This is a genomic window from Microcella sp., assembly GCF_040286215.1.
Lineage (GTDB): Bacteria > Actinomycetota > Actinomycetes > Actinomycetales > Microbacteriaceae > Microcella.
Genome location: NZ_JAVKCK010000017.1, coordinates 1 through 55,389 on the forward strand (window position 1 = coordinate 1; position 55,389 = coordinate 55,389).

Here is a 55,389-nt window from a genome sequence, read left to right on the forward strand (position 1 = left end):
CTCGAGGCAGCCGCGCGCCCCGCAGGCGCAACGGTCGACGAAACCGCTCCCGGCGACATGCCCGATGTGGCCGGCGTTGCCGGTCGGCCCAGCGATGACGCGCCCGCCGAGCATGAGCCCGCCGCCGACGCCGGTGGAGACGATCATGCCCATGACGTTGGTCTCGCCCTGCGCGGCGCCCTTCCAGACCTCGGCGAGGGTGATGCAGATGCCGTCCATCCGCAGCGTCACCGGGATGCCCGGCAGAAGCTGCTCGACGAGGCCGCCGAGCGGGTAGTCGCGCCAGGCCGGAAGGTTGAGCGGCGAGACGTCGCCGCTCGTGCCGGCGATCGGGCCCGCCGAGCCGATGCCCGCCCCGAGCAGCGTGTCGCTCGGCGTGCGGGCGCCGAGCGTCGCCGTCACGCAGTCGGTCACTGCGGCGGCGAGCTGCTCGGAGGTCGACGTGGAACCGGTCGGTCGGCGATGGCGGGAGCCGGTCACGAGCGTGCCATCGGCCGCGACGAGGGCCGACTCGACTTTCGTGCCTCCGAGGTCGATGGCGAGGGCGAGATCGGTCATGGTGTCGCTTTCACGGGAGAGGAAGGGTGGCTCCTCAGCGTATCGAGGTGGGCAGCCGCGCCGCGCGCGCCTTCGCTCATGTGAGCAAAAAGCGCAACAATTGTTGTCGAGCGGCTCAGGCAGACCTACTCTGAAGGGGTTCCTCGTGCCTCGTGCACGCCGGCACCGCGACACAGGGGGGAGTCTCCATGGCCGCCACCGACACCGCCGCCACCAATGAGCTCCTCGCCGTGCGCGCCGCCGAGCTGTACTACGAGGAGAACAAGACGCAGGACGAGATCGGTGCGATCCTGCGCGTGACACGCTGGAAGGTCGGCCGGCTTCTGCAGCAGGCGCGCGACCGCGGCATCATCCGCATCGAAATCGTGCACCCGCGCGCTCGGCGACTCGCGCTCGAACGCGACCTCACCGCCCGATTCGGCCTGCGCGACGCCATCGTCGTGCCCGGACCCGCCGACGACCGCGAGCTGCAGGCGCGCGTCGCCGAGGCCGCCGCCGACTTCCTCGTCAGCGTTCGCCCCATTCCGCGCCTCCTCGGCGTCAGCTGGGGTCGCACCCTGCACCAGGTCGCCGAGTCCCTGCCCGAGGGCTGGTCGACCGGGGTCAACGTCGTGCAGATCAACGGCGGCGTGAGCCTCTCCAAGCGCCCGGGCACCGCGGCGAGCACCGCCGTCATGATCGCCCAGAAGGCCGGCGGGGAGGCGACCCTGCTGCCCACCCCGGCCATCCTCGAGCGCCTTGAGACCAAGCGCGCCATCGAGGGCGACCGCACCGTGAGTGGAGTCATCGATCGCGCGCGCGGCGCCGCCGCCTACCTGTACAGCGCCGGAGTCGCCGACACGAGCTCGGTGCACGTCGACAGCGGGTACCTGACCCCCGACGACATGCGCAGCCTCGTGGAGAAGGGGGCCGTCGGCGACGTCATCGGCCGCTACATCACCGCCGACGGCGCGATCGCCGACACCGAGCTGGATGCTCGCACCCTCGGCCTCGGGCTCGACGAGCTGCGCGACGCGGCCATGAGCATCCTCGTCATCGGCGGCGAGGCGAAGCACCCCATTGCCCACGCCATCGTGCGCCACGGTCTCTGCTCCGTGCTCGTGACCGACGAGCACACCGCCCGCTCCCTCCTGGACTCGGCGCCCGACACGACCCCCTCTGGAGAGGACCCCTCATGACGCTCGACCACCCGGTCGCCCTTGCTCCCGCCGACCGCGCGGTGCAGCTGCTCGGCGGCGACCTCACCGAGAAAGCCCTGCGGCTGCACCTCGACGGCCTGACGGGCGTCGACGCCGTGGGGCTCGAGCAGCGTGCCGCGGGGCTCTCCACCCGCTCGATCAAGACCACGTCGAAGGCGTGGGCGCTCGACACGATCATCCGCACCTGCGACCTGACCACGCTCGAGGGCGCCGACACCCCCGGCACCATCCGCTCGCTCGTCGCCAAGGCCGTCACCCCCGACGCGACCGACCCCGCGACGCCGCGCGTCGCCGCCGTGTGCGTCTACGGCGACATGGTGCCCTACGCCGTCGAGGCGCTCGGCGGCCTGCACGCGGCAGGAGGCGAGTCGGGCATCCAGGTCGCCGCCGTCGCGACGGCCTTCCCTTCGGGGCGCGCGAGCCTCGCCATCAAGCTCGCCGACACGCGCGAGGCCGTCGCCGCCGGAGCGGACGAGATCGACATGGTCATCGACCGCGGCGCCTTCCTCTCCGGGCAGTTCGGCATCGTCTTCGACCAGATCGTCGCCGTGAAGGAGGCCTGCCAGCGGGCCGACGGCACCTACGCCCACCTCAAGGTCATCCTCGAGACGGGCGAGCTGCAGACCTACGACAACGTCAAGCGCGCCTCCTGGCTCGCGATCCTCGCCGGAGCCGACTTCATCAAGACGTCGACCGGCAAGGTGAGCCCCGCCGCGACCCTCCCCGTGACTCTCCTCATGCTCGAGGTCATCCGCGACTGGCACCGTCTCACGGGCGAGAAGATCGGCATGAAGCCCGCCGGCGGCATCCGCGCCTCCAAGGACGCGGTGCGCTATCTCGTGACCGTCGCCGAGACGGTCGGCGAAGACTGGCTCACCCCCCAGCTGTGGCGCTTCGGCGCCTCGAGCCTGCTCAACGATGTGCTCCTGCAGCGTCAGAAGCTCCGAACCGGTCACTACAGTGGCCCCGACTACGTGACGGTGAACTGATCATGAGATTCCTCGAATACGCACCCGCCCCCGAGTCTGCGGCCATTCTCAACCTCAAGGCCGAGTACGGCCTCTTCATCGACGGCGAGTTCGTCGACGGGCGCGGGGAGGTCTTCGACACGATCTCTCCCGCGACCGAGAAGGTCATCGCGCGCATCGCGCAGGCCGACGAGCGCGACGTCGACCGGGCCGTCGCCGCCGCCCGACGCTCGTACGAGAAGGTCTGGTCGCGCATGAGCGGCAGCGACCGGGGCAAGTACCTGTTCCGCATCGCCCGCCTCGTCCAGGAGCGCAGCCGCGAGCTCGCCGTGGCGGAGGCGCTCGACAACGGCAAGCCGATTCGCGAGACGCGCGACGTCGACGTGCCGCTCGTCGCCGCCTGGTTCTTCTACTACGCCGGCTGGGCCGACAAGCTCGAGTACGCCGGGCTCGGGCCGAACCCGCGCTCGCTCGGCGTCGCCGCGCAGGTGATCCCCTGGAACTTCCCGCTGCTCATGCTCGCCTGGAAGATCGCCCCCGCTCTCGCGGCCGGCAACACCGTCGTCATCAAGCCCGCCGAGACCACCTCGCTCACGGCGATGCTCTTCGCCGAGATCCTGCAGCAGGCCGAGCTTCCCGCGGGCGTCGTCAACATCGTCACCGGCCCCGGCTCGACCGGTCAGGCCCTCGTGACCCACGACGACGTCAACAAGGTCGCCTTCACCGGCTCGACGGGCGTCGGGCGGATGATCGCGCGCTCCGTCGCGGGAACGAACAAGAAGCTCACGCTCGAGCTCGGCGGCAAAGCGGCGAACATCGTCTTCGACGACGCACCCATGGACCAGGCCATCGAGGGCATCGTCAACGGCATCTTCTTCAACCAGGGCCACGTGTGCTGCGCCGGCAGCCGCCTGCTCGTGCAGGAGAACGTGCACGACGAGGTCATCGACCGCCTCAAGCAGCGCCTGTCGACGCTGCGCATGGGCGACCCCCTCGACAAGAACACCGACATCGGCGCGATCAACTCCGCCGCGCAGCTCGAGCGCATCCGCACGCTCAGCGACGTCGGTGAGGAGGAGGGCGCCGAGCGCTGGACCGCCGACTGCGTGATCCCCGACAAAGGCTTCTGGTTCGCGCCGACGATCTTCACGCAGGTCTCGCCCGCGCACCGCATCGCGCGCGAGGAGATCTTCGGGCCCGTGCTCTCCGTCATCACGTTCCGCACGCCGGCCGAGGCGATCGCGAAAGCCAACAACACGCCCTATGGGCTCTCGGCGGGCATCTGGACGGAGAAGGGCAGCCGCATGCTCGCCCTCGCCGACCAGCTGCGCGCCGGCGTCATCTGGGCGAACACCTTCAACCGATTCGACCCCAGCTCGCCGTTCGGCGGCTACAAAGAGTCGGGCTACGGCCGCGAAGGTGGCCGGCACGGGCTCGCCGCGTACCTGGCCTCCGGGGGTTGGGACGCAGCTGGCGGAGCCGCGGCCGGCTCGAGGTCGGCATCCCGAGCGGTCACGAGCGGCGCGAAGAGCGGCGCCACCAAGGAACAGCGCAAGGCGACCAAGAAGGCGGTGGCGAAGTGAGCCGACTCACCGTGCCCAAGACGTACAAGCTCTACGTGGGCGGCGCGTTCCCCCGCAGTGAGAGCGGCCGCACCTACGAGGTGACCACGCCGAAGGGCGGCTTTCTTGCGAACGCCGCGCAGGCCTCCCGCAAGGACGCCCGCGACGCGGTCGTCGCGGCCCGCAGCGCTGTGAGCGGCTGGGCCGGCGCGACCGCCTACAACCGCGGACAGGTGCTGTACCGCATCGCCGAGCTGCTCGAGGGGCGCCGTGCGCAGTTCGCCGACGAGATCGTGCAGTCGGAGGGAGTCTCCGCCTCCGCGGCGGCCGCGCAGGTCGACGCTTCCATCGACCTGTGGGTCTGGTACGCGGGCTGGGCCGACAAGTACGCGCAGGTCGCCGGCAACGCCAACCCCGTCGCCGGGCCCTACTTCAACATCTCCGTGCCCGAGCCGACCGGCGTCGTCGCCATCATCGCGCCGCAGCAGGCGACGGGAGCCTCTCTGCTCGGCCTCGCCGCCGTCGTCGCGCCCGCGATCCTCACAGGCAACACGGTCGTCGTCGTCGCGCACGAGCGCGCGCCGCTCTCGGCGATCTCCCTCGGGGAGGTGCTCGCCACCTCGGATGTACCCGGGGGAGTCGTCAACATCCTCACCGGGTCGCCGGCCGAAATCGCGCCGTGGCTCGCCGCGCACGCCGACGTCAACGCGCTCGACCTGGCCGGAGCGGGCGACCTGGAGTGGGTCGACCTGCAGATCGCTGCGGCAGAGACCCTCACGCGCGTGCTGCAGCCCCAGCCGGGCATCCCTGCGCCGTCGCTCGATCGCATCGGCGCGTTCGTCGAGATCAAGACTGTCTGGCACACGAAGGCGATGCGCTAACCACCCCCGGGCGTCAACAACTCAGGACTATCCCTTCGTGCGGTGCCGATCTCGGGCGAGTCGAGACGCGTCGGGCGCGCTAGTCCTGAGTTGTTGACGCGACGAGTCGGGCGAGCGCGGCGGTGGGATCGAGGAACGCGCCCGTGCGCTCCACCTCGTGCACGAGCTCGACCATGAGCGCGTTCACGGGCGTCGCCACGCCGTGCGCGGATCCGGCGGCGACGACAACGCCGTTGAGGGCGTCGATCTCGGTGGCGCGCCCCCGACGGATGCTCTGCAGCGTCGACGCCGGATTCGGCACGTCGCCCATGCCCTCGGCCAGAGCCCGAGGCACCGCCTCGCCCGCGGCGGCATCGTCGTTCAGCAGCAGGGCGACCTCGTCCGGGCCCACCGCGCCGAGGGGCGCGATTCTCACACCCGCCGCCCGGGCGACCGTCGCCGTCTCACGCATGCCGCGCGTGAGCATCGCGCGCAGGCCGTCGTGCGCGACGACCTGCTGCACGCTCCACCCGGTGATCGCCGGCAGCGCATTGACCTGGTTGACGAGCAGCTTCGTCCACTGCGCGCCCACGATGTCGTCTGCCACGGTGACCTGCGCCGGCAGTGCCGACCGCAGCGCCGGCAGGGCCGCGGCGACAGCGGTCGGGTCACCGCCGACCACGAGCGGGTTCGGGCCTGTCACCTCGATCTGCCCTGGCTCGAGGAGGCTCGCCGCGAAGAGCGCCAGGCCGATCGCCACGGGGGAGTGCGGCAGAGCATCCCGCACCGCGGCCTCGCCGCCGAGGCCGTTCTGCACCACGATCACCGGAGTGCCGTCGAGGCGCGCCGCGGCGCCCAGGGCCGCCGCCGTGTCGTGCACCTTCGTCGCGAGGACGAGCAGGTCGAGCGGGGCAGCGAGAGACTCGACGACCCGCACGCGGGCGCGGTGCACGCCCCACCCGCCCGTGAGCAGCAGCCCGTCGTGTTCGATCGCCGCGCCGTGCTCGCCCCGAGCCGTGACGACGACATCGTGCCCCGCGCGCTGGAGCAGCGCTGCGAGGGTGCCGCCGACGGCGCCGGCTCCGATCACCGCGATGCGCATGCAGGGCATCCTACGCACCGCGCGCCGGGCGGTAGCGTGGAGACGTGACCGCAGGGATGCTCTTCGTAGACAAGCCGCAGGGCCTCACGAGCCACGACGTCGTCGCGCGGGCGCGCCGCGCGCTCGACACGCGCAAGGTCGGCCACGCCGGCACCCTCGACCCGATGGCGACAGGGCTGCTGACCCTCGGCGTCGGCCCCGCGACGCGCCTGCTCACCTACCTCGTCGGGCTCGACAAGACCTACGAGACGACCCTGCGACTGGGCGTCGCGACGACGACCGACGACGCCGACGGGGAGCCGATCGGCGCGCCCGACCCGGCGGCTCTCGACGCCGTCACGTCGGCGCGGCTCGAGCAGGGCATCCGCAGCCTGACCGGCGAGATCGAGCAGGTGCCGAGCGCGGTCAGCGCGATCAAGGTCGACGGTCGACGCGCCTACGATCGGGTGCGTGCGGGCGAGGAGGTCGCACTCGCGGCCCGCAATGTCACGGTCAGCGCGTTCACGGTTCTGGACGTGCGCCGGCACGCCACGGGCATTGACGTGGATGCTCGCATCGACTGCTCCTCCGGTACCTACATTCGCGCGCTCGCCCGCGATCTCGGTGCCGATCTGGGGGTCGGCGGCCACCTCACGGCGCTGCGCCGTACGCGCGTGGGCCCGTTTCCCGTGTCGGGCGCCGTGCAGGTCGACGACATCGCGTCGACGGCGCTCGTGGCTCCCGCCGAGATCGCGGCCCGCCTGTTCCCCGTGCTCAGCGTCAGCGGCGACCAGGCGCGCGACCTCGGCCACGGCAAGACCCTCGCCCTGCCCGCCACGTCGGCCGACGCCGAGCCCGTCGCAGCGGTCGACGCGCACGGACGGCTCGTCGCGCTCGTCTCGGTGCGCGCCGGCGTCGGCCGTACGCTGGTGGGGTTCCCCCAGGAGGTAGCCGGATGATCGAGTGGTTCACCATCGCGCAGATCGTCGTCGCGCTGGCCGTGGGTCTCGTCTGCCTCGTGCTCGGCGGCATCGGCACCCGGCCCAACGACGCGTCCGTGCTCGGCTCGGCGCTCGTCGTCGTGCTGCTCATCGCGCAGATCGTCGTGTCGATCGTCGCCCCGTTCGCGGGCAACACGCCCACCGGCGACCCGGTCGAGTACTGGATCTACCTCGTCACAGCGCTCCTGCTGCCCGTGCTCGCGATCGTCTGGGCGCTCATCGATCGCTCGCGGTGGGCCACCATCATCCTCGGGGTGGCGGCGATCACGGTGGCGGTGATGCTGTACCGCATGCAGCAGATCTGGTTCGTGCAGATCTACGACGCCGTCGGGTAGGCGCGCCCGGTCATCCGACGCGGGGAGGGGCAGGCAGCGCCGCGATCGCGTCGAGCACCGCGTCGCGCCCGGCGACCAGATCGGGCACCACCAGCAGCGCCTCCGTCTGCTGCAGCTCGTCGACCGTGAAGGCTCCCGTCGCGACGGCGATGAACGGGATGCCCGCAGCCCGGGCCGCCTCATCGTCGCGCGGGGTGTCGCCGATGATCACCAGGGCGTCCTCCGGCAGAGCCGCGCGGGCGGCCGACGTGATCTCGCTGCGGTCGCGCGCGGTCGCGCCGAAGAACGAGTGCTCCCAGTCGAACGCGGCCGTGCCGAGGGTCTCAGGCGTGAGCCCGGCACCCTCGAGCTTGACGCGCGACCGCGTCAGCGAGTTGCCCGTCAGGAGAGCGTTGCGCCACCCGTGGGCGGCGCACGCGCGCAGAGCATCCTCGACTCCCGGTGCGGTCTCGCGACGGTCGCCGCGCTCGGCACGCTCTACCGAGAGCTCGTCGAGCACGGCGCGGGCGCGCTCGTGCCAGTCGTCTCCGTAGCCGAAGTGGGCGAGGATCTCGCTGAGGATGAGCCCGTCGGGCTTGCCGTGCGTGCGCGGCAGCGGCGGACCGAGCTCGCGGCCGACGGTGCGCTCGACCGCGGAGTGGTAGAGCTCGCCGCCGCCGGAGTAGGCGTTCACCAGAAGGGTTCCGTCGACGTCCCAGAGGATGGTGGTGGTCACGCCTCCACCCTGCCAGAGCGGCGCAGGCGACTGCGCACGACCTCGGCGAGCTCGCGCGAATCGGCGGCGATACCGTGGATGATCGACGAGTCGAGCCGACGCTGCCAGGGCAGCCCGATCCAGTAGAGGCCGTCGACGGGGGAGACGCCGCGGTCGTGCAGGGGTGCGCCATGCTCGGTGAGCGCCTCGTCGATGCGCACGAAAGGGTAGTGGGCGCGGAATCCGGTGCCCCACAGCACGCCGTCGACCTCGACCCGCGTGCCGTCCTGCAGCTCCAGCTCTCGGTCGGCGGCGCCGACGACACGGCTCGTGAGCAACCGCATCCGCCCCCGGCGGATGGCGCGCTGTGCCTGCGTACCGAGGATGCCGTCGCCGCGCGAGTGGATGTACTCGCTGATGGCGCTGTCGGCGGGCGAGCTGAGGATGCCGAAGATCTTCAGCGGCCAGTAGACGGTCACGCCGAGGATGCGCTCGGGAATGAACCACGGCTTCTGCGGTGCGATCATCGTGACCTCGTGGCTGGCCGAGAGCTCGTCGGCGAGCTGGGCGGCCGAGTTGCCGCCGCCGACGACCGCGATGCGGCCGGGCGGAAGGTCCTCCGGCCCCTCGTACGCGGTCGAGTGCACCTGCACGACGTCGCGGTGCAGGCCAGCGGCGACGCGGGGAACGCGCGGGTACTGGAACGGACCGGTGGCGATGACGACGGCACGCGAGCGCACGGTGCCGCCGGTGGTCTCGGTGAGAAACGCTCGGCCCTCGCGGTCGTCGTCGCGCAGGATGGACGTGACGCGGGTCTGCGGCACGATGGGCAGCGCGTGCTGCCGCGCGAACGCCTCCATGTAGTCGGCGATCTCGTCTTTGGTGGGGTAGGTGCCCACCGAGTCGGGAAGGGGCAGCCCCGGCAGCGCCGAGAACCGTCGCGGAGTGAAGAGCACGAGGCTGCGCCAGCGCGCGCGCCACACGTCGCCGACGCGCTCGCGGTCGTCGACGATCACGAAGGGCACGCCAGCCTGGCGTAGTCGATACCCCATGCCGAGGCCGGCCTGCCCGCCGCCGACGATGAGCACGTCGATCTCCTCCGGCAGCGAGGCCGCCCCGCCGCTCTCACTCCTCGTCACGCTTCACTCTCCACACCGGTCTGTTCGGGGCGCTCGCTCTGCGGGCTTGTCAGGGGCGCGTGTCGACAACTCAGGACAAGGGGATGCTCTGCCGTCGTGACACGCAGGATGGGGCATCCCGACCGCTGTTGTGCAGTCTCTCGTCCTGAATTGTGTACATGCCGCACGTACGGGGCGTGCGTGCTGGGCTGGGAGGATGGAGCCGTGCCCAGTGCCCTGCCGCTCGCCGACCCGGCCCCCGAGGACGGGCTGCTGCCGCCGAGCGTCGTGGAGGGCGCCGACCAGCGCGACCTCGGTGTGTACCTGCACGTTCCCTACTGCCGGGTGCGATGCGGCTACTGCGACTTCAACACCTACACGGCCGACGAGGTGCGCGGGGTGCGGCGCAGCGACTTCGCCGACCAGGCGATCGCCGAGCTCGACCTCGCCGCGCACGTCCTGCAGAGCGCAGGTCTGCCGCCCAGGCCGGCCAACACGGTCTTCTTCGGCGGTGGCACGCCGACCATCCTGCCGCCCGCCGCCCTCGCCTGCATGCTCGACGCCGTGCGCGAGCGCTTCGGTCTCGCGCCCGGCGCCGAGGTGACGACGGAGTCGAACCCCGACTCGATCGATGCGGCCGGTCTCGTGGCGCTCGCCGAGGCGGGCGTGACGCGCGTGTCCTTCGGGATGCAGTCGGCCGTGCCGCATGTGCTGCGCACGCTCGAGCGCACGCACGATCCCGAGAACGTGGCGCGACGGGTCGCGGAGGCGCGCGCGGCGGGGCTCGCGGTGAGCCTGGACCTGATCTACGGAACGCCGGGAGAATCGGCCGACGACTGGGAGACCAGCCTCGCGGCCGCGCTTGCGGAGCAACCCGACCACGTGAGCGCCTACGCGCTCATCGTGGAGGAGGGCACGAAGCTCGCCCGGCAGATCGCACGGGGCGAGGTGCCGCCCGTCGACGACGACCTGCACGCGGCCGCGTACGAGGCGGCGGATGCCCGGCTCACCGCGGCCGGATACCACTGGTACGAGGTGAGCAACTGGGCGACGTCACCGGATCATCGGTCGCGGCACAACCGCGCCTACTGGACGGGGCAGGACTGGTGGGGCGTGGGCCCTGGTGCGCACAGCCACGTCGGCGGGGTGCGCTGGTGGAATGTCAAGCACCCGCATGCGTACGCCCAGCGCCTCGCCGCAGGCACGAGCCCCGCGGCGGGCCGGGAGATCCTGGATGCCGAGACGCGGCGCGTCGAGCGAGTGCTGCTGGAGACGCGGCTGCGCGAGGGGATCGATCGTGGGTTGCTGACCCCCGCGGCGCGTCGCGAGGTGGCCGGGCTGCTCGCCGACGAGCTCATCGACCCTGCCTCGGCGTTCGCCGGGCGCATCGTGCTGACCCTCCGCGGCAGGCTGCTCGCCGACGCGGTCGTGCGCCGACTGCTGCCCGACTGAGCTGGCGCGAGCGAGCTAGTTCAGGAACTTGATGGCGATCGGGTAGTAGTACTCCTCGCCGCGGTTGGCGGCGATCGCGGCGATGATCCCGTAGACGAGAACGAGGATGCCCACCGCGAGCAGCACGAGGAAGCCGATGAACACGAAGGCCAAGACGTAGCCGGCGACGTACCCGATGAGCATCGTGAGCTGGAAGTTCAGCGCCGTCGTCGAGTGGCCGCGGATGAACGGCCCGCGATCCTTGAGGACGAGATAGCCGACGAGCGCGGGCACGAAGCCGAAGAAGATGCCGCCGATGTGGATGAGCGTCGCCCACAGCTTCTCATCCTCGGGCCGCAGGGGCGTCGGCGCTGAAGCGTACGGGTTCACGGGAGGCTGCTGGCTCATGCGCCCATTAAACACCGCAGGGGCTCGGCGCGATACCGCGCTGAGCCCCCGCGGGCGAGAAACCGACGGTGCTACTTGATGAAGCGGATCGACACGGCGTAGCGGTAGGCCGTGCCGTCCTTCGCCTTCGTGAAGCCCATGATCGAGAAGATCACGGCGAACACCCACACGGCGAGCGGGAAGATCCAGCCGATCAGTGCCCAGAGCCCGAACGTCACAGCGCCGAGGATGGCGTTGAGGATGAAGATGACGACCTGCGCGATCGCCACCGTGATCTGGAAGTTCAGCGCCTCCTTGGACTCCTGGTTCGTGAACGAGCCGCGGTCCTTGAAGACGAGCCAGATGATGAGCGCGGGCAGGAAGCCCAGGATTCCGCCGAGGTGGGCGAAGGAAGCCCACTGGCGGTCCTCGGTCTCGCTGAGGGGCTGAGCGGGCTGAGGAGCTGCGGGGGGCGGAGTGGACTCAGTCATGTGAGTGCTGCCTTTCAATCGTCCGAACAATGAGGGACCCGGGGTGGAGCCTGTCGCGTGACTCGCATCGTTGCGGTGTGCATGGCTGCTCCGCACGGTGCGCGCACATCAACACCGTAGTGCGCACCCTCGCCGGAGGCAACGATGCGCTCAGAGTGTTGCGGGGTAGAATTGGCAGTCAGAGGAATCGAGTGCCAGCCGCAGGATCGCGATGATGGCCAGGACGAGGAAAGGGGCGACGATGGTCTCCGACCGCGCTCTGCACGTGCTGCGGGCCATCGTGCAGGATTACGTCGCCTCGCGCGAGCCCGTCGGCTCGAAGGCGATCGTCGACCGACACCAGTTCGGTGTCTCCGCCGCGACCATCCGCAACGACATGGCACTCCTGGAGGAGGAGGAGCTCATCTCGGCTCCCCACACCTCGTCGGGACGGGTGCCGACCGACAAGGGCTATCGGGTCTTCGTCGACCAGCTCGCCGACCTCAGGCCGCTCAGCGCGGGCCAGCGTCAGGCCATCGCCGCCTTCCTCGACCAGTCCGTCGACCTCGATGACGTCTTCGCGCGCACCGTTCGCCTGCTGTCCTCGCTCACCAACCAGGTCGCGCTCGTGCAGTACCCGACCCTCGGCAATGCGCGCGTGCGGCACATCGAGCTCGTTCCGATGAGCCCGACGCGCCTCATGACGGTGTTCATCACCGACGGTGGTCGCGTGGACCAGCGCATGATCGAACTGCCCGTCGAGGCCGACGAGGTCTTCGTCGGCGAGCTGCGGGCGAAGCTCAACGCGGCGCTCTCCGGCCGCGCTCTCGCGGAGGTCGGCACCGTCGCTGGCAGCCTCGACGGCCAGTTCGCCCCCGACCGTCGTGAGGCGGTGCGGGTCGTCGCCGATGCGCTGCTGCGGCACGTCGACGAGCACCGCTCCGACCGGCTCGTCATGGCGGGTGCCGCCAACCTCGTGCGCACCGAACAAGATTTCGCCGGTAGCGTCTACCCCGTCCTTGAGGCGATCGAGGAGCAGGTGACCCTGCTCAAGCTGTTCAGCGAGATGCAGCTGGACAGCCAGGGGGTGTCGGCGCGCATCGGCCGCGAGAACGACGAGGCGCTGCACGAGGCGGCCGTCGTGACGAGCGCGTACAGCATGGGCGGGGATTCGAGCGCGAAACTCGGGGTGCTCGGCCCCACCCGAATGGATTATTCGAACAACATGGCAGCGGTCCGCGCCGTAGCGCGCTACGTGTCGCGACTGCTCGGTGAGGAATAAGTGGCAGACCACTACGAGGTGCTCGGAATCGATCGCGGTGCGAGCGCCGATGAGGTGAAGAAGGCCTACCGCCGTTTGGCGCGCGAGCTGCACCCCGACGTCAACCCGAGCGGGGAGGCGGCGGAACGGTTCAAGCAGGTGACGCACGCCTACGACGTGCTGAGCGACCCGCAGCAGCGCCAGCAGTACGACATGGGCGGCGGCAGCGGCATGGGCGGAGCATCCGGCTTCGGGGGCTTCGGCGACATCTTCGAGACCTTCTTCGGCGGCGGGCAGTCGCAGCGCGGCCCCCGATCGCGCCGCGAGCGCGGGCAGGACGCCCTCCTGCGCGTCGAGGTCGAGCTCGACGAGATCATCTTCGGCACGCACCGCGAGATCGAGGTCGACACGGCTGTGCTGTGCGAGACGTGCAACGGCTCCTGCTGCTCACCCGGCACCGAGCCCGCCACGTGCGACATCTGCCGCGGCTCCGGGCAGATCCAGCGCACCGTGCGCAGCCTGCTCGGCAACGTGCTCACCTCGAGCCCGTGCGGCACCTGCCGCGGCTACGGCACGGTCATCCCGAGCCCCTGCCCCACCTGCGCCGGGCAGGGCCGGGTACGCGCACGCCGCACCGTCGCCGTCGACATCCCCGCGGGCGTCGACACGGGCTTGCGCATCCAGCTGCCCGGGCAGGGCGAGGTCGGCCCCGCCGGCGGGCCCAACGGCGACCTCTACCTCGAGATGAAGGTCAAGACCCACGAGACCTTCAGCCGCAACGGCGACGACCTGCTCGCGACCGTCGAGGTGCAGATGGCCGACGCCATCCTGGGCACGACCGTCACGCTGCCGGGACTCGACGGCGATGTGAGCGTCGAGCTCAAGCCCGGCACGCAGAGCGCCGAGATCATCACGATCAAGGATCGCGGCATCACGCGGCTGCGTGGCTCCGGCCGCGGCGACCTCAAGATCGGCGTGCAGGTGGTCACCCCGGCGCGGCTCAACAGCAAGGAGACCGAGCTCATCAAGCAGTTCGCCGCAAGCCGTCGGCCCGTGCCGCCGCAGTTCGCGACGTTCCAGCAGGGGCTCTTCTCGAAGCTGCGCGACCGCTTCCTCAACCTCTAGCCGGGCGCATGGCGCACTTCTACCTCGACGACTCCCTCGCGGCGCAGCTGGAGGCAGCCGGCGGCGGCCCCGAGGCGGTCGTCGCGCTGCGGGGCCCGGATGCCCGGCACGCCGTCACCGTGGCGCGCGTGCGCCCCGGCGAGAGCCTGCGGCTCGGCGATGGCGCGGGGCTCGTGCTGCACGGCACGGTGACCGACGTGGACTCCGCCGAGCTGCGCCTGCGTGTCCACGAGGTAGAGCGTCACGCATTGCCGACGCCGCGCATCCTGCTCGCGCAGGCGCTCGCGAAAGGCGACCGCGACGAGCTCGCCGTGCAGGCGGCCACCGAGCTCGGCGTCGCCGGCGTCATCCCCTGGCAGGCCGCACGCAGCGTGTCGAGGTGGGAGGGCGCGAAGGTCGCGAAAGGCGTCGCCCGCTGGAGCTCGATCGTGCGGGAGGCGAGCAAGCAGTCGCTGCGGCCGTGGCTGCCGGAGGTCGAGCAGCTCGTCTCGACCGCGCCGCTCGCGGCACGGGCATCCGGAGCCGTCATGATCGTGCTCGATACGGCGGCGGAGCGTCCGCTCAGCTCGGTCACCGCGGCCGAGCTCGGGGAGGGCGACCTCGTGCTCGCCGTCGGGCCGGAAGGGGGCATCGCCGATGCAGAGCTCGCCCAGCTGGAGGCGGCGGGAGCGCTGCGAGTGCGTCTCGGCGACACGGTGCTGCGCACGTCCACCGCGGGCCCCGCCGCGATCGCGCTCCTCAACGCCGCGCTCGGCCGCTGGTGACGGCCGCGCCCCGCGATGCTGACCGCGCACCGGGAGACCCCGTCCTCGTCGGCGCGGCGCTCTAGACTGGACGCCATGACCATGAGCGAGCCGACGATCTTCGAGCGCATCATCGCGCGCGAGATTCCCGCCGACATCGTGCACGAGACCGACACGGTCATCGCCTTCCGCGACATCGCCCCGAAGGCGCCCGTGCACCTCCTCGTCGTGCCCAAGACGCCGCAGTACCGCGACGTCGCCGAGCTCGCCGCGGGCGACCCCGGCCTGCTCGCGGAGCTGGTCGCGGTGGCGGCATCGCTGGCCGCCGAGCACGCCGACGGCGACTTCCGCCTCGTGTTCAACACCGGCCCTGCCGCGGGCCAGACCGTCTTCCACGTTCACGCCCACGTCCTCGCGGGCGGCCTAGCCGAAGGAACCCTTGCCGACTGACGACTTGGCGGCGGCCAACCAGAACTCCGCCGACGCCCGCTCCGCGCCCCCGCCCGCTCGGCGGTCACTCGAGGTCGACGGTGTCGCCATGGTGCGGCTGCTCGGCCCGCAAGACCGCCTGCTCACCACGCTTGAGGCGCAGTACCCGCTCGTCGACGTGCACGTGCGCGGCAACCAGGTGACCCTCGCGGGGGATCCGGTGCAGGTCGACGCCGCGTACCGCCTCGTCGATGAGCTCATCGCGATGGTGCGCCAGGGGCGGGAGCTCGGGCCGACCGAGGTGACCTCGTCGGCGCGCATCCTTGACGCTGGCGCGGGCAGCCCCGCCGAGGTGCTGAGCCAGGCGATCCTCACGAGCCGCGGCAAGAGCATCCGCCCCAAGACGCTCGGGCAGAAGGCCTATGTCGACGCGATCGACCTGAACACCATCGTCTTCGGCATCGGCCCGGCCGGCACCGGCAAGACGTACCTCGCCATGGCGAAGGCCGTGCAGGCCCTGCAGCGCAAGGAGGTCGAGCGGATCATCCTCACCCGCCCCGCCGTTGAGGCGGGTGAGCGGCTCGGATTCCTTCCCGGCACCCTCACCGACAAGATCGATCCCTACCTGCGCCCGCTGTACGACGCTCTCAACGAGATGATGGACCCGGAGCTCGTGCCGAAGCTGCTCACGACGGGCGTCGTCGAGGTCGCGCCGCTCGCCTACATGCGCGGGCGCACGCTCAACAACTCGTTCATCGTGCTCGACGAGGCGCAGAACACGAGCCCCGAGCAGATGAAGATGTTCCTCACCCGGCTCGGTTTCGGCTCGAAGATGGTCGTCACGGGCGACATCACGCAGGTCGATCTGCCCGTCGGCGCAAGCGGCCTGCAGCTCGTCACTCGTGTGCTCGGCGAGATCGATGACATCCACTTCGCCCGCCTGACCTCCGACGACGTCGTGCGCCACTCGCTCGTCGGCCGCATCGTCGACGCCTACACGAAGTACGACGCGCAGAAGCAGGCGCAGCAGTACGAGCGCCAGCAGGGCCGCGGCGTTGCAGAGTCGAGCGGCGGCAACCGTGCCGAGCGCCGCTCTGGGCTCGGAGGCGCCCGCAGCGGCGCCGCGCAGCCGCGCGACCGCTTCCCGCGTCGCCCCCGACCCGAGACCGGGGGGCGCTGAGGTGTCGATCGAGATCAACAACGAGTCGGGGTTCGAGGTCGACGAATCCGCACTGCAGCGGCTCGTGCTGCACGCGTTCGACGCGCTCAGAGTGCACCGCGATGCGGAGCTCGCGATCCAACTCGTCGACGAGGGCGCGATGGAGCGCCTCCACATCGAATGGATGGACGAGCCGGGCCCGACCGACGTGCTGAGCTTCCCGATGGACGAGCTGCGGCCCGGCAGCGACGAGGAGCCGACCCCGCCCGGCCTGCTCGGCGACATCGTGCTGTGTCCGCAGGTCGCCGTGGGCCAGGCGGAGGCCGCCGGCCACTCGACCCTGGATGAGCTGCTGCTGCTGACCACGCACGGGTTGCTGCACCTGCTCGGGTTCGACCACGCCGAGCCGGAGGAGGAGCGCGAGATGTTCGGGCTGCAACGCGACATCCTCGCCAGCTTCGCCCTCGATGAGCGGAAGCGCCAGTAGTGACCCTCGCGGTCGTCTTCTTCGTCGTCGCCTTCGGGCTCGTCGCCTTCGCTGGCCTGCTCGCCGCGATCGATGCCGCACTCAGCGTGGTCAGCCGCAACGACCTTCTCGACCTCGCCTCGGCGCGCCCGCGCCCGAAGCGGCTCTACGCCGTGGCCGGCGACATCGGCGCTCACGTCAATGCGCTCAACTTCCTCCGCATCGTCGCCGAGACGGTCGCGGCGGTGCTCGTGACGCTCGCCTTCGCGTCGATCTTCGAGGAGTGGTGGACGGCGCTCGCCCTCAGCGCCGCCATCATGATCATCGTCTCGTTCATCCTCGTCGGCTCCAGCCCCCGCAGCGTCGGCCGGGCGAACCCACGCGGGATGCTGCGCTACACCGACTGGCTCATTCGAGCCGTGCGGCTCATGACGGGGCCGCTCGCCGACGCGCTCGTCGCGATCGGCAACCGCGTGACGCCGGGCCGCCCCAAGAGCGCCACATTCTCGAGCGAGGAGCAGCTGCTGAGCATGGTCGACGAGGCGACCGACCTCGACGTGCTCGACGCCGACGACCGCGACCTCATCCGCTCGATCTTCGACTTCAACGAGACGATCGTGCGGGAGACGATGCTGCCGCGCACCGACATGGTGATCATCGAGCAGGGGTCGACCGTCACCGACGCGATGGCGCTCTTCCTCGCGAAGGGCGTCTCGCGCATCCCCGTCGTCGGCGAGAGCAGCGACGACGTGCTCGGCATCATCTACCTGCGCGATGCGGCCCGTCTCGCGTACGAGCAGCCCGCGGCGTGCGCGACGACGAGTGTGGAGGAACTCGCCAAGCCGGCCTTGTTCATTCCCGAGTCGAAGAAGGCCGACGATGCCCTGCGCGAGATGCAGCTCGCCTCCAACCACATGGCCCTCGTGGTCGACGAGTACGGCGGCATCGCGGGCCTCGTGACGATGGAGGATCTCATCGAGGAGCTCGTCGGCGAGATCAGCGACGAGTACGACCGCGACGTCGCCATGTCGGAGCAGCTGAGCGACAACGAGTTCCGGGTGAGCGCGCGCATGCCCGTCGACGAGCTCGGCGACCTGTTCGGCATCGAGCTCGACGACGACGAGGTCGACACGGTAGGAGGCCTGCTCGCGAAGCATGTCGGCCGCCTGCCCGTCGTCGGGTCGACGACCGAGGTCGACGGGCTGCATCTCACGGCCGAACGCACGGAGGGGCGCCGCAAGCGGGTCGTCACGGTGCTCGTCTCGGCCGATCAGGCGCTCATCGACGCGAAGCTCGCCTTCGCCCACTCCGCCGACACGGGCTCCACCCCGATTCAGGATGCCCGGCTCGAGCAGCACGGCAGCCCCTCGTGAGCGCGCCAGGGGCGCAGAGTCAGGGCGAGCATCGCGCCGGCTTCGTGACCTTCGTCGGTCGGCCCAACGTCGGCAAGTCGACGCTCATGAACGCCCTCGTCGGCGAGAAGGTCGCCATCACGAGTTCGAAGCCGCAGACCACGCGCCGGGCGATCCGAGGGATCGTGCATCGGGCATCCGGCCAGATCATCGTCGTGGACACGCCCGGCATGCACCGCCCGCGCACGCTCCTCGGCGAGCGGCTCAACGCCGTCGTGCAGGAGACTCTCGGCGACGTCGACGTCATCGGGTTCTGCGTGCCGGCGGGCGAGCCGATCGGGCCTGGCGACCGCTTCATCAACGAGCAGCTCGACGCGGTCGGGCGCACGCGCAAGGTCGCGATCGTCACCAAGACCGACGACGCCTCGAAGGCCCGCGTCGCCGAGCAGCTGCTCGCCGTGTCGCAGCTGCGCGACTGGGACGCCGTCATTCCGCTCTCGGCGGTCACGGGCGACCAGGTCGACCTGCTCGCCGACGAACTCATCGCGCTGCTGCCCGTCTCGCCGCCGCTCTACGAGGCGGATGCCGTGACGGAGGAGTCCGCGGTCGACCGGGTGGCCGAGCTCATCCGCGAGGCCGCGCTCGAGGGCGTGAGCGACGAGCTGCCGCACTCGCTTGCGGTGACCGTCGACGAGATGACGGAGCGCTCGGGCTCCGCTGTGCTCGACATCTACGCCAACGTGTGGGTGGAGCGCGACAGCCAGAAGGGCATCATCATCGGGCACCGCGGCTCGCGGCTCACCGAGGTCGGCACCCGCGCGCGCCACGCGATCGAGGCGCTGCTCGGCCGTCGCGTGTACCTCAAGCTGCACGTGAAGGTGGCCAAGGAGTGGCAGCGCGACCCCAAGCAGCTCGGCAAGCTCGGCTTCTAGCCCCCCCCGCGCGGCGCGCGCCGAGCATCCCGCCCCGCCGCACTAACGCCAGATCTGACGCAAATGGGCGCTCGTTCCTCGGCCAAGCGCCCATTCGCGTCAGATCTGGCACGGAAACGCGGCGGGACGTCGCGTTGGCGAGCGCGCCGGGAGCGGGTGTACCCTGAGAGGGTGTTCGGCCAGCTCCTTCTTCGCTGCCGCGACGAGGCTTAGTCCACCAGCCTCCCTCGTCGCGGAGTCCGTCGTCGGCTGAAGACCCGCCCGCAGCGACCAGACGAGATCAGCAGGAGCACACCATGGAGAACCGCCAGCAGCCCTCGGGGATGCCGATTCACAAGTACACGCCGTTCCACGAGCAGATCCGCGTCGAGCTGCCCGACCGCACGTGGCCGACCAAGCGCATCACGCACGCACCCCGCTGGTGCGCCGTCGACCTGCGCGACGGCAACCAGGCCCTCATCGACCCGATGAGCCCCGAGCGCAAGCGGGTCATGTTCGACCTGCTCGTGCGCATGGGGTTCAAGGAGATCGAGGTCGGGTTCCCGAGCGCGAGCCAGACCGACTTCGACTTCGTCCGCACGCTCATCGAGCAGGATCTGATTCCCGACGACGTCACCATCCAGGTGCTCACGCAGTGCCGCGAGCACCTCATCCAGCGCACCTACGAGTCCATCAAGGGCGCGAAGCGCGCGATCGTGCACTTCTACAACTCGACGAGCGTGCTGCAGCGTGAGGTCGTGTTCCGTAGCGACCGCGAGGGCATCAAGGAGATCGCGCTCGAGGGCGCGCGCCTGTGCCGCTCGTTCGAGGCGATGGTGCCCGGCACCGAGGTCTTCTACGAGTACAGCCCCGAGAGCTACACGGGCACCGAACTCGAGTACGCCGTCGAGGTGTGCAACGCCGTGCTCGAGGTGCTCGAGCCGACGCCCGAGCGCAAGGTCATCATCAACCTGCCCGCCACGGTCGAGATGGCGACGCCGAACGTGTACGCCGACTCGATCGAGTGGATGAATAGGCACCTCGCCCACCGCGAGAACGTGCTGCTCAGCCTGCACCCGCACAACGACCGCGGCACGGCTGTCGCCGCCGCCGAGCTCGGCTACCTGGCCGGGGCCGATCGCATCGAGGGCTGCCTGTTCGGCAACGGCGAGCGCACCGGCAACGTCGACCTCGTCGCGCTCGGCATCAATCTCTTCACGCAGGGCATCGACCCGCAGCTCGACTTCAGCGACCTCGATGAGGTGAAGCGCACGGCCGAGTACTGCAACCAGCTCAAGGTGCACGAGCGCAGCCCGTGGGCGGGCGACCTCGTCTACACGGCCTTCAGCGGCAGCCACCAGGACGCCATCAAGAAGGGCTTCGAGGCGATGGATGCTCGGGCTCAGGCCGCGGGTGTGACGACCAACGACATCCCCTGGGGTGTGCCCTACCTTCCCGTCGACCCGCAAGATCTGGGTCGCTCCTACGAGGCGGTCATCCGCGTCAACTCGCAGTCCGGCAAGGGCGGCGTCGCCTACCTGCTGAAGACCGACCGCAAGCTGGACCTGCCGCGCAAGCTGCAGATCGAGTTCAGCCACGTCGTGCAGGCGAAGACCGATGCGGACGGCGGCGAGGTGACGAGCGACCAGATCTGGGAGATCTTCCAGGACGAGTACCTGCCCGCGCCGCAGGCCGACGCCAAGTGGGGTCGTTTCGAGCTGCTGTCGACCCGCACCGCCTCCGACATGACTGGCACGGTCACGCTCAACGCGTCACTGCGCGATGGTGAGGAGATCGCCGCGACCGAGGCGACCGGCAATGGTCCCGTCGCGGCGTTCCTCAGCATGATGGAGAGCCACGGCTTGAGCATCCGCCTATTCGACTACGTCGAGCACGCGCTGAGCGCGGGCGGGGATGCTCTCGCCGCGTCCTACGTCGAGCTCGAGGTGAACGGCCGCACCCTGTGGGGTGTCGGCATCGACGCCGACATCTCGACCGCGTCGCTCAAGGCCGTGGTCTCGGCGGTCAACCGCGCCATCCGGCTCGACGCGCCCGACCGCGCGGGAGAGCTCGTCGGGGCGTAGCAGCGTGAGCCGCCCGGCGGCGGCCCGGCGACGGGCCGCCGCCGCATCCGACCCGATCTGCACCCGTCAGGAGGCGCGCGTCATGAGGCGGTCGCTGCCCACTCGGCGAAGCGGATGCCCGGACCGGGCACCCCGGTGGTGTGCAGCCCGGCGCGGTAGGCGGCGACGAGTTTGCCGGGCGCGCGCCACTGCGTGACCCGGCGTGAGGCCGCCTCCGCAGACGAGCCGTGCGCGACGAGCCACTGCCGGGCGAGCTCGGCCATCGGCAGCACCTCGGGGCCGCCGAGGTCGTCGACACGCGCGTTCGCCGGCTCCACGGCCGCGAGCGAGACGAGGCGGTCGGCGACCGCCGCAGTGCTGATGGGCTGGAACGGCGCGTCGAGCGCGATCACGCGGGGCAGGAGACGCTGAGCGCGGAAGAACCCCGCCACGAAGCCGTGGAACTGCGTCGCCCGCAGAATCGTGTACGGCACGCCGGAGCCGGCGACGAGTTCTTCACACGCGAGTTTCGCGCGGTAGTAGCCGAGCGGCACGGCGTCGACGCCCACGATCGACAAGTACACGAGGTGGTGCACCCCCGCGGAACGAGCAGCGTCGACGAGGCGCTGGGTCGCGCGAGCATCCGACCGTCGGTTCGTGGCGAGATGCAGCACCGTGTCGACGCCGTCGAGCGCCTCGCGCAGGCCGACTCCCGACTGCAGGTCGGCGATGGCATGCGCGTCGCCGGGACGGCGGCTCAGAATGCGCGGTTCGACGCCGGCTGCGCGCAGAGCTTCGACGGTGGGGCGGCCGAGGGTTCCGGTGCCGCCGGTGATGAGCAGGGTCACACTCCGATTCTGTCGCAATCGAGCGGCTACCCGCGCGAGCGGCTCGCACCGGGGATGGGGGAGCGACGCCTCACGTGCGCCGCGAAGCCGACGACCGGGATCGACGACGTCGTCGGGTGCAGGTGGATCACACCAGTGGATGTCGTGACCGTGCGGCTGCCCTCCTCCGGCGCCGGGTCGCCGTCGCGCCTTCCGCGTCGGGGGATGGAGGGCAGCTTGGGCAGGCGAGTGATCGCCTGCTGCTCGGGCAAGCTCCAGCCGAACAGCACCGACGCCATGCGCACCCCGACGGTGATCGCCACACCGGCCGTGCCCGCTACGAACACGTCGACCTCAAACGCCAGCAGCACGGCGATGGTGCCTGAACCTGCCGCCGCCGCGACGGCGTAGAGCGAGCCGACGTGCATGAGCGCGATGGGCAGGTTGAGCAGCAGGTCGCGCAGAATCGAGCCGCCCACGGCGGCGAGGACGCCGACGAAGACGGCGGCGACCTCGGGCAGGCCGAGGGCGAGCGCCTTAGTCGTGCCGATCGCGCCGAACAGGCCGATCGTGAGCGCGTCGAGCACGGTGATGAGTGGGTTGACCCGTGAGAACACGCGCTCGAGCAGCATGCCGAGGAGCGCCGCACCGGTGGCGACGAGAACGTACCAATTGGTTTGCAGGGTCGCGAGCGGAACGTTGAGCAGCAGGTCGCGCAACAGACCGCCGCCGAAGCCGACGACGATGCCGATGATCGCGACGCCGAGCCAGTCGAGTCTGCGGTCGCGAAACTGCGCCGCGAACAGTGCCCCCTGCAGCGCGCCAATGCCGACGGCGAGGAGATCTGCCCACAGCGGGATCACGAAGAGCTCGTCCACGAGCCCCATTCTGTCGCCCGGTGCTGCCTGCGTGGCGCCCGCGAGCATCCTGACCGAGCCCCGGGTAGGGCTTGGGCGTGTTCGTGTGTTCCTGACCTGAACTGGTAGACTTTGTTCTAGTCAGAGTGACTATAAGTGCGAGTGCAGACCGCGTCGCCATGTGCGAGAGGAGAGCCCTGATGTCCGCAGCATCACCCGACATCGCCCTCGCCGTGTCGACGGTCATCTTCGCTCTGCGCGACGCCGCGCACGGGGAGGGCGACGAGAGCCCCGCGCCGAGCGTGTGGCTGCCGCTGGTGAGGCGCATCCGGGAACCGCATCTGGGCCGATGGGCGCTGCCCGGCGGCTCCGTCGTCGTCGACGAAAGCCTCGAGGCCGCGGCGCGGCGCACCCTCGCCGAGACCACCCAGCTCGAGCCCACCTACCTCGAGCAGCTCTACGCCTTCGGCGACGTCGACCGCTCGCCCGGCGGACGCATGGTGTCGATCGTCTACTGGGCGCTCGTGCGGCCCGACGAGGCCGAGCGTGTGAGTCTCGGCGAGAACGTGCAGTGGTTCCCCGCCGATGACCTGCCCGAGCTCGCCTTCGATCACAACCTCATCGTCGACTACGCGCTATGGCGCCTGCGCACCAAGATGGAGTACTCGCGCATCGCCCACGCCTTCCTCGGCCCGATGTTCACGCTCGCCGAGCTGCGCGGCGTGCACGAGGCCGTGCTGCAGCGGCCCCTCGACCCCGCGAACTTCCGCCGCCAGATGGAATCCTCCGGCGCGATCGTCCCCACCGATCAGGTCGTCACGGGCGGCCGCCACCGCCCACCGCGGCTCTACCGGTACAACTCCGACATCGAGCTCGTCGATGTCGGGCCCCTGACCACGGCGCGCGAGCCTCGCGCGGCCCTCACCCGCTAGGAATCCCGCATGACCACTCTCGACACCACCATCCGCGCGATCACCAACGGCACCGCGCCCGGCGACACCTGCACGCCCGACCTCGCGAGAGGGCCGTGGGAGTTCGACGCGGAACCCGGGTACGGCCCGGGCTCCTCGATGTTCGACGTGATTCCGACGGGCAGCCCGCGGCAGGGAGCGCTGCCAGCCGCCTACCAGGACGAGTCGACGGAAGACCTGCACCGGCGCATCCGTGAGGCCAAGGATGCTCTGGGCGACCGCCTCGTCATCCTCGGGCACTTCTACCAGCGCGATGAGGTCGTGCAGCACGCCGACTTCCTCGGCGACTCCTTCCAGCTGGCCAACGCGGCGCTCACGAAGCCCGACGCCGAGTACATCGTGTTCTGCGGGGTGCACTTTATGGCAGAGACGGCGGACATCCTCGCGCGGCCCGACCAGACGGTGATCCTGCCGAACCTCGCCGCCGGCTGCTCGATGGCCGACATGGCCGACGAGGACTCCGTCGAGGCCGCGTGGGAGGAGCTGCTTTCGGTGTACGGGGATGAGCCCGACGCCGACGGACGCGCGCCCATCATCCCCGTGACGTACATGAACTCCTCGGCGGCGCTCAAAGCCTTCTGCGGACAGCACGGCGGCATCGTTTGCACGTCGTCGAACGCGTCGACGGTTCTGGACTGGGCGTTCGAGCGGGGGCAGCGGGTGCTGTTCTTCCCCGACCAGCACCTGGGCCGCAACACCGCCAAGGCGATGGGGGTGCCGCTGACGCAGATGCCGATGTGGAACCCGCGCAAGCCCCTCGGCGGCTCGACGCGCGACGAGCTGCTCGACGCGCGCGTCATCCTGTGGCACGGGTTCTGCAGCGTGCACAAGCGCTTCACGGTCGACCAGGTGGTCGCGGCGCGCGAGTCGCACCCGGGGGTGCGAGTGATCGTGCATCCCGAATGCCCCATGCCGGTCGTCGACGCGGCCGACGAAGCGGGCTCGACCGACTACATCCGCCGCGCCGTCGCCGACGCGACCGAGCCGACGACGTTCGCGATCGGCACCGAGATCAACATGGTCAACCGGTTGGCGGCCGAGTACCCGCAGCACACGATCTTCTGCCTCGACCCCGTCATCTGCCCGTGCTCGACCATGTACCGCATCCACCCCGGGTACCTCGCCTGGGTGCTCGAGGAGCTCGTCGCCGGCCGCGTCGTCAACGAGATCGCGGTCGCGTCGACAATTCAAGACGATGCGCGCCTGGCGCTCGAGCGGATGCTCGCAGCGAAGCCGCGCGGATAGGCCGCGACATGGCGCACATTCTCGTCATCGGCAGCGGCATGGCCGGGCTCATCACCGCGATTCGAGCCGCGCGGTACCACGACGTGACGATCGTCACGAAGGACGTGCTGACGGCGGGTTCCACGTCGTGGGCGCAGGGCGGCATCGCCGCGGCGGTCTTCGGTGACGATAGTCCTGAGTTGCACGCACAGGACACGCTCGATGCGGGCGCTGGGCTGTGCGACCCGGAGGCCGTACGGGTGCTGACCTCGGAGGGCCCGGCGCGCATCATGGACCTCGTGGCGCTCGGCGTCGAGTTCGACGCCGCGGGTGGGGCTGTTCCGCCGTTCGAGCCCGTGCGCGACTGGGCGCGAGGTCTGGAGGCGGCGCACTCGGTGGCGCGCATCCTGCACGCGGGTGGGGATGCGACCGGTCGCCTCATCGAGGCGGCTCTCGCCGCCGCGGTCGGCACCGGCCGCATCCGGGCGCGGGAGTTCGCCCGTGCGAACGAGCTTCTCGTGCGCGACGACGCCGTCGTGGGTGCCGTCGTGCAGACGACGGCGCCGGGTGCGATAGCGAGCGTCGAGACGATCAGGGCTGACGCCGTCGTGCTCGCCACCGGCGGCAGCGGTCGCCTGTACCGCCATACGACCAATCCGCCGGTCTCGACCGGGGACGGTGTGGTGCTCGCCTACGCGGCGGGAGCGGCTCTCGCCGATCTCGAGTTCGTGCAGTTCCATCCCACGGTTCTCGCCGGCGGCGGACTCGTGTCAGAGGCGGTGCGCGGCGAGGGTGCCGCCCTGCTCGACGAGTCCGGCCGCCGCTTCATGCTCGAGGTCGATCCGCGTGGCGAGCTCGCTCCCCGGGACATCGTGGCGCGCGCGATCGCCCAGCAGATGCGGCGCCAGGATGGTCGGCCCGTGCTGCTGGACGCGACGATGCTGGGCGCATCCCTGCTGCGCGAGCGCTTTCCCACCATCGACGCGCTCGTGCGCGCGACGGGCGTCGACTGGACGCGCTCCCCGGTGCCGGTCACCCCGGCTGCGCACTACGCGATGGGGGGAGTGCTCACCGACATGGATGGTCGCACGACGCTGCCGGGCTTGTTCGCTGTGGGCGAAACCTCGTCGACGGGCGTGCACGGGGCCAACCGGCTCGCCTCCAACTCGCTGCTCGAGGCGGTGGTGGTCGGGTGGCGCGCGGGGGACGCGGTGTCGCGCCCGCACGACCCGCCCGCGCTCGCACCAGTCGTGTCAAGAACTCAGGACGATCCGACCGCTGCGTCAACAACTCAGGACTATCCCGCCCGCGCGATGAGCGGCGAGCCCGTGCTGCTCGACGTTGCGATCGCGCCCGACGCGCTGCGGGACGGGGTTCGCGACTGGACGGCCGGCACCATCAAAGATCACGCATGGGCAACGCTCGGCCTGGAGCGTGACGGCACCGAAATGTCGACTCTCGCCCAGAAACTCGCGGATGCCCGGCCGGCCGACGACGAAGCGCGCAGTCTTCTGCCGCTCGCGCGCCTCACCTGCGCCGCGGCCCTCGCACGCAGGGAATCCCGAGGCGCTCACGCCCGCACGGACTACCCGACCCTGGATGCCGCGCAGCGCCTGCGGCGAGTCTTCGTGCGCCCCGATCGCGATGGTCCTGAGTTGTGGACGAACAGGTCGGGTCCCGCGTCACGCCGCACCGAGGAGGTGCCGGCATGATCGGCGCGAGCGCAACGGGACGCGCCAGCGACGGAGTCGCCCAGGAGAACGCAGATGCGCCCCGTTCCGCAGTGCTCGCCGTCGTCGACGCAGCCCTCGCCGAGGACGCCCCGTGGGGAGACGTGACCAGCGAGGCGGCCATCCCGGCTGCGGCCCGCGCGACCGCTCGCGTGGTGAGCCGCAGCGCCGGCGTGCTCGCTGGCGGTCTCGCGCTCGAGCTCGCGTTCGCCCGCGCCGACGGCAACCTCGAGGTTGAGCGGCACCTCGACGACGGTGCCGCGCTCGAACCCGGCGCGCTCGTCGCGACGGTGCACGGCTCGGCCCGGAGCATCCTGCTGGGGGAGCGCGTCGCGCTCAACCTCGCACAGCGTCTCAGCGGCATCGCCACGCTCACCCGCCGCTACGTCGACGCGGTCGCCGGTACGAGCGCGCGCATCGTCGACACCCGCAAGACCACGCCGGGTCTGCGCGCCCTCGAGAAGGCCGCAGTGCGGGCCGGTGCTGCCCACAACCACCGCTTCTCGCTCTCGGACGCGGTCATGCTCAAAGACAACCACCTCGCGGTGCTGGCCGCCCAGGGGCTCGACCTGACGGACGCGATCCGGGCAGTGCGCGCGCGCATCCCCCACACGATGCACCTCGAGGTCGAAGTGGACCGGCTCGAGCAGCTGCCGGCCGTGCTCGCCGCGGAGCCCGACACGATCATGCTCGACAACTTCACGCTCGCCGAGCTGCGCGACGGTGTCGCGCTCATCGCCGGACGCGCCATCGTCGAGGCGAGTGGCGGCGTCACCCTCGACACGGTGCGCGCGATCGCCGAGACCGGCGTCGACGTCATCTCGGTCGGCGCGCTCACCCACAGCGCTCCGGCGCTCGACCTGGGCCTCGACATCGACATCGACATCGACCTCGACATCGACCGCGCGCCGGTGCCGTGAGCATCATCGACCTCGATCAGGCCGCGACGGGGGCCGTGCGTCGCGAGGTGCTTGAGGCGATGTGGCCGTACCTGACCGGCGACTACGGCAACCCGTCGAGCACGCACGCGCTCGGGCGCAGCGCGGCGGCGGGGCTCGATCGAGCCCGCGCCGTGATCGCCCGCGCCACCGGAGTGCGCCAACCCCAGGTCGTGCTCACGGGCGGCGGCACGGAGGCCGACAACCTCGCCGTCATCGGGCTGACGCTCGGAGCGATCGCGAGCGGCCGCGGACGGCACGTGATCGTGAGCGCGGTCGAACACGAGGCGGTGCTCGCCGCGGCCGACTACCTCGCGCGGTGGCACGGCGTCGAGGTCACGCGCCTGCCCGTCGACAACTCAGGACGAACGGATGCTGCGCTCCTGCGCTCCGCCCTCCGAGACGACACCGCGCTCGTGAGCGTGCAGCACGCCAACAACGAGGTCGGAACGGTGCAGCCCGTGCACGCGCTGGGCGAGGAGGCTCGCGAGCGCGGCGCGCTCTTCCACGTCGACGCCGTGCAGACCGCGGGGTGGCTGTCCCTTGACCCGGCGGATAGTCCTGAGTTGTTGACGGCCGACGCCGTGAGCGTCTCGGCCCACAAGCTCGGCGGGCCCAAGGGCGTGGGCGCGCTCATTCTGCACACGCGCGCGCGGCTCGAGCCGATCATCCACGGCGGCGGCCAGGAAGGGGAGCGTCGCAGCGGCACAGAGAACGTGGCGGGAGCGGTGGGGCTCGCCGTCGCGCTGCAGCTCGCGGGGGAGGAGCGCGAGGCGCATCCCGACCGGTGGAGCGCGGAAGCAGCCCGTCGCGACGCGTTCATCGCGGCCGTCGTGGCGGCCGTACCGGGTGCGCAGCTCACCGGCCACGCGGTCGAGCGGCTGCCCGCCCACGCCTCGTTCGTCGTGCCGGGGCTGGGGGGCGAGCCCCTGCTGCAGGCGCTCGACGACCGCGGCATCCTCGCCTCGAGCGGGTCGGCGTGCGCCGCTGGCCGCGACGAGCCCTCGCCGGTGCTGCTCGCGATGGGCTACGAGCCCGACACGGCGCGCACGGCGATCCGCTTCACCTGGGGTTCGTCGACAACTCAGGACGATCTCGACCGAGCCGTGGCGACCCTCGCCGATTCGGCGGCTGCGCTGCGTCGCTGAGCCCACGCGCGTCGCGATAGTCCTGAATTGTGAACGCCCCGCGGGGGAGCGGCCCCCGCGCAGGCGAGCGCGCGATACTGGGGCGGTGCCGACCTACCGAGACGAAGCAGTCGTGCTGCGCACCCACAAGCTGGGCGAGGCCGACCGCATCATCACGATGCTCGGTCGGCAGCACGGCAAGATCCGCGCCGTCGCGAAGGGCGTGCGCCGCACGGCGAGCCGCTTCGGCAGCCGCCTCGAGCCCTTCATGGTCGCCGACCTGCAGCTGTACCGCGGCCGCAGCCTCGACATCATCCAGCAGGCGGTGAGCCTCGGCTCGTACGGTGACGAGATCAGCGCCGACTACGCCCGCTACACGGCCGCGAGCGCGATGGTCGAGACCGCCGACAAGGTCACGGGCGACGACGGCGGTGGCCCCCAGCAGTACCTGCTGCTCGTCGGGGCGTTGCGCTCTCTCTCGCGCGGCGAGCACCATGCGAGCCTCACCCTCGACTCGTATCTGCTGCGCGCCCTGTCGATTGCGGGCTGGGCGCCGAGCTTCGCCGACTGCGCCGTGACGGGCGCGCCGGGCCCGCACAGTGCGTTCGTCGTGCAGCTGGGCGGCATGGTGGCGGATGCCGTGGCGCCTCCCGGCGCCCCGCGCGTGAGCCCGGCGACCCTTGAGCTGCTGGGCGCGCTCCTCACCGGCGACTGGCCGACCGCGGATGCCGCCGACGAGCGGGCCCGCGCGCAGGCGAGCGGGCTTATCGCCGCCTACACGCAGTTCCACCTCGAGCGCGGGCTGCGCTCGCTGCCCCACGTCGACCGCGCACTGCACGTCGAGCCGGCGCTGCACCGGGGGTCCGCCGACCCCGCGAGCCCCGCGCCGGCGACGTCGACGACGCAGGAGTACGCGTGAGCAGAGCATCCCGACCCGCCGAACCGCTGCGCCCTCTGGATTGGACGGGCGAGCATCCCCCTGCGGTGCGGAGGGAAGCGGTGCCGAAGCACGTCGCGATCGTCATGGACGGCAACGGTCGCTGGGCGAACCGTCAGGGCCTCACGCGCGTCGAAGGCCACCGGGCAGGCGAGGCGAGCCTGCTCGACGTCGTGGCCGGCGCCGTGCAGATCGGCGTCACGCACCTCAGCGTCTACGCTTTCAGCACCGAGAACTGGAACCGCAGCCCCGACGAGGTGCGCTTCCTCATGGGCTTCAACCGTGAGGTGCTGCGCCGTCGCCGCGACCAGCTCGACGCGTGGAACGTGCGCATCCGTTGGGCCGGCCGCCGCCCGAGGCTGTGGCGCAGCGTCATCAGCGAGCTCGAGGAGGCGCAGCGTCGCACGGCGGGCAACACGGGGCTGACGCTGACGATGTGCGTCAACTACGGGGGCCGCGTCGAGATCGTGGATGCTGTGCGCGCGATCGGCGAGGAGGTCGCCGCCGGGCGGCTCACGCCGGGGCGCATCACCGAGCGTACGATCGCCCGCCATCTCTACGAGCCCGACCAGCCCGATGTCGACCTGTTCGTGCGCTCGAGCGGCGAGCAGCGCACGAGCAACTTCCTCCCGTGGCAGAGCGCGTATGCCGAGATGGTGTTTCTCGACACGCTGTGGCCCGACTTCCGCCGCCGCCACCTCTGGGAGGCGATCGCCGACTACGCGTCGCGCGACCGGCGGTTCGGGGGCGCCGTGGATGCGCCCGCCACCGGCAGGTAGCCGCGCGACACTCGCGAGCGAGCAACGCGGGGATGCTCGACTCACGCCCCTCGGAGGTGGATGCTGTGGGGCATGAGCATCAGCCTGGACGCCGCGCGGGGCAGCTTCGGCGATGCGACCGGGTATCTCGCGGTCGCGTCCATGGGCCTGCCCACGAAGCAGACCGTTGCCGCGATCACGCACGACCTCGAGCGGTGGTGCGCTGCCGATCGCGACCCGCAGGGCTACGACCGTCATGTTGCGGCGGCGCGTCGCCACTACGCCAAGATCGTGGGCGTCGATTCCTCCCGCGTCGCGATCGGAGCCCAGACGAGCGTCATGGTGAGCCTGCTCGCGGCCGATCTGCCACCGGGCGCCGAGGTGCTCGGCGTGGAAGGCGATTTCAGTTCAGTGCTGTTCCCGTTCCTCACCAGAGGCGACCTCGTCGTGCGCACGGTGCCGCTCGAGGCTCTCGCCGACAGCGTGGGGGCGTCCACCGCGCTGGTGGCGTTCTCGCTCATCCAGTCGGCGCGCGGTCAGGTGGCCGACGTCGGCGCGATACTCGAGGCCACCCGATTCGTGGGCGCGCGCACCCTGTGCGATGCGACGCAGGCAGCGGGCGTACACACGGTCGATGCGTCGGCCTTCGATGCGACCGTCTGCCACGCCTACAAGTGGCTGTGCTCGCCTCGAGGCGTCGCCTTCCTCACCGTGAGCGAGGAGTGGGGGAGCAAACTGCGCCCGCTGCAGGCGGGCTGGTACGGGGGCGAGGACGTCTGGACGTCCGTGTACGGCCCCGCCATGCATCTTGCGCACGACGCTCGCCGTTTCGACGTGTCACCGGCGTGGCAGGCCTGGATCGGCGCCGAGCCCGCCCTCGAGCTGTTCGCCGAGCTCGACCCGGCTGAAACATGGCGCCACGCTGCGGGGCTCGGCGCACGCCTCACGACCGAGCTCGGGCTGCCCGAGCAGAAGCAGGCGATCGTGTCGATTCCCGATGCCGACGGCGCGCTGCTGGCGGCGGCGCTCGCGGAGGGCATCCGGATCAGCGGCCGTGCGGGCCGCCTGCGCGCCTCCTTCCACCTCTGGAACACGGAAGAGGATGTCGCCGCACTCGTGCGGGTGGTCCGCCGCGCGGGGCTGCCTGAGCCGGCGTGACGCGTCGGCGCGACGGGCGCGCCTCACTAGACTGGGCCATCGTGCCGTGCACCCAGTGCGGCGGATCAAGGAGAGCTCGTGGCATCCAGCAGTCGACTCGATGCGGTCATCGCGCTCGCCAAGCGACGCGGTTTCGTGTTTCAGGCGGGCGAGATCTACGGGGGCTCCCGGTCCGCGTGGGACTACGGTCCCCTCGGAGTCGAGCTGAAAGAGAACATCAAGCGCCAGTGGTGGCGCTCGATGGTGACGCGCCGCGACGACGTCGTCGGGCTCGACTCGAGCGTCATCCTGCCCCGCAAGGTGTGGGAGGCCTCCGGCCACGTCGACGTCTTCAGCGACCCCCTCGTGGAATGCCTCAGCTGCCACAAGCGCTACCGCGCCGACCACCTCGAGGAAGAGTTCGAGGAGAAGAAGGGGCGGCCGCCCGAGGGCGGGCTCGCGGAGGTCGTGTGCGTCAACTGTGGCACGCGCGGCCAATGGACCGAGCCGAAGGAGTTCTCGGGCCTGCTCAAGACCTACCTCGGCCCGGTCGAGGAGGAGTCGGGGCTGCACTACCTGCGACCCGAGACGGCGCAGGGCATCTTCGTGAACTTCGTCAACGTGCTGGGCGCTGCGCGCATGAAGCCGCCGTTCGGCATCGGCCAGATCGGCAAGTCGTTCCGCAACGAGATCACGCCGGGCAACTTCATCTTTCGCACCCGCGAGTTCGAGCAGATGGAGATGGAGTTTTTCGTCGAGCCGGGCAGCGACGAGGAGTGGCACCAGTACTGGATCGACGCGCGCATGGCCTGGTACACCGACCTCGGCATCAAGCCGGAGAACCTGCGCCTGTACGAGCACCCGGCCGAGAAGCTCTCGCACTACTCGAAGCGCACTGTCGACATCGAGTACCGCTTCGGGTTCTCCGGTTCGGAGTTCGGCGAGCTCGAGGGCGTCGCCAACCGCACCGACTTCGACCTCTCGACCCACGCCGCCGCGTCAGGCGTTGACCTCTCTTACTTCGACCAGGGCAAGAACGAGCGGTGGACGCCGTACGTCATTGAGCCCGCGGCGGGTCTCACCCGCTCGCTCATGGCGTTCCTCGTCGACGCGTACGCCGAGGACGAGGCGCCCAACACGAAGGGCGGCGTCGACGTGCGCACGGTGCTGCGACTCGACCGCCGGCTCGCGCCCGTCAAAGCAGCGGTGCTGCCGCTGTCGCGCAACGAGAAGCTCTCTCCCGTCGCGCGCGAGCTCGCTGACACCCTGCGGCAGCACTGGAACGTCGACTTCGACGACGCCGGTGCGATCGGTCGCCGCTATCGCCGTCAGGACGAGATCGGCACGCCGTTCGCGATCACGGTCGACTTCGACACCCTGGACGACCAGGCGGTGACGGTGCGCGAGCGCGACACCATGGAGCAGGAGCGCATCCCGCTCGCCAAACTCGAGGGGTATCTCGCTGCCGAGCTGATCGGCGCCTAGCGCGTCGCGTCACCCGGCTCTCGCGCCCGCGCCGCGCGAGCGCCCCGACACACGTTCGGCCTCCACAATTCAGGAGTCGCGGCGCCCGTCAGGACTTCCCGGGGCTCCTGTCGGCGTGTCGCGCGCTCCGCAAGCCCGCGCCTCCTGAGTTGTGGAGATGCCCGTTGCTTCCCGACCCTCCCAGGGTGGGGGCGCCGGGGCAGATTCCACCGCCTGGGGCCGCACGCGCCGCCGGGGCCGGGCCGGCAGCACCCTTCGACGATGGATGCTGCACTCGTCGTCGCTCGCCACGGCGGCGCGCTCGACCGACGTCGGCTGCGTGAGCTCGGCGCGACCGACCACGATCTGCGTCGAGCGCTGAGCTCAGGAACCCTCAACCGCCCGCGGCGCGGCTGGTATTCGACGTGGCCCGAGCGCGACCCGAGGTTCCGCGCGATGCGCGTCGGCGGGCGACTGACCGGCATGAGCGCCATCGCAGCGATGGGCGGCTGGGTGCTCGGTGAGCATCCGCTGCACGTCGCCGTGGCCATCAACGCCGCCCGCTTGCGAACGCAATGGCGACGCGATCACTCCCGTTCGGATGCCCGCCCCGACGGTGCCGTCGTGCACTGGGGCGCCGCGACGCACGACCGGGGCTCGTCGACCGGAGTCGTCGACCTTGTCGAGGCGCTCGAACTCGTGTGCCGGGTCGAGCCGCTCGAGCAAGCCGTCGCGGCCCTCGACTGGGCGCTCAAGACAGGGCGGATCGACCGTATCGACCGAGCCGCGCTCGCCCAGCGACTGGGGCCGATCGGGCCGCTCGTCGACCTCGCCGACGAGCGCTGCGAGTCGCTGCCCGAGAGCCTCGCGCGCACGCGATTGCGGGCAGCGGGACTGCACGTGCACTCACAAGTGAGCTGGACCGGCGGGCTCGAGCGCATCGACCTCGTCGTCGAGGGCGTGGTCGCGATCGAGGTCGATGGCGAGCAGTTCCACCGCGACACGTTCGAGGAGGATCGGTGGCGCGACCTCGAACTGACCGGCGCGGGGTACCACGCGTTGCGTCCGAGTGCCCGGCAGGTGTTCGGGCAGTGGCGCGCCGTGCAGGCTGCGGTCGAGCGCGCGCTGCGAGCGCGCGGCATCCTCGTGCATCTCCACAATTCAGGAGTCGAGGCCCTCAAGCACCCGGCGACACGCCGGTGGTCAGCAGATCATGCCGCAGTAGCTCGCTTGACTCCTGAATTGTGGAGGTGACCGCAGGGAATACCGCCGCCGCGGTGGCGTTGACCCCAGCATGAGCGAGCCGCTGAGTGTGCAGATCTGGTCGGACGTGCAGTGCCCCTGGTGCTACATAGGCAAGCGCAAGTTCGAGGCCGCGCTCGCCGAGCTCGCGGCCGATCCCGACGCGCCGAACGTGGACGTCGTGTACCGCTCGTTCGAGCTCGCCCCCGACACGCCCGTCGACTTCAAGGGCACGCCGGTCGACTACTTGAGCGACCGCAAGGGCATCGACCCCGAGCAGGCGCGCGCGATGATCGACCGCGTCACGGGCGTCGCCGCCTCGGTCGGCCTCGACTACCGCTACGACGACATCCACCAGACGAACACGGTGCTCGCGCACGAGCTGCTGCACTTCGCCAAGGCGCACGGCAAGCAGCTCGAGCTCAAGGAGCGGCTCCTGCGTGCGTACTTCACCGAGGGCCGCCACATCGGCCGCGGCGACGAGCTCGCCGACTTGGCTGCCGAGGTGGGCCTCGACCGGGAGGCGGCATCGACCGCTCTTGCCGAGCACTCCCACGTGGCGGAGGTCAAGGCCGACATGGCGCAAGCGGTGGCATACGGCATCCAGGGCGTGCCGTTCTTCGTGATCGACGATCGATACGGCATCTCGGGAGCCCAAGAGACCGCCCACTTTGTCGCCGCTCTGCGGCAGGCTGCGGCGGACCGCGCCGAGGCATCGGCATGAACGAGGATGCCCGGCCGACGCCGCTCACCCTGCTGACCCCGTCGGCACCCGCAGGCGAGGCCGCGTGCGAGGGCGACTCGTGCCTCGTGCAGGGCCTGGCGCCCGCCGTCGAAACGCCTCCTCCCACGGCGGACTAGCCGAGCCGCACCTCGCGCCCTCTGCGCCGGCCGTCTCCACAACTCAGGAGATCGCGCTCGGGGCGCCGTGCGACACGCCGGCATGTCGCCGAGAATGCCTCGGCTCGCGCCGCGACTCCTGAATTGTGGAGACGCGCACGGGGTGGGCGGGGTGCTCGGGCTGAGGGCTACCGCGCTGGCAGGGGCTCGGTGATGTCGGCGACGACCGCGCCCAAGGAGGCGAGCAGCTCGTCGGCGGAGACGAACAGCGACGCGCCGTGCGACCCCGCACCGAGCGACACCCGCCGACCCTGCATGCTCAAGTCGGCATAGACGGGCCACGCGGTCGTCGAGCCGAGCGGGGTGATGGTGCCCCGCTCGAATCCGGTGGCGGCGAACGCCTCCGCAGCGTCGGGCAGGCGCAGCTTGGTGACGCCGACGAGGGCCCGAAGCTTCGGCCACGCGAGCTGGCGGTCGCCGGGGACGAGGGCGAAGAGGAAGCTGCCGTCGCGGCGCGCCACGACGAGCGTCTTCACGATCGACGACGGCGGGATGCCGAGCAGCTCGGCGGCCTCCTCGAGCGAGCGGGCGCGCATCCTCTCGACGAACTCGACGTCGAGCCCGCGCGCGACGGCGTCGGCGGCGACGCGATCTCGGCCCTCTTCTGCATCGGTCACGGTGCTCCTCTCGGCACGTAGGCTGAGCCCATGACCTCTCGCGCACCGATCAGGACCGGCATCATCGGCTTCGGACTCGCGGGTCGAGTCTTCCACGCGCCTTTCCTCGCCACGAGTCCGGCGTTCACGATTGCGGCGATCGCGACGAGCAGCGAGGAGCGGGCCGCGCAGGCGGCCGCAGCGCACCCCGGTGCTCAGATCGTGTCGACGGATGCTCTGCTCGCGCTCGCCTCCGCTGGCGACCTCGATCTGGTGGTGCTGGCCTCCCCGCCGCACGTTCATCGCGAGCAGGCGGTGTCGGCGCTCGAGGGCGGGGCGGCGGTCGTGATCGACAAGCCGTTCGTGCCGAGCGTCAGCGATGCGGAGGCGATCATCGCCGCGGCGGAGTCGGCGCAGCGGCCCCTCACGGTGTTCCAGAACCGCCGCTGGGACGGCGACTTTCTGACGGTCGCGCGTCTGCTGGAGCGCGGCGCGCTCGGTGCCGTGCACCGCTTCGAGTCGACGTTCGAGCGCTTCGGCGCGCCGAAGCGGGACCAGTGGCAGGGTCAGATCACGCCGGCGCAGGGCGGCGGCATTCTGTTCGATCTGGGCAGCCACCTCATCGATCAGGCTCTCACGCTGATCGGGCCGGCGACGCTCGAGGTCGCCGAGCTACGGTCGGTGCGGGAGGGGCTCGGCAGCGAGGATGACGCGTTCCTGTCGCTGCGGCACGAGAGCGGCGTGCGCAGCCACCTCACGATGAGCCGGGTGGCGGCGCAGAGCGGCCCCCGTTTCCGCGTTCTCGGCGATGAGAGCGGGTACAGCGTGTACGGCCTCGACGGGCAGGAGCCGGCCCTCAAGGTCGGGCGCTGGCCGGGCAGCGAGGGCTACGGCGAGACTCCCGCGGCCCAGTGGGGCCTGCTGGGCGTCGACAACGGCGAGCAGCCGCTCACGCCGGTGCCCACTGAGGCGGGCGGATACCCCGACTTCTACGCGCAGGTCGCGGCGAGCATCCGAGACGGCGCCCCTGTGCCGGTGGATGCTCGCCACGCCCTCGAGACCGTGCGCATCATCGAGCAGGCTCACGCCCTGAACCCGCGCTGACCGGACGCTGCGCGGGATCTACGGGGTGGCACCCTCGAGCCGTGAGATCTCGGCAGCAACCGCATTCTCGTACAGGCTTCGGTCAAACACGATCGAAGAGTCACCGCTGAAGCACTCCTCGAACCACCCACTCGGTGGCGGGGTCACTCGACCGGGCTTCCCGTAGCGCCCAAAGTTGTCACTGTCGTTGTCGATGCCGAAATGATCCCAGGTGACAGTTGCGTCGGTCGCCCTGATTCGGCACGCCAGTACCCATCCGTCGGTGTCGCTGAAACACTGCGAGCAGTAGGCGATTGCGGTACGGCCCGGTTCGAGCGCTGTGAGGGACTGGCCGCCCATGAGCGAGGTCAGCCATGTGACTTGTTCCGCGGGCTCGAACAAACTCGTCAACGGGTATGCGATGTCGAGCTGATCGCTGTGTCGCGTCGCGTACAGGGGAGTGAGGACCTCCTGCAGAAGGCGCCCATCGACGGTAGGAGAGCGGAACGACGAAGGTCCCTCGCCCCACGGCCAGTGCAAGGGGACCTCGTCGAACCCGAGAACGGCGAGAGAGACCGGAGACATGTCGCCAGTATCTCGCGCGTTGCGGCTCATCCCGCCTCTGTTACGCCCCGCCAACGTGACCTGGGAGAATAGACGCACCATGTCAACCGCCACCCTGCGCGCAGCGCCCGCCGCGCCTCCGCTCAGCATCGGCCCGATCCCGCTGAGCGTGCCGGTCGTGCTCGCGCCGATGGCGGGCATCACCAACACGGCGTTCCGTCGACTGTGCCGCGAGTACGGCGCGGGGCTGTATGTGAGCGAGATGATCACGAGCCGCGCCCTGGTGGAACGCACGCCCGAGACCATGCGTCTCATCACGCACCACGAGTCGGAGACGCCGCGCAGCATCCAGCTGTACAGCGTCGACCCGGTGACGGCGGGGGAGGCTGCGCGCTTCCTCGTCGGCGAGGGTCTCACCGACCACATCGATATGAATTTTGGATGCCCGGTGCCGAAGGTCACGCGCAAGGGCGGCGGAGCCGCGCTGCCGTGGAAGCTCGAGCTGTTCCGCTCGATCGTGGAGGCGACGGTGCGGGCCGCCGGGCCGATCCCGGTGACGGTGAAGATGCGCAAGGGCATCGATGCCGACCACCTGACCTATCTGGAGGCGGCGAAGGCGGCCGAGGGCGCGGGTGTCGCCGCTGTCGCCCTGCACGCCCGCACGGCTGCCGACTTCTACAGCGGCACCGCGGACTGGGATGCGATCGGCACGCTCAAGGAGACGATCTCGGGCGTCCCGGTGCTGGGCAACGGCGACATCTGGTCGGCGGAGGACGCCCTGCGCATGGTCGAGCAGTCCGGGTGTGACGGCATCGTGGTGGGGCGCGGCTGCCTGGGTCGGCCGTGGCTGTTCGGCGACCTGGCGGCGGGCTTCCGCGGTGAGCAGCTGCGCATTCGGCCGAGCCTCGGCGAGGTGGCGGACGCGTTCCGCCGTCACGCCGAGCTGCTCGTGGAGTTCTTCGACGACGAGGTCAAGGCGTGCCGCGACATCCGCAAGCATGTCGCCTGGTACTTCAAGGGCTATCCGGTCGGCGGTGAGCTGCGCGCGCGGCTGGCGGCGGTGGAGAGCCTGCAGCAGATCGATGACCTGCTCGGCGAGCTGGACCGCGCGGTGCCGTATCCGGGTTCGGAGGCGGAGGGCCCGCGCGGCCGTGCGGGCTCGCCGAAGCGGCCGGCGCTGCCCGAGAACTGGCTCGTCGACCGGGAGCTCACCGAGGCGCACCGCGCCGCGGTCTCCGCCGCCGAGCTGCACCACAGCGGAGGCTGAGCAGTGGCAGAGGAAGGCCAGACCGCCCTGGCGGGGCACGAGCCGCACCGCACTCGGCCCGCGCTCTCGCCGTACACCGAGCACGACGCCGCACGGCGCCACCCCGAGCACCACACAACGAACCGCGGCCACTTCGCACGGGATCGTGCCCGCGTGCTGCACTCGAGCGCGCTGCGCCGCCTCTCGGCGAAGACGCAGGTGCTGAGCCCCACGGCGGGCGTCGACTTCGCGCGCAATCGCCTCACGCACTCGCTCGAGGTCGCCCAGGTGGGCCGCGAGCTCGCGGTGGCGCTGGGTCTCGACCCTGACGTGGTCGACACTGCCTGCCTCTCCCACGACCTGGGGCATCCGCCGTTCGGGCACAACGGCGAGGGCGCCCTAAACACGTGGGCGGCCGACATCGGCGGCTTCGAGGGCAACGCGCAGACGATGCGGCTGCTGAGCAGGCTCGAGCCGAAGGTGATGGGTCCGGAGGGCGAGAGCTATGGCCTCAACCTCACGCGCGCGAGCCTTGACGCCGCGTGCAAGTATCCGTGGCCGCTCGCCCTGGGCGTCGACGATCCGGGCGGTCGCCGCAAGTTCGGCGTGTATGCCGACGACGCGGCAGCCTTCGAGTGGATGCGAGAAGGCGCGCCAGAGCGCGTGCCCAGCATCGAGGCTCAGGTGATGGATCTCAGCGACGACATCGCGTACTCGGTGCACGACTTCGAGGATGCGATCGTGGGCGGAGTCGTCGACGCAGGCATTCTCGCGAGCCGCGACCATCACGAGGATCTCGTACACGGTGTGCTGCGCTGGATGGGCGATGAGCTCGCCGAGGACGACGTGCGCGCCGCGTTCGCCAGGCTGCAGGGCATCGAGACGTGGGTCACGGAGTGGTCGGGCACGAGAGCCAACCTGGCGCGGCTCAAGAACCTCACGAGCCGGCTCATCGGCCGTTTCGCCCACGAGGCCGTGCACGCCACTCGCGCGGCGCACGCGCAGTCCTCCCTGGCGCGCTACTCGGCGGGGGTCGTCGTGCCCGTCGAGACGCGTGCCGAGATCGGCGTGCTCAAGGGTGTGGTCGGCACTCTTGTCATGGCGAACGATGAGCGCCAGCCGCTCTATGCGCGCCAGCGCCAAGTTCTCACCGATCTCGCAGAGGCCGTCTGGGCGGCGGGCCCTCAGGCCCTGCGCCGCGACTTCCGCGCCGACTTCGCCGAGGCCGCGGATGACACGGCTCGGCGGCGGGTCGTCGTCGACCAGATCGCCTCCCTCACCGACCAGTCGGCGACGACCTGGCACGAGCGGTGGGTGGAGGGGCGCGGGCTGCGCTGATCCGCCTGTGCCGCGCCAACTAGGATCGCCTCTGTGGCAGGCCTGATTCGACGCAGCGACATCGACGAGGTTCGGTCGCGCACGAATCTCGCCGAGATCGTCGGCGACTACGTGACTCTCAAGAGTGCAGGTGTCGGCTCGATGAAGGGGCTGTGCCCTTTCCACGATGAGCGCAGCCCCAGCTTTCACGTGCGCCCGCAGGTGGGCTTCTACCACTGCTTCGGCTGCGGCGAGGGCGGCGACGTCTTCACGTTCCTGCAGAAGATGGACCACGTGACCTTCGCCGAGGCGGTCGAGCGGCTCGCGGGGCGCCTCGGCTACGCGTTGCACTACGAAGAGGGCGGCGCGGTCTCCGATCAGGGCAACCGCAGCCGCATCCTCGCCGCGAACGCGGCCGCGGAGGAGTTCTTCCGCGACCAGTTGAGCTCGCCCGCGGCAGATCCGGCACGCTCCTTCCTCGGCTCCCGAGGGTTCGACCCGGCGGCGGCGGAGCGCTTCTCGGTGGGCTTCGCGCCCGCGAGCTTCGACGCTCTGGGCACGCACCTGCGCGGCCGCGGCTTCACACAGGAGGAGCTGCTCGCGAGCGGACTGCTGGGGCAGGGTGAGCGCAATACCTACGACCGGTTCCGAGGTCGTCTGGTGTGGCCCATCAAGGACACCACGGGGCAGACTCTGGGCTTCGGGGCACGCAAGCTGCTGGAGACCGATCAGGGGCCCAAGTACCTGAACACTCCGGAGACGCCGGTCTACCACAAGTCGCAGGTGCTGTACGGGCTGGATCTCGCGAAGCGCGAGATCGCGCGCGAGAAGCGGGTCGTCGTCGTCGAGGGCTATACCGACGTGATGGCGTGCCATCTCGCGGGCGTCACGACGGCGGTCGCGACGTGCGGTACGGCGTTCGGCGGCGACCACATCACGGTCATCCGCCGCATCATGGGTGACACCGCGAATGCCGACACGACGCAGCTCGGCGATGTGGTCTTCACCTTCGACCCCGACGAGGCGGGGCAGAAGGCGGCGAGCCGCGCGTTCATCGAGGAGCAGCGGTTCGCGGCGCAGACCTACGTCGCCGTCGCTCCGGAGGGCCTCGACCCGTGCGATCTGCGCCTCGAGCGCGGCGATGACGCGGTGCGGCACCTGGTGGCGAACCGCAAGCCCATGTACGAGTTCATGGTGCGCCGACAGCTCGAGCGCTTCGACCTCGAGACGGTCGAGGGGCGCGTCTCGGCACTGCGGGCGGCCGCTCCGATCGTGGCCGACATCCGCGATCAGGCGCTCTCGATCGGCTACGAGCGCTCCGTCGCCGGCTGGATTGGCATCGAGCCGCGCGAGGTGGGGCGTGCTGTGCACGCCGCCCGGCAGCAGGCGGCGCGTGCGCCGCGCAGTGCTGCCCCCGCCAGGCCGCGCGGGGGGGACGGCCGCGGCGGGATCGCGGCGGGCGATGCGGCCGCGGCGGTCGGCGAGTCGGAGGCGCCGACGATCGGCATCGCCCAGCTGCCGTCCGACCCGGTGTCGCGACTCGAGCAGGAGCTGCTCATGGCTCTGCTCCAGCATCCGGGCGAGGTACCGATCGAGACGGCGCGCACCGCGCTGCAGACGACCTTCAGTCAGCCTGCTCTCGCGACGGTGCGGGATGCCCTGCTCGTGGCCCTGGAGCACTACGGCTCCCCTGACTGGGTGCGCCGGGTCTCGGAGGAGGCTCCGAGCGCGTTCGGCCCGCTCGTGACCCAGCTCGCGATCGCGCCTCTACCCATCCGAGACGGGCACGTGGCCACCTACTGCCGCGGCGTCACGGTGTCGCTCATCGAGCGCGACCTCCTGAGGCGCAAGACCGAGCTGCTCGGCGCCCTGCAGCGGATGGACTCGGCGCAGGATCCTGACCGCTATCGCGCCCTCCAGCAGCAAATGGTCGACATCGAGACGGAGCGTCGGCGGGTACGGGGAGACTGACCGCCTCGCGCTCTCGCTAGTCTGGAGCCTCACCGGCCTGCGCGAGGGGAGACGCCGTGCTCGAGGAGCCCACCACGACGATGGTCGAGGGTGCGTCGCGCGCCGAGCCGGTCGATGCTCCCGCGGTGATCGCCGATGATCTGAGCCTGGGCTACGCCGGCGGCCTGCGCCGTGGCGTCAAGGCGGTCTCGGGCGTGAGCCTGCAGATCGCGCCGGGGGAGACCCTCGCCATGATCGGGGAGTCGGGCAGCGGTAAGAGCTCGCTCGCGCGGGCCATAGCGGGGCTCACCTCGCGGACGATCGAGCGAGGTCCGGTGATCACGGGCGGTTCTCTGCAGGTTCTCGGCATCGACGTGCGTCGCTTGCGGCGCAAGGACGACGCCGATCTCGCTCTGCGTGTCGGCTACGTGCCGCAGGACGCGGGTGCGGTGCTCGACCCGCACCTCACCGTCGGCGAGAACGTCTCCCTGCCGCTTTTCGAGCGCGACGACGACCTCGATCGAAAGGTGGCGGGCGGCATCGTGGCCGAGGCCATCGACGCCATGCACTTGACCCTCGCGACGATCCCCAAGTATCCGCACGAGCTCAGCCGCGGCCAGCGCCAGCGCGTCGCGATCGCCCGCGCTCTCGTGCTTGACCCCGAGCTGCTCGTCGCCGACGAGGCGACGTCGGGCGTCGATGCGACGGTGCGGGCGACGATTCTCGGGCACCTCGCCGAAGTGCAGAGGAAGCGCGGCTTCGCGGCCTTCGTGGTGAGCAGCGAGATCGGGGAGGTGCGGCGCCTGTCGACGCGCCTGGCCGTGCTGCACCGGGGTGCGCTCGTCGGCATGGGCCCGATCGACACGGTGCTGCAGGAGGGCACGCATCCCTACGTGCGGCGCCTGGCCGAGCTCGCGCCCGAGCACGCGGGCGGAGCGTCGTCGTGAGCCCGCAGCATCGCGACCCGCTCTCCGGCAGCGGTGCGATCCCGACGACCCGCCCCGATCCGGGGCCGATCGCGATGCTCCCGACCGCTCCGGAGGCGTTCGTGGACGCGGTCGTGGCGGGCGGCGGCGAGGTGGCGGAGGTGGACGCACGAACCCGGGGGCTCGTGTGGCTGAGCGAGAGGCGCGCGGACGAGCTGGCGGCGCTGCTGGCGGCGCATCCCGCCATCGGGTGGGTGCAGCTGCCGTGGGCGGGGGTGGACGCGTTCGCCGAGGTCTTCGCGAGCCTGCCCGACAGGGGTGGTCCGATCTTCACGAGCGCGAAGGGCGCGTACTCCGAGCCGGTCGCCGAGCACGCTGTCGCGCTTGCCCAGGCGGTGCTGCGCGAGTTCGCTCCGAAGGCTCGCCGTGCTCGGTGGGCGGAAGCCCGCACGGGCCTGTCGCTGTACGGACGGCACGTGGTCATCGTCGGCGCGGGCGGCATCGCCCGGGAGGTCATGAGGCTGCTGGAGCCCTACCGCGTCACGATCACTGTCGTGCGCCGCACTGCCGAGCCCCTCGAGGGAGCGCACGAGACGGTGGCGGCGGATGCCCTGCACGACGTCCTCCCGCGTGCCGAGGTGCTCATCCTGGCCGCGGCCTCGACGTTGGCGAGCCGGCACCTCATCGGTGCCCGCGAGCTCGCGCTGCTTCCCGAGGGCGCCGCGCTGATCAACATCGCGCGCGGCCCTCTCGTCGATACCGCCGCGCTCGTAGCGGCTCTCGCGTCGGGCAGGATCGCCGGGGCGGGCCTCGACGTGACCGACCCGGAGCCGCTGCCGGCTGACCACGCGCTGTGGAGCGAGCCGCGCTGCCTCATCACCTCGCACTCGGCGGACACTCCGGAGATGACGGCGCCGCTTCTGGCGCAGCGCATCACGGAGAACGTGCGGGGCTTCCTCGGCGACGGGCGGTTCGTGGGTCTCGTCGACCCGTCAGCCGGCTACTGAGCGTGCGGCAGCACCGGCGCGGTCTGATACCGTAGTGCCCGCTGTTCCTTCACGATCCTCGATAGCTCAATTGGCAGAGCAGCCGGCTGTTAACCGGCAGGTTGTTGGTTCGAGTCCAACTCGGGGAGCCACCCCCTCCCTCTCGTGTGCGCTCACGATCCGCGTCGGATCGCGGGCAGGGTGCGCGAGCGGAGCGCGCCGCGATAGCGTGGCAGAAGCCCCGCCGTCGAGGTGCAGGCAGCGTCGGTGCCCGATTCGGGCCGGAGCGTCAGGAGCGCGTCATGGATGAGTGGATCGCCGCGAACGCGATGTTCCTGGTGCTCATCCTCGGCCCGGCGGCGGTCGTGCTTCTGCTGCTGTCGGTGGTGCTCCTGATCGCCTGGGCGCGTGCGCGCGGCCGCGCCCTCCGCACCGCGTTCGACCGCACGGCGGCCGAGCGGGAGCGCATCGATCTCGAGCTATCCCTGGCGGAGCAGACCGGTCGACTGCGGGTCATTCGCGAGCTGCACGAGCTGTCGGTGCACGCCATCTCGACGGTGATCTCGCGCGCCGACGGCATCCGCTACACCGCGGAGCGGGATCCCGCGGCGGCCGCGCGCGCTGCCGAGGCGATGGCGGAGACGGCGCGGGCGACGCAGGCGGTTCTGCGTCGCGTCATGAGCATCGTGCGCGAAGGGGAGGCGAGCGTGGAGCCGCACCCGCAACTGCGCTCCACACGCGAGCTGTTCGCTGTCATGCGTGATTCGGGTCTCGACGTGGTCTTCGAGGAGCACGGCAAGCGCGTCGACCTCATGCAGGGCGTCGAGCTCGCCATCTACCGCATCCTGCAGGAGGCGCTCGCGAACGCCCTCACCTACGGCGGGGTGGGCACGCAGGCGCGCGTGTCGTTCACCTGGTCGACGGATGGGTTGCAGATCAAGGTCGAGGATGACGGCGCGCGCGCCGCAGCACGCCGCGAGGGCGTCGACCCGAACGACGCGAAGCAGCGCGCGTACACCCTTGACGATGATCTGCGAGCGCTCACCGACGAGGTGACAGGGCAGGGCATCCGCGAGATGCGCTCGCGCGCTGAGCTGTACGGCGGCATTCTGACTGCGGCGCCCGTACCCGGTGTGGGCTTCTCGCTGGCGGTCGTGTTCCCCTCGTTGCGCTCGACGATGACGGCGCCACCCCTCGTGCCCCGGGAGCAGGCATGATGTCGGCCGGATCCGCGTCGGTTCTTCTCGTCGACGATTCGTCGCAGCAGCGCCTTGGCTGGCGGATGATCCTCGAGGCGCAGGACGACATCAGCGTCGTCGGGGAGGCGACGGACGGTGCACGGGCTCTCGCGCTCGCTCGGCGCATGCCGCTCGACGTCGTGGTCATGGATGTGCGGATGCCGCGCGTCGGGGGGCTCACGGCCGCGCAGCGGATCCGCTCTGACGCCCAGGTGCGCCAGCAGGGCGCCCCTCCCGGCATCGTGCTCGTGACCGCTCTCGACCTGGAGGACTTCGTCGGCCCGTCCGCTGAGGCGGGGGCGGAGGCGCTCCTCTACAAGGATGCCGAGCCGGAAACCCTGCTGACCGCGGTGCGCGCCGCCGCGACGGCCCGGAGAGCGCGCGCGTGAGCGACACGGCGGCGCGTCGGGATGCCCGGCGCGCGTCGCTCGCCGTCGGCCTGGCCGTCTCGGCCTACGGGGTGTCGTTCGGCGCGCTCGCGGTGACCGCAGGTCTGGATGTCTGGCAGACGTGCGTGCTGAGCCTCGTGATGTTCTCCGGCGGCTCGCAGTTCGCCGTCATCGGCGTTCTCGCCTCGGGCGGCACGGCGGCGGGCCCGGCGGCCATCGCCGGGGCCACGCTCCTGGGGCTGCGCAACACGCTGTACGCGGTGCGCGTCTCTCCCATTGTCGGCCCCGGCTGGGTCCGGCGACTCGCCGCCGGCCACCTCACGATCGACGAGTCCACCGCTGTCGCGACGGCGCAGCCGACTCCGGAGGGTCAGCGGCTGGGCTTCTGGATGACCGGGCTCATCATCTACATTGGCTGGAACCTGACGACCCTCGCCGGGGCGCTCCTCGGCGACCTGCTGGGCGACGTGAGCCGCTTCGGCCTCGACGCCGCCGCCGCCGCGGCCTTCCTGGGGCTCGTCTGGCCACGGCTGAGCGCACTGCAGCCCGTCGTCGTGGCGGTCGCCGCCGCGGTCGTCACTGTGGTTGCGATCCCGGCGCTACCGCCGGGGCTGCCGGTGCTCGTCGCGGCTCTCGTGGCTCTCATCGTCGGACTGCCCGATCTGTTCGGGCGTCGCCCCGGCACAGAACCTCTGAGTCCGCACGATGCGGCGCTCGACGAGCATGGGCCGCCTGCTCCCGACGCGGGGGAGGCGCACCGATGACGCTCTGGCAGATCATTCTGCTCGCCTCGATCGCGGTACTGGCGCTCAAGCTCGTCGGCTTCCTCGTGCCTCCGCGGGTGCTGGAGACCCCGACGGCAGCGCGTACGGCGAACCTCACGACGGTTGCGCTGCTCTCGGCTCTCATCGTCGTCCAGACGGTGAGCGCGGGGCAGCAGCTCGTGCTCGACGCGCGTCTTCCGGCGCTCGTGATCGCGGCGGGGCTCCTCGCGGTGCGTGCGCCGTTCATCCTCGTCATCGTCGCGGCCGCCGCCTTCGCGGCGCTGCTGCGGATGCTCGGCTGGGCCGCCTGACCAGCCCGCCTCCCCCCGGCGCGGGTGGTGGGCTTGCTCAGTCCTCGAGGTGATCGCGGCCGGGCAGCCAGCTCTGGCCCGGAGAGCCCCAGGACTGCTTCTTGATGGCCTTGAGGGCGGCTTTGGCGTGCGGATGGGTGAGACGATCGACGTAGAGGATTCCCTGCAGATGGTCGTACTCGTGCTGCAGGATGCGGGCGAGCCAGCCGTGCGCCTCGAGCTCGTACCGACGGCCATCGAGATCGGTCGCGCGCAGGAGCGCGCGCTCCGAGCGCCGGAGCGGGAAGCGCTCGCCCGGCACAGAGAGGCATCCCTCGGAGTCCTCCTCGTCATCGGGGTCACCGAGCGGAGGTGGGCTGACGAGCAGCTCGGGGTCGATCGCCGTGCCGGAGTGACGTTCGCCGCTGTCATCGACCCAGTCGTAGACGAAGATGCGCGCATCCACCCCCACCTGGGGTGCCGCAAGCCCCACGCCGGGGGCGGCCTTCATGGTCTCGATCATGTCGGTGACGAGGGCGCGCACCTCGTCCGTGACGGCGCCCACCTCAGCGGCGGGGGAGTGCAGTACCGGCTCGCCGGTGATGCAGAGGGGAAGCACGGCCATACTGCTCAGAATATCGAGTGCGAGGGCGGTAGATTGACCGGGTGCCGCCCGAGCTGAGTGAGTTGACCGAGCAGATCAGCCTCACCCCTTTCCAGGCCATCGGCATCCCGATCGCCCTCATCGGCGCGGTGTTCCTCTCGCTCGGAGCCCAGTTCCAGCACCGCGGGGTCGGCAAGGTCGAGGCGCTGCACGGCGACGGCACCAAGTCTGGCTTGAGCCTGCGGCAGGTCGCGCACCTGCTCGCCCGCCCGTCGTGGGTGCTCGGCTCGCTCATGCTCGCGCTCGCCGTGGTGTTCCAGCTCACCGCGCTCGGCTTCGCCCCGCTCATCGTGGTGCAGCCGCTCGGCGTCGTGGCGCTCGTCATCACCGCCATCGTCAATGCGCGGGTGTCGCGGATCCAGCTCGATCGTCACGCGATCCGCGCGATCGTCCTGTGCGTGGGCGGCGTCGGGGTGTTCGTCACGATCGCCGCCGTGTTCGCGGTCGAGCAGGAGATCACGCAGGCGCAGCTCCTCATCGTCCTCGGCGTGCTCGGTGTCGTCACAGCCGGATTCGGTGTCGCGTTCGCTCTCGTGCGCAGAACCGCGACGGCGATGTTCTACATCGTCGGGGCCGGAGTGCTCTACGGCTTCGTGGCCACCCTCGCGAAGGTCGTCCTGAACCGCGTCCTCAACGGCAACCTGGACTGGTTGACGGTCGTCGCCGTGGTCGCTCTCCTCGCGTCGGCTGTGCTTGGCGGCTACTTCGTGCAGACCGCGTACTCGGTGGGCTCGCCCGATCTCGTGATCGCGGGCCTCACGGTCGTCGACCCACTCGTCGCGGTGCTCATCGGCGTGACGGTGCTCGGCGAGGCGTCCCTGATCCCTCCGATCGCCGCCATCGTCGCCGTCGTCGTCGGGGTGGTCGCGATCTTCGGCGTCATCCAGCTGGCCAAGCATCACCCGCAGACGCACCGCTGAACTCTCCTGTCCGTGCGCTGTCCTGCGATAGCGTAGGTCGACGGTCCTCTCGCGACCGCGGCGCCGGCGATGGCGTCCGCCGATCACCCCAAGGAACCTCATCGACGTGCCTGACGTACCGCTCTCCGGCGGGGCGCCCTCCCGCCCGCTCCGCGTCCTCATCGGTGGCGACACCTTCACGCCCGACGTCAACGGTGCCGCCAAGTTCGCCGAAAGGCTCGCTGCGGGCCTCGTGGAGCGCGGTCACGAGGTGCACGTGGTGGCACCGGCCGCCGAGTCCGGCCCCAACTCGACCGCGGTCGAGGTGCACGAGGGCCAGCCCATGACGGTGCATCGTCTGCGCTCCTGGCGCTGGTACCCGCACCCGTGGCTGCGCTACGCGCTGCCGTGGCGCATCGAGCAGAACGCCTCGCGACTTCTCGACGAGGTGAAGCCCGACGTCGTGCACTTCCAGTCGCACATCGTCGTCGGCCGCGGCCTCGCCCGCGAAGCCGTCAAGCGCGGTATACGCCTCATCGGCACCAACCACTTCATGCCGGAGAACGGCCTGCAGTTCACGCCGTTCATCGGTCCCCTGCGCGAGCCCGCGATCCGCGCTGCGTGGAACGCGGCGGCCCGCACCTTCGGGCTCGCCGAGGCTGTGACGACGCCGACGCGCAAGGCGGCCGACTACATCGAGCGCTACACGCACCTGACGGGCGTCTACCCGATCAGCTGCGGTCTGCACATCGACCACTACACGCCGAACCTCGCACCGCGCACCGAGAACGTCGTGCTGTTCCTCGGACGCGTCGAGTCAGAGAAGCACATCGACGAACTGCTCAGGGCCGCGGCCATGCTCGATCCCGAGCTCGACGTGAAGGTCGAGATCATCGGAGACGGCGAGCAGCGCCCCGCTCTCGAGCGTCTCGCGGCGCAGCTCGGAATCTCCCATCGCGTGCACTTCGCCGGCCATGCGCCCGAGTCGTACCTCACGCAACAACTGACGCGGGCATCCGTCTTCGCGATGCCGTCGCGGGCCGAGCTGCAGTCGATCGCGACGATGGAGGCGATGGCCTCCGGTCTGCCGATCGTCGGCGCGAACGCGATGGCGCTTCCGCACCTCATCCACGATGGGGAGAACGGATTCCTCTACGAGCCCGGCGACGTGCCGGGATTCGCCGCGCTGCTCACGCGCGTTCTCACCATGCCCCACGACGAGCTGCTGGCCCTCAAGCGCGAGAGCCTCTCGATTGTCGCCGATCACGACATCAACCGCACGCTGGACACGTTCGAGGCGCTCTACCGGGGCGAGCATGTTCCGGCACCGGTCACGAGCGACGCGGGCGACCACGATGACGAGCCGTCGCGCGGCTGACGCCGCGTGCGAGCTCGTGCTCGATAGAGTGTGAGCGGCCCGCTCGTCGGGTCTCGGGGCGGTAGCTCAGCTGGTTAGAGCAGTGGACTCATAATCCATCGGTCACGGGTTCAAGTCCCGTCCGCCCTACTCCATCTTCGGGCGAGCCCTCGCCGGTCATGAGCCAGAGCTTGTTGACCTGAGTGCGGAGCACGATGCGGTTGACGACCTCGATGTAGTTGCGGGGCATCGAGCCCGTCTCCCAGTTGCCCCAGGAGTTCTGCGTGAGGTTGCACTCGACGGCAGCTTCTTTGAGGTTCCATCCCATGCGCCAGCGCACGAGCGCGAGGCGCGCGCCGAATGTGGCGACATCGGGAATCCAGTTGCTTGCTGGCTGTTCTGTGGTCATGACCCAGAGCATATGACATGCCGTGCATTTCGCGCAATATCTAAGAACATGTGTATTTCACCTTGACGAGTGCGAATCGCGCATGTCATGATCTGGGCCATGACCCAAGAAGATGTGACAATCACAACTCACGACGTGGCGACCATCGCCCGCGTCGATTCGTCCACGGTACGTCGATGGGTCAAGGCTGGCCTGCTCAAGCCTTCCGCGGTGACGCCGGGCGGGCAGTACAGGTTTCGCCGCTCGGACGTTGAGAAGTTGCTCACTCCTGCGAGTTCGGCGTCATGAGCACCGCGGCCTCAGCTCCTGCGCTCATCGATTCGCATGGCGAGAGTCAGAACCGCCTTCCACAGCCACAGCCGGTGAATCGCTCCCGCACGTTCGGGAGCATCAGCGGCGTCGGTGGCAGCGCGATTCTGCATACCGAGTACCTCATGGGTGACGCGCAACTCCACACCTTCGGGGACCGCGACCTCAAGGTCGGGCTCGTAGGCGTCCATCGGGTCGTCGCTCGTCACGTCGAACTTCATGTCTCGCACGCGCCGCCGCCTGCCTGCCATGAGAGCGAGAGTACCGCCGCACTCCAAGCCGCGTAGCGGCGACACGACAACTTCACACAGACCGAATCATCCAATGAAGGGCACATCATGACGGTTCGCACCATCAACCACGAGACCATCCGAGAGGGTCAGCAGGCCTGGCTCGAAGCCGAGTATGACGCTCGCGCGGCCTACGCCGATCTGCGACTCGAAACCCTCGACCGCATCGGGCCTCAGGTCACCGACGCCGACCGGTTCGACGCCGCGTATGCGATCTGGGACGACTACATCGACGGTCGCCGTCACGACGACCTGTTCGAGCCACTGTCGACCGCACGGCTCTCAGAGCAGGCAGGCATCTTGACGCGCATCTCCCGCTACCTGCCGAGCCACGAGCTGGTCTCGCTGGCTGAGGCGGCGTGGGGAGAGGCGACGTTCGAGGTCTTCACCCGGCAGATGGGCAGCGGCGCACTCACGGGCAAGCTCGGCTGGTATCGCGGCGCGACGCTCATGATCGTCAGCGCCAGCGACGGCCCGGTCGGCCGCGAGAAGGTCGCGCTCACGATCTGGAAGCAGCGATGCGGCCACGTCGTGACCGAGGTACGACCGCGCGGCGGTCGCCTCCTCGCTCTGCACCCGGTGTTCGGGCGGGCGAGCTGATGGGCGCGGCGAGGATGAGCCTCGAGTCGATGCTGTACCCGGTGTCGCTGATCGCTGAGACGGCGGGGAGCGCGCCGCTCGCAGACGGCTTCTGGTACTCGGGCGACGACATCGCGGTCGCCACGCGCTTCCCGATGAGTTCGACGGCGACCCGAGCTGTTGGCCGGTTCTCACCGGACGGCCCGGAGGGCTACCGTGCGGAGACCGCGCCGGATGCTCCGCTGCGCGGGACCCGCGCCGCGGCCCGCGCCGACGAGCGCGCGCACCGCGAGACGAACAGCGCCGCCCGCACCGAGCGGCTGCGCCGCGCGAGTCGCGACGAGAAGCGCATCGCCCGCGCCGAGCGGTACGCAGCTCGCCGCGACGCCGAGACGCAGTACGACCTCGGCTCGACCGTTCGCGTGGTCGCCTCGTGAGCACCCTCGTGCTCGACGGCGTGAGCCCGCGATCGCGCACGGCCGATCCCGTCACGTCGGTCGACGCCGGCCGGGACGCGCAGCTCACGGCATCGCAGGGGGAAGTGCTCTCGATGTTTCACGCGCGACCGATCGACGGTTTCGCCGATCACGAGCTTGTGGAGTGGGCCGAGTACAGCGGGTCGCGATACACGCCTCAGCGAATCCGCTCGGCACGCGCCGAGCTCGCCGAGAAGGGTCTGCTCGAGCACGGCGAGGGCGACTACCGGAAGACGCCGACCGGGAAGAACGCGCGCGTGTGGACGCTCGCGAGCAAGGAGGACTGAGACATGGCAGTGAAGCTGTCCGGCCGTCTGCCGGAAGCCGACCGGAGCGGGCTCGACCTGCTCCAAGGCGAGCTGGTCCGTCACCCCGAGGCGAGGCATCTCGTCGTCGCGGTCATCGACTGCGCGCGCACGACAGTGGATCACGGCGACAACGGCGACACCTACACGCCGACAGCGGGCGTCATCTTCATCGAACCCGTGCAGGACCAGGAAGACATCGAAGCGGTGCTCGAGGTCATGGGCCGCGTCCGCGCCGAGCGGGTCGACGGCGGCACTCTCGACTTCGACTTCGGCGTCGGCGACCCGCTCGCGACGACGTTCCGCCGAGAGGGCGAGGCGGACGATGCGTAGCGGAGTGGTCGAGGTCATCATCGAGCCCGATATCAGCGGCTTCATGCGCGCAGTCGATGTCACAACGCGCAGAGCAGAAAGTCACGTCGCCGCGCTCGTGGAGCGCAAGGCGCACGGCGACCCGACCCTCGGCGGCGACGGGCTCCGCGTCGCGATCGACGCCGACTGCCCGCACTGCGGTTGGCCCGAGCGATTCTTCGAGACCCGCTCGCGCCGTTTCGGCTGCATCAAGTGTGCGTACACGTCTGACGAGAGGAACGCCTGATCATGAAGACCGAGACCCTGCCGCCCCTCGTATCCGTTACCGAGGATGAAGCCACGGAGCAGGAGTGGCTGGATGCCCGTGCGGGCCGCGTCACCGCCTCCGAGGTCCACTCGATCGCGGTCGGAGGCCGCTCGACGTGGCTCCGCATCCTGGAGTCGAAGCTCAACGGGTCGAAGTTCTTCGGCACCGCGAGCACCCGCCGCGGCAAGCACCGCGAGGCCTTCCTCATCGACTACATCAGCCAGTTCATCGACCCGACGATGGAGCCCAACGGGCGGCTGTTCGTCCGCGCTGAGAACGGCCGACACGGCGCGACGCCGGACGGCATCGGCGCGACCGCGGGCGCGGAGGTCAAGAGTCTCGACTTCGGCGCGAATCAGAGCGAGCCGCCCGAGGGTCACTACGACCAGTGCCAGTTCGGCATGTACGTGACCGGGCGTCCGCGCTGGCTCTACCTCTGGGAGGTCATGGGCGAGGACGGCGAGCCGACGCTGGACGATCCGCAGTACGTGTGGATCGAGCGCGACGAGCGCCGCATCGAGCGGCTCGTGAGCGAGGCCGACAAGTTCCTCGAGTGGTGGGACGCCGGAGCGCCCGAGACCGACGACCTCGACCCCGAGCTGGACGACGCGCTAGCCCTGTTCGCCGACGCCCGCTCGCGGAAGAACGACGCCGCGGCGGACGAGAAGGCCGCGGAGCAGCGCATCCGGGTGCACATCGCGGCGACCGAGGGTGCGGAAGAGAACGGACTCAAGCTCGCCGGCCGGGCCGCGCAGCTCGTCTACACGGTGTCCGAGAAGCAGGCGCTCGACGCCGAAGCATGGGCCGAGGCCGAGCCCGAGTCGTTCGCTGGTCACGCCGACCTGCTCGAGCGAGCTGCGGACGCCACGAAGGCGGCGACGGCGATCTACCACAAGACGGTCCGTTCAACGCGGCTCGCGATCACCCCGACCAAGGAGAAGAAGGCATGACGACGGAGACCACTCTCGAGGAGGTCCAGCAGACCCTCGCCGAGTACGAGCGCATCGCGATTGGCACGGGCGAGTGGAACGGCACCGACGCGCCGGAGTTCAGCGACAACGGCATGGCGTGGACGAGCGCGTGGCTCCCGTCCGAGGACAACGAGCACCCGGCGCTCTGCCGTGCGACGGTCTACCGCAAGGGCGTGGATCACCCCGTGGTCGTGATCGTCCGATGGGACGAGGCGTTCCCCGCCGACGACGACTGGCGGGCTCTGTGGGGGCGGAAGCCGATCGCACTGTTCGGCGCGTTCGCGATCCGCGCCGCGCTACGCCGCGCGTTCCGCGACGTGATCGGTGAGCGACGCGAGCCCGACGAGAAGCTGACCGTCGACCCGCCCCGCGCGGCGTCGACCGAGCGCGACTGGTTCGCCGACCTCGCCGCCGCCGAGACGCCAGCGGCGGTCGGCCTGCTCCACACCGAGGCCAAGAAGGCGCGAGCTGTGACCGTCGAACTCGAGCGCGCAATCCGCCACCGCATCCGCGAGCTGCGCGAGAGCGGCCCCGAGGCCGCGATCATGCCGACGCCGAAGCTCGCGCAGGGCGGCATCGTGGGACCGCAGCCGGAGCGGTCTGTGCAGGCCGCGTCGCCGCGCCCGGTCCCGAAGCCGCCGAAGGTGCGCCTCGAGGAGACGGTGCGCCGCCCCAAGGGCGCTCGTCGCCCGCAGAAGCAGAAGCCGCGTGGCCCTCGTGGCTGACATGGAGTACGCCGAGCAGATCGAGGGCGAGTTCGCCGACCTCTACCGGGAGCTGAGCAAGGCGACCCTGCCCGAGGGTGGCGACGCCACGCTCAGCGGCATCGCCCGTCGCCTGTTCGCGGCCGGAGTCCGCGCGAGCGACATCGACGGCACCGAGAGTGCGCCCGAGCAGCAGCCGGTCAAGGACTATGCGGACAACATTGCCGAGCGCATCGTGGCCCAGTGGCAGACCTCGCTGAACGATCAGCGCACCGTCGCCGAGATGGTCGCCTCCGGCGTCCGTGAGGGCTACTCCCTCGGTATGGGCGTCTCGTGACCGAGACGAACCCGATCACGGGCGAGGTCACCGAGGACATCGGCATGGAGTTGGTGCCCCTCAACCTCGCCGCATTGTCGGAGGACGAGCTGCTCGAGATGTTCCCGACGCCGATGCAGGCGATGGGCGCGCTCATCCACGCGCGCAGCGCGAACGCCCGAGCACCGCACGCCCTGAACGCCTACCGGGCGAAGCTGCGCACGGCCGAGAACGCGATGCGGGTGACGCTCGCGAAGGTCGTCCGCGACCTGGCCGAGGAGTACCCGCGCGCGAATATGACCGAGCGGCGGATGCTCGCCCACGCTGATGAGCGAATGATCGCCGCGCAGGACGCTCTCGACACGGCGTGGCTGCTCTACGAGTTCGCCCGCGACTACGCGAAGGCGATCGCGCAGGACATCGAAGTGTTGCGGTCGATCAACGCCAACCTGCGGCCGGAGCACCGATGAGCGCCGCGAAGCTTGCCGTCCGTCTCGAGCGCGCGCAGGCGCACCTGGACGCCGTGCGGAGCTACCACGCGAAGGTCGACAAGCTCGTCGCGGCGCGCACGCCGGACGACCCGGGCATGGTGTCCGGCGTCCGCCGCACGCCGAGCGCGAGCGCGGACGCCCGCGCCGACGCGCTCCTCGCCCGCTACGCCCGCAGCCTGGACCGCCTCAGCGCGGCCGAGCGGACCGTCGAGGCGATCACCAAGCAGCTCGACGCAGCTCGCGCCGAGGAGGGCCGCGTGCCCTTCACGCGCGACCAGATCGTCGGCGCTGACGCCGTGAAGACGAGCACCGGGTGGCGCACCGTTCGCAAGGTGAACCGCACCACGGTGTCGGTCGATACCGGCT

Annotated in this window: 62 protein-coding genes, 2 tRNA genes and 1 pseudogene (1 of these 65 only partly in view); 53 read left to right on the plus strand and 12 right to left on the minus strand. The window is 70.5% G+C overall.

All coding sequences use genetic code 11. The features are described 5' to 3' along the window. On the minus strand, positions 1-558 hold a 558-nt coding region (locus RJQ01_RS07670), incomplete at its 3' end, for an ROK family protein (RefSeq protein ID WP_350476155.1). A 188-nt stretch (positions 559-746) separates the two neighbouring features. On the opposite strand from RJQ01_RS07670, the gene RJQ01_RS07675 reads away from it, so the two are divergent. From RJQ01_RS07675 to RJQ01_RS07690, 4 genes are read left to right on the plus strand one after another with little or no spacing between them, the layout of a single operon-like run. Beyond that, complete coding sequence (locus tag RJQ01_RS07675) at positions 747-1,736, plus strand: sugar-binding transcriptional regulator (RefSeq protein ID WP_350476156.1); 990 nt, start codon at positions 747-749, stop codon at positions 1,734-1,736. Next, a complete protein-coding gene (gene deoC, locus RJQ01_RS07680) occupies positions 1,733-2,746 on the plus strand; it encodes a deoxyribose-phosphate aldolase (protein ID WP_350476157.1) in 1,014 nt (337 codons plus the stop codon). The genes RJQ01_RS07675 and deoC overlap by 4 nt, the downstream gene beginning before the upstream one ends. A gap of 2 nt (positions 2,747-2,748) precedes the next feature. Next, positions 2,749-4,308 carry an aldehyde dehydrogenase family protein gene (locus RJQ01_RS07685; RefSeq protein WP_350476158.1) on the plus strand — a complete coding sequence of 520 codons (1,560 nt, stop codon included), beginning with the start codon at positions 2,749-2,751 and terminating at the stop codon, positions 4,306-4,308. Beyond that, positions 4,305-5,168: an aldehyde dehydrogenase family protein gene (locus RJQ01_RS07690; protein ID WP_350476159.1), complete on the plus strand. Its 864-nt coding sequence runs from the start codon at positions 4,305-4,307 to the stop codon at positions 5,166-5,168. Before RJQ01_RS07685 ends, RJQ01_RS07690 begins: the two co-directional genes overlap by 4 nt. A gap of 79 nt (positions 5,169-5,247) precedes the next feature. Here the strand turns inward: RJQ01_RS07690 and RJQ01_RS07695 are convergent, their stop codons facing one another. Then, entirely contained in the window at positions 5,248-6,249 is a 1,002-nt protein-coding gene (locus tag RJQ01_RS07695) for a ketopantoate reductase family protein (RefSeq protein ID WP_350476160.1), read from the minus strand. A 56-nt stretch (positions 6,250-6,305) separates the two neighbouring features. Here RJQ01_RS07695 and truB point away from each other — a divergent pair, with 56 nt between their 5' ends. Together truB and RJQ01_RS07705 are read left to right on the plus strand one after the other, a co-directional pair. Beyond that, positions 6,306-7,187, plus strand: coding sequence for a tRNA pseudouridine(55) synthase TruB (gene truB, locus RJQ01_RS07700; RefSeq protein WP_350476464.1), 882 nt, complete (start codon positions 6,306-6,308; stop codon positions 7,185-7,187). Continuing rightward, positions 7,184-7,564, plus strand: coding sequence for a hypothetical protein (locus RJQ01_RS07705; RefSeq protein ID WP_350476161.1), 381 nt, complete (start codon positions 7,184-7,186; stop codon positions 7,562-7,564). Before truB ends, RJQ01_RS07705 begins: the two co-directional genes overlap by 4 nt. Positions 7,565-7,574: 10 nt before the next feature. Here the strand turns inward: RJQ01_RS07705 and RJQ01_RS07710 are convergent, their stop codons facing one another. Together RJQ01_RS07710 and RJQ01_RS07715 are read right to left on the minus strand one after the other, a co-directional pair. After that, entirely contained in the window at positions 7,575-8,279 is a 705-nt protein-coding gene (locus tag RJQ01_RS07710) for an HAD family hydrolase (protein WP_350476162.1), read from the minus strand. Further along, positions 8,276-9,397, minus strand: coding sequence for a flavin-containing monooxygenase (locus tag RJQ01_RS07715; protein WP_350476163.1), 1,122 nt, complete (start codon positions 9,395-9,397; stop codon positions 8,276-8,278). Before RJQ01_RS07715 ends, RJQ01_RS07710 begins: the two co-directional genes overlap by 4 nt. A gap of 204 nt (positions 9,398-9,601) precedes the next feature. On the opposite strand from RJQ01_RS07715, the gene hemW reads away from it, so the two are divergent. Further along, entirely contained in the window at positions 9,602-10,828 is a 1,227-nt protein-coding gene (gene hemW / locus RJQ01_RS07720; protein WP_350476164.1) for a radical SAM family heme chaperone HemW, read from the plus strand. A gap of 15 nt (positions 10,829-10,843) precedes the next feature. Here hemW and RJQ01_RS07725 read toward each other — a convergent pair whose 3' ends face one another. Beyond that, complete coding sequence (locus RJQ01_RS07725; RefSeq protein ID WP_350476165.1) at positions 10,844-11,215, minus strand: DUF4870 domain-containing protein; 372 nt, start codon at positions 11,213-11,215, stop codon at positions 10,844-10,846. Positions 11,216-11,286: 71 nt separating this feature from the next. Beyond that, complete coding sequence (locus RJQ01_RS07730) at positions 11,287-11,685, minus strand: DUF4870 domain-containing protein (RefSeq protein WP_350476166.1); 399 nt, start codon at positions 11,683-11,685, stop codon at positions 11,287-11,289. Positions 11,686-11,926: 241 nt separating this feature from the next. Here RJQ01_RS07730 and hrcA point away from each other — a divergent pair, with 241 nt between their 5' ends. From hrcA to leuA, 9 genes are all read left to right on the plus strand, one after another. Beyond that, entirely contained in the window at positions 11,927-12,946 is a 1,020-nt protein-coding gene (gene hrcA, locus RJQ01_RS07735; protein ID WP_350476465.1) for a heat-inducible transcriptional repressor HrcA, read from the plus strand. Further along, complete coding sequence (gene dnaJ / locus RJQ01_RS07740; RefSeq protein ID WP_350476167.1) at positions 12,947-14,050, plus strand: molecular chaperone DnaJ; 1,104 nt, start codon at positions 12,947-12,949, stop codon at positions 14,048-14,050. 8 nt (positions 14,051-14,058) lie between these two features. Further along, on the plus strand, positions 14,059-14,814 hold the full coding sequence (locus tag RJQ01_RS07745) for a 16S rRNA (uracil(1498)-N(3))-methyltransferase (RefSeq protein WP_350476168.1): 756 nt from the start codon (positions 14,059-14,061) through the stop codon (positions 14,812-14,814). 81 nt (positions 14,815-14,895) lie between these two features. Next, on the plus strand, positions 14,896-15,243 hold the full coding sequence (locus RJQ01_RS07750; RefSeq protein WP_502885255.1) for an HIT domain-containing protein: 348 nt from the start codon (positions 14,896-14,898) through the stop codon (positions 15,241-15,243). Between the two features lie 88 nt (positions 15,244-15,331). Then, positions 15,332-16,402, plus strand: a complete 1,071-nt coding sequence (locus tag RJQ01_RS07755; protein ID WP_350476466.1) for a PhoH family protein — start codon at positions 15,332-15,334, stop codon at positions 16,400-16,402. Between the two features lies 1 nt (position 16,403). Beyond that, a complete protein-coding gene (ybeY, locus tag RJQ01_RS07760; RefSeq protein WP_350476170.1) occupies positions 16,404-16,868 on the plus strand; it encodes an rRNA maturation RNase YbeY in 465 nt (154 codons plus the stop codon). Continuing rightward, a complete protein-coding gene (locus RJQ01_RS07765; protein WP_350476171.1) occupies positions 16,868-18,220 on the plus strand; it encodes a hemolysin family protein in 1,353 nt (450 codons plus the stop codon). Before ybeY ends, RJQ01_RS07765 begins: the two co-directional genes overlap by 1 nt. Then, positions 18,217-19,131 carry a GTPase Era gene (gene era / locus RJQ01_RS07770; RefSeq protein WP_350476172.1) on the plus strand — a complete coding sequence of 305 codons (915 nt, stop codon included), beginning with the start codon at positions 18,217-18,219 and terminating at the stop codon, positions 19,129-19,131. The genes RJQ01_RS07765 and era overlap by 4 nt, the downstream gene beginning before the upstream one ends. A gap of 296 nt (positions 19,132-19,427) precedes the next feature. Beyond that, the gene (gene leuA / locus RJQ01_RS07775; protein ID WP_350476173.1) at positions 19,428-21,194 is read left to right on the plus strand and encodes a 2-isopropylmalate synthase; all 1,767 of its coding nucleotides are present in this window, start codon (positions 19,428-19,430) and stop codon (positions 21,192-21,194) included. A gap of 80 nt (positions 21,195-21,274) precedes the next feature. On the opposite strand, the gene RJQ01_RS07780 is transcribed toward leuA, so the two are convergent. Then, positions 21,275-22,021: an SDR family oxidoreductase gene (locus RJQ01_RS07780; RefSeq protein WP_350476174.1), complete on the minus strand. Its 747-nt coding sequence runs from the start codon at positions 22,019-22,021 to the stop codon at positions 21,275-21,277. Positions 22,022-22,242: 221 nt separating this feature from the next. Further along, positions 22,243-22,887 (minus strand): annotated as a pseudogene (locus RJQ01_RS07785) (trimeric intracellular cation channel family protein); the annotation flags it as partial. Between the two features lie 170 nt (positions 22,888-23,057). Between RJQ01_RS07785 and RJQ01_RS07790 the strand changes: the two are divergent. From RJQ01_RS07790 to RJQ01_RS07845, 12 genes are all read left to right on the plus strand, one after another. Continuing rightward, positions 23,058-23,789, plus strand: coding sequence for an NUDIX hydrolase (locus RJQ01_RS07790; RefSeq protein WP_350476175.1), 732 nt, complete (start codon positions 23,058-23,060; stop codon positions 23,787-23,789). Positions 23,790-23,798: 9 nt separating this feature from the next. Then, positions 23,799-25,073 carry a quinolinate synthase NadA gene (nadA, locus tag RJQ01_RS07795; protein ID WP_350476176.1) on the plus strand — a complete coding sequence of 425 codons (1,275 nt, stop codon included), beginning with the start codon at positions 23,799-23,801 and terminating at the stop codon, positions 25,071-25,073. Between the two features lie 8 nt (positions 25,074-25,081). Continuing rightward, positions 25,082-26,764, plus strand: a complete 1,683-nt coding sequence (gene nadB / locus RJQ01_RS07800) for an L-aspartate oxidase (protein WP_350476177.1) — start codon at positions 25,082-25,084, stop codon at positions 26,762-26,764. Then, positions 26,761-27,702 carry a carboxylating nicotinate-nucleotide diphosphorylase gene (gene nadC / locus RJQ01_RS07805; protein ID WP_350476178.1) on the plus strand — a complete coding sequence of 314 codons (942 nt, stop codon included), beginning with the start codon at positions 26,761-26,763 and terminating at the stop codon, positions 27,700-27,702. The genes nadB and nadC overlap by 4 nt, the downstream gene beginning before the upstream one ends. Further along, positions 27,699-28,868, plus strand: a complete 1,170-nt coding sequence (locus RJQ01_RS07810) for a cysteine desulfurase family protein (RefSeq protein WP_350476179.1) — start codon at positions 27,699-27,701, stop codon at positions 28,866-28,868. Before nadC ends, RJQ01_RS07810 begins: the two co-directional genes overlap by 4 nt. A gap of 85 nt (positions 28,869-28,953) precedes the next feature. Continuing rightward, positions 28,954-29,766 carry a DNA repair protein RecO gene (gene recO / locus RJQ01_RS07815; RefSeq protein ID WP_350476180.1) on the plus strand — a complete coding sequence of 271 codons (813 nt, stop codon included), beginning with the start codon at positions 28,954-28,956 and terminating at the stop codon, positions 29,764-29,766. Continuing rightward, complete coding sequence (locus RJQ01_RS07820; RefSeq protein ID WP_350476181.1) at positions 29,763-30,563, plus strand: isoprenyl transferase; 801 nt, start codon at positions 29,763-29,765, stop codon at positions 30,561-30,563. The genes recO and RJQ01_RS07820 overlap by 4 nt, the downstream gene beginning before the upstream one ends. 72 nt (positions 30,564-30,635) lie before the next feature. Then, a complete protein-coding gene (locus RJQ01_RS07825) occupies positions 30,636-31,700 on the plus strand; it encodes an aminotransferase class V-fold PLP-dependent enzyme (RefSeq protein WP_350476182.1) in 1,065 nt (354 codons plus the stop codon). A gap of 78 nt (positions 31,701-31,778) precedes the next feature. Continuing rightward, positions 31,779-33,164: a glycine--tRNA ligase gene (locus tag RJQ01_RS07830; protein WP_350476183.1), complete on the plus strand. Its 1,386-nt coding sequence runs from the start codon at positions 31,779-31,781 to the stop codon at positions 33,162-33,164. 261 nt (positions 33,165-33,425) lie between these two features. Beyond that, positions 33,426-34,397 carry an endonuclease domain-containing protein gene (locus RJQ01_RS07835; protein WP_350476184.1) on the plus strand — a complete coding sequence of 324 codons (972 nt, stop codon included), beginning with the start codon at positions 33,426-33,428 and terminating at the stop codon, positions 34,395-34,397. A gap of 40 nt (positions 34,398-34,437) precedes the next feature. Continuing rightward, positions 34,438-35,109, plus strand: a complete 672-nt coding sequence (locus tag RJQ01_RS07840; protein WP_350476185.1) for a DsbA family oxidoreductase — start codon at positions 34,438-34,440, stop codon at positions 35,107-35,109. Continuing rightward, positions 35,106-35,246 carry a hypothetical protein gene (locus RJQ01_RS07845; protein ID WP_350476186.1) on the plus strand — a complete coding sequence of 47 codons (141 nt, stop codon included), beginning with the start codon at positions 35,106-35,108 and terminating at the stop codon, positions 35,244-35,246. The genes RJQ01_RS07840 and RJQ01_RS07845 overlap by 4 nt, the downstream gene beginning before the upstream one ends. A gap of 167 nt (positions 35,247-35,413) precedes the next feature. Here the strand turns inward: RJQ01_RS07845 and RJQ01_RS07850 are convergent, their stop codons facing one another. Further along, on the minus strand, positions 35,414-35,902 hold the full coding sequence (locus tag RJQ01_RS07850) for an aminoacyl-tRNA deacylase (protein ID WP_350476187.1): 489 nt from the start codon (positions 35,900-35,902) through the stop codon (positions 35,414-35,416). Between the two features lie 30 nt (positions 35,903-35,932). On the opposite strand from RJQ01_RS07850, the gene RJQ01_RS07855 reads away from it, so the two are divergent. Continuing rightward, entirely contained in the window at positions 35,933-36,985 is a 1,053-nt protein-coding gene (locus RJQ01_RS07855) for a Gfo/Idh/MocA family protein (protein WP_350476188.1), read from the plus strand. Between the two features lie 18 nt (positions 36,986-37,003). On the opposite strand, the gene RJQ01_RS07860 is transcribed toward RJQ01_RS07855, so the two are convergent. Next, the gene (locus RJQ01_RS07860; protein WP_350476189.1) at positions 37,004-37,579 is read right to left on the minus strand and encodes a hypothetical protein; all 576 of its coding nucleotides are present in this window, start codon (positions 37,577-37,579) and stop codon (positions 37,004-37,006) included. 49 nt (positions 37,580-37,628) lie between these two features. On the opposite strand from RJQ01_RS07860, the gene dusB reads away from it, so the two are divergent. The 10 genes from dusB (at position 37,629) to RJQ01_RS07910 (ending at position 46,655) form a co-directional block, all read left to right on the plus strand. Next, the gene (gene dusB, locus RJQ01_RS07865) at positions 37,629-38,795 is read left to right on the plus strand and encodes a tRNA dihydrouridine synthase DusB (RefSeq protein ID WP_350476190.1); all 1,167 of its coding nucleotides are present in this window, start codon (positions 37,629-37,631) and stop codon (positions 38,793-38,795) included. A gap of 27 nt (positions 38,796-38,822) precedes the next feature. After that, on the plus strand, positions 38,823-40,112 hold the full coding sequence (locus RJQ01_RS07870; protein ID WP_350476468.1) for a deoxyguanosinetriphosphate triphosphohydrolase: 1,290 nt from the start codon (positions 38,823-38,825) through the stop codon (positions 40,110-40,112). A gap of 33 nt (positions 40,113-40,145) precedes the next feature. Then, the gene (gene dnaG / locus RJQ01_RS07875; RefSeq protein ID WP_350476191.1) at positions 40,146-42,062 is read left to right on the plus strand and encodes a DNA primase; all 1,917 of its coding nucleotides are present in this window, start codon (positions 40,146-40,148) and stop codon (positions 42,060-42,062) included. A 56-nt stretch (positions 42,063-42,118) separates the two neighbouring features. After that, positions 42,119-42,988 (plus strand): ATP-binding cassette domain-containing protein, encoded by an 870-nt coding sequence (locus tag RJQ01_RS07880; protein WP_350476192.1) that lies wholly within the window; start codon positions 42,119-42,121, stop codon positions 42,986-42,988. Further along, positions 42,985-43,974, plus strand: coding sequence for an NAD(P)-dependent oxidoreductase (locus RJQ01_RS07885; RefSeq protein ID WP_350476193.1), 990 nt, complete (start codon positions 42,985-42,987; stop codon positions 43,972-43,974). Before RJQ01_RS07880 ends, RJQ01_RS07885 begins: the two co-directional genes overlap by 4 nt. Before the next feature lie 55 nt (positions 43,975-44,029). Beyond that, positions 44,030-44,105, plus strand: a tRNA-Asn gene (locus RJQ01_RS07890). Between the two features lie 150 nt (positions 44,106-44,255). Then, positions 44,256-45,170, plus strand: a complete 915-nt coding sequence (locus tag RJQ01_RS07895; RefSeq protein ID WP_350476194.1) for a sensor histidine kinase — start codon at positions 44,256-44,258, stop codon at positions 45,168-45,170. Next, entirely contained in the window at positions 45,170-45,580 is a 411-nt protein-coding gene (locus tag RJQ01_RS07900) for a response regulator (RefSeq protein ID WP_350476195.1), read from the plus strand. The genes RJQ01_RS07895 and RJQ01_RS07900 overlap by 1 nt, the downstream gene beginning before the upstream one ends. After that, positions 45,577-46,344, plus strand: coding sequence for an AzlC family ABC transporter permease (locus RJQ01_RS07905; RefSeq protein ID WP_350476196.1), 768 nt, complete (start codon positions 45,577-45,579; stop codon positions 46,342-46,344). Before RJQ01_RS07900 ends, RJQ01_RS07905 begins: the two co-directional genes overlap by 4 nt. Further along, a complete protein-coding gene (locus RJQ01_RS07910; RefSeq protein ID WP_350476197.1) occupies positions 46,341-46,655 on the plus strand; it encodes an AzlD domain-containing protein in 315 nt (104 codons plus the stop codon). The genes RJQ01_RS07905 and RJQ01_RS07910 overlap by 4 nt, the downstream gene beginning before the upstream one ends. Positions 46,656-46,692: 37 nt before the next feature. On the opposite strand, the gene def is transcribed toward RJQ01_RS07910, so the two are convergent. Continuing rightward, positions 46,693-47,259, minus strand: coding sequence for a peptide deformylase (def, locus tag RJQ01_RS07915; protein ID WP_350476198.1), 567 nt, complete (start codon positions 47,257-47,259; stop codon positions 46,693-46,695). A gap of 41 nt (positions 47,260-47,300) precedes the next feature. Here def and RJQ01_RS07920 point away from each other — a divergent pair, with 41 nt between their 5' ends. The 4 genes from RJQ01_RS07920 to RJQ01_RS07935 all read left to right on the plus strand — a co-directional run bounded on the left by RJQ01_RS07920 (position 47,301) and on the right by RJQ01_RS07935 (position 50,251). Beyond that, on the plus strand, positions 47,301-48,218 hold the full coding sequence (locus tag RJQ01_RS07920; protein WP_350476199.1) for a DMT family transporter: 918 nt from the start codon (positions 47,301-47,303) through the stop codon (positions 48,216-48,218). A 106-nt stretch (positions 48,219-48,324) separates the two neighbouring features. After that, positions 48,325-49,575, plus strand: a complete 1,251-nt coding sequence (locus RJQ01_RS07925; protein WP_350476200.1) for a glycosyltransferase — start codon at positions 48,325-48,327, stop codon at positions 49,573-49,575. A gap of 55 nt (positions 49,576-49,630) precedes the next feature. After that, positions 49,631-49,704: transfer RNA gene (locus tag RJQ01_RS07930), tRNA-Ile, on the plus strand. 358 nt (positions 49,705-50,062) lie between these two features. Beyond that, positions 50,063-50,251: a helix-turn-helix domain-containing protein gene (locus RJQ01_RS07935; RefSeq protein WP_350476201.1), complete on the plus strand. Its 189-nt coding sequence runs from the start codon at positions 50,063-50,065 to the stop codon at positions 50,249-50,251. Positions 50,252-50,262: 11 nt separating this feature from the next. Here the strand turns inward: RJQ01_RS07935 and RJQ01_RS07940 are convergent, their stop codons facing one another. Then, the gene (locus RJQ01_RS07940) at positions 50,263-50,523 is read right to left on the minus strand and encodes a hypothetical protein (protein WP_350476202.1); all 261 of its coding nucleotides are present in this window, start codon (positions 50,521-50,523) and stop codon (positions 50,263-50,265) included. Between the two features lie 87 nt (positions 50,524-50,610). On the opposite strand from RJQ01_RS07940, the gene RJQ01_RS07945 reads away from it, so the two are divergent. The 10 genes in view from RJQ01_RS07945 to RJQ01_RS07990 are tightly spaced (at most 14 nt apart) and all read left to right on the plus strand, a layout consistent with a single transcriptional unit that may run on beyond the window. Further along, entirely contained in the window at positions 50,611-51,162 is a 552-nt protein-coding gene (locus RJQ01_RS07945; RefSeq protein ID WP_350476203.1) for a hypothetical protein, read from the plus strand. A 14-nt stretch (positions 51,163-51,176) separates the two neighbouring features. Further along, entirely contained in the window at positions 51,177-51,578 is a 402-nt protein-coding gene (locus RJQ01_RS07950) for a hypothetical protein (RefSeq protein ID WP_350476204.1), read from the plus strand. Further along, the gene (locus tag RJQ01_RS07955) at positions 51,575-51,904 is read left to right on the plus strand and encodes a hypothetical protein (protein WP_350476205.1); all 330 of its coding nucleotides are present in this window, start codon (positions 51,575-51,577) and stop codon (positions 51,902-51,904) included. Before RJQ01_RS07950 ends, RJQ01_RS07955 begins: the two co-directional genes overlap by 4 nt. Positions 51,905-51,907: 3 nt before the next feature. After that, complete coding sequence (locus RJQ01_RS07960) at positions 51,908-52,255, plus strand: hypothetical protein (protein ID WP_350476206.1); 348 nt, start codon at positions 51,908-51,910, stop codon at positions 52,253-52,255. Beyond that, on the plus strand, positions 52,248-52,520 hold the full coding sequence (locus tag RJQ01_RS07965) for a hypothetical protein (protein ID WP_350476207.1): 273 nt from the start codon (positions 52,248-52,250) through the stop codon (positions 52,518-52,520). The genes RJQ01_RS07960 and RJQ01_RS07965 overlap by 8 nt, the downstream gene beginning before the upstream one ends. Positions 52,521-52,522: 2 nt before the next feature. Beyond that, on the plus strand, positions 52,523-53,491 hold the full coding sequence (locus tag RJQ01_RS07970; RefSeq protein ID WP_350476208.1) for a YqaJ viral recombinase family protein: 969 nt from the start codon (positions 52,523-52,525) through the stop codon (positions 53,489-53,491). After that, a complete protein-coding gene (locus RJQ01_RS07975) occupies positions 53,488-54,237 on the plus strand; it encodes a hypothetical protein (RefSeq protein WP_350476209.1) in 750 nt (249 codons plus the stop codon). The genes RJQ01_RS07970 and RJQ01_RS07975 overlap by 4 nt, the downstream gene beginning before the upstream one ends. After that, positions 54,221-54,553, plus strand: coding sequence for a hypothetical protein (locus RJQ01_RS07980; protein WP_350476210.1), 333 nt, complete (start codon positions 54,221-54,223; stop codon positions 54,551-54,553). Before RJQ01_RS07975 ends, RJQ01_RS07980 begins: the two co-directional genes overlap by 17 nt. Beyond that, positions 54,550-55,002 carry a hypothetical protein gene (locus tag RJQ01_RS07985; RefSeq protein WP_210416759.1) on the plus strand — a complete coding sequence of 151 codons (453 nt, stop codon included), beginning with the start codon at positions 54,550-54,552 and terminating at the stop codon, positions 55,000-55,002. The genes RJQ01_RS07980 and RJQ01_RS07985 overlap by 4 nt, the downstream gene beginning before the upstream one ends. Then, positions 54,999-55,389 carry the 5' portion of a hypothetical protein gene (locus RJQ01_RS07990; RefSeq protein WP_350476211.1) on the plus strand. It continues 62 nt past the right edge of the window, so 391 of the gene's 453 nt are visible here — the first part of the coding sequence; its start codon is at positions 54,999-55,001; its stop codon lies beyond the right edge, outside the window. The genes RJQ01_RS07985 and RJQ01_RS07990 overlap by 4 nt, the downstream gene beginning before the upstream one ends.

Coding starts and splice junctions, on each gene's coding strand:
- RJQ01_RS07675 (WP_350476156.1), top strand. CDS start 747: ATGGCCGCCACCGACACCGCCGCCACCAATGAGCTCCTCGCCGTGCGC.
- deoC (WP_350476157.1), top strand. CDS start 1,733: ATGACGCTCGACCACCCGGTCGCCCTTGCTCCCGCCGACCGCGCGGTG.
- RJQ01_RS07685 (WP_350476158.1), top strand. CDS start 2,749: ATGAGATTCCTCGAATACGCACCCGCCCCCGAGTCTGCGGCCATTCTC.
- RJQ01_RS07695 (WP_350476160.1), bottom strand. CDS start 6,249: ATGCGCATCGCGGTGATCGGAGCCGGCGCCGTCGGCGGCACCCTCGCA.
- truB (WP_350476464.1), top strand. CDS start 6,306: ATGCTCTTCGTAGACAAGCCGCAGGGCCTCACGAGCCACGACGTCGTC.
- RJQ01_RS07705 (WP_350476161.1), top strand. CDS start 7,184: ATGATCGAGTGGTTCACCATCGCGCAGATCGTCGTCGCGCTGGCCGTG.
- RJQ01_RS07725 (WP_350476165.1), bottom strand. CDS start 11,215: ATGAGCCAGCAGCCTCCCGTGAACCCGTACGCTTCAGCGCCGACGCCC.
- RJQ01_RS07730 (WP_350476166.1), bottom strand. CDS start 11,685: ATGACTGAGTCCACTCCGCCCCCCGCAGCTCCTCAGCCCGCTCAGCCC.
- hrcA (WP_350476465.1), top strand. CDS start 11,927: ATGGTCTCCGACCGCGCTCTGCACGTGCTGCGGGCCATCGTGCAGGAT.
- RJQ01_RS07745 (WP_350476168.1), top strand. CDS start 14,059: ATGGCGCACTTCTACCTCGACGACTCCCTCGCGGCGCAGCTGGAGGCA.
- RJQ01_RS07750 (WP_502885255.1), top strand. CDS start 14,896: ATGAGCGAGCCGACGATCTTCGAGCGCATCATCGCGCGCGAGATTCCC.
- RJQ01_RS07755 (WP_350476466.1), top strand. CDS start 15,332: ATGGTGCGGCTGCTCGGCCCGCAAGACCGCCTGCTCACCACGCTTGAG.
- leuA (WP_350476173.1), top strand. CDS start 19,428: ATGGAGAACCGCCAGCAGCCCTCGGGGATGCCGATTCACAAGTACACG.
- RJQ01_RS07790 (WP_350476175.1), top strand. CDS start 23,058: ATGTCCGCAGCATCACCCGACATCGCCCTCGCCGTGTCGACGGTCATC.
- nadA (WP_350476176.1), top strand. CDS start 23,799: ATGACCACTCTCGACACCACCATCCGCGCGATCACCAACGGCACCGCG.
- nadB (WP_350476177.1), top strand. CDS start 25,082: ATGGCGCACATTCTCGTCATCGGCAGCGGCATGGCCGGGCTCATCACC.
- nadC (WP_350476178.1), top strand. CDS start 26,761: ATGATCGGCGCGAGCGCAACGGGACGCGCCAGCGACGGAGTCGCCCAG.
- RJQ01_RS07825 (WP_350476182.1), top strand. CDS start 30,636: ATGAGCATCAGCCTGGACGCCGCGCGGGGCAGCTTCGGCGATGCGACC.
- RJQ01_RS07835 (WP_350476184.1), top strand. CDS start 33,426: ATGGATGCTGCACTCGTCGTCGCTCGCCACGGCGGCGCGCTCGACCGA.
- RJQ01_RS07840 (WP_350476185.1), top strand. CDS start 34,438: ATGAGCGAGCCGCTGAGTGTGCAGATCTGGTCGGACGTGCAGTGCCCC.
- RJQ01_RS07845 (WP_350476186.1), top strand. CDS start 35,106: ATGAACGAGGATGCCCGGCCGACGCCGCTCACCCTGCTGACCCCGTCG.
- RJQ01_RS07855 (WP_350476188.1), top strand. CDS start 35,933: ATGACCTCTCGCGCACCGATCAGGACCGGCATCATCGGCTTCGGACTC.
- RJQ01_RS07860 (WP_350476189.1), bottom strand. CDS start 37,579: ATGAGCCGCAACGCGCGAGATACTGGCGACATGTCTCCGGTCTCTCTC.
- dusB (WP_350476190.1), top strand. CDS start 37,629: ATGTCAACCGCCACCCTGCGCGCAGCGCCCGCCGCGCCTCCGCTCAGC.
- RJQ01_RS07895 (WP_350476194.1), top strand. CDS start 44,256: ATGGATGAGTGGATCGCCGCGAACGCGATGTTCCTGGTGCTCATCCTC.
- RJQ01_RS07900 (WP_350476195.1), top strand. CDS start 45,170: ATGTCGGCCGGATCCGCGTCGGTTCTTCTCGTCGACGATTCGTCGCAG.
- RJQ01_RS07910 (WP_350476197.1), top strand. CDS start 46,341: ATGACGCTCTGGCAGATCATTCTGCTCGCCTCGATCGCGGTACTGGCG.
- def (WP_350476198.1), bottom strand. CDS start 47,259: ATGGCCGTGCTTCCCCTCTGCATCACCGGCGAGCCGGTACTGCACTCC.
- RJQ01_RS07935 (WP_350476201.1), top strand. CDS start 50,063: ATGACCCAAGAAGATGTGACAATCACAACTCACGACGTGGCGACCATC.
- RJQ01_RS07940 (WP_350476202.1), bottom strand. CDS start 50,523: ATGGCAGGCAGGCGGCGGCGCGTGCGAGACATGAAGTTCGACGTGACG.
- RJQ01_RS07945 (WP_350476203.1), top strand. CDS start 50,611: ATGACGGTTCGCACCATCAACCACGAGACCATCCGAGAGGGTCAGCAG.
- RJQ01_RS07950 (WP_350476204.1), top strand. CDS start 51,177: ATGAGCCTCGAGTCGATGCTGTACCCGGTGTCGCTGATCGCTGAGACG.
- RJQ01_RS07960 (WP_350476206.1), top strand. CDS start 51,908: ATGGCAGTGAAGCTGTCCGGCCGTCTGCCGGAAGCCGACCGGAGCGGG.
- RJQ01_RS07965 (WP_350476207.1), top strand. CDS start 52,248: ATGCGTAGCGGAGTGGTCGAGGTCATCATCGAGCCCGATATCAGCGGC.
- RJQ01_RS07970 (WP_350476208.1), top strand. CDS start 52,523: ATGAAGACCGAGACCCTGCCGCCCCTCGTATCCGTTACCGAGGATGAA.
- RJQ01_RS07975 (WP_350476209.1), top strand. CDS start 53,488: ATGACGACGGAGACCACTCTCGAGGAGGTCCAGCAGACCCTCGCCGAG.